52 protein-coding genes (1 of these 52 running past the window's edge) are annotated in these 56336 nt (G+C 66.2%); 32 read left to right on the top strand and 20 right to left on the bottom strand.

Annotated elements, in window-relative coordinates; all coding sequences use genetic code 11:
- The 9 genes from EV665_RS25760 to EV665_RS25720 all read right to left on the bottom strand — a co-directional run.
- Positions 1-1442, bottom strand: partial view of a GMC family oxidoreductase gene (locus EV665_RS25760; RefSeq protein WP_133036255.1) — the 5' portion only. The gene continues 142 nt to the left of window position 1, outside the view; only the first 1442 of its 1584 coding nucleotides appear in the window; it begins with the start codon at positions 1440-1442; the stop codon falls past the left edge of the window.
- 7 nt (positions 1443-1449) lie between these two features.
- Positions 1450-2880: an NAD-dependent succinate-semialdehyde dehydrogenase gene (locus EV665_RS25755; RefSeq protein WP_133036254.1), complete on the bottom strand. Its 1431-nt coding sequence runs from the start codon at positions 2878-2880 to the stop codon at positions 1450-1452.
- Positions 2870-3859, bottom strand: coding sequence for an NAD(P)H-dependent flavin oxidoreductase (locus tag EV665_RS25750; RefSeq protein WP_133036253.1), 990 nt, complete (start codon positions 3857-3859; stop codon positions 2870-2872). The genes EV665_RS25755 and EV665_RS25750 overlap by 11 nt, the downstream gene beginning before the upstream one ends.
- A 22-nt stretch (positions 3860-3881) precedes the next feature.
- Complete coding sequence (locus EV665_RS25745) at positions 3882-5504, bottom strand: class I adenylate-forming enzyme family protein (RefSeq protein ID WP_133036252.1); 1623 nt, start codon at positions 5502-5504, stop codon at positions 3882-3884.
- On the bottom strand, positions 5494-6273 hold the full coding sequence (locus EV665_RS25740; RefSeq protein WP_133036251.1) for an enoyl-CoA hydratase/isomerase family protein: 780 nt from the start codon (positions 6271-6273) through the stop codon (positions 5494-5496). Before EV665_RS25740 ends, EV665_RS25745 begins: the two co-directional genes overlap by 11 nt.
- A complete protein-coding gene (locus EV665_RS25735) occupies positions 6273-7460 on the bottom strand; it encodes a CaiB/BaiF CoA transferase family protein (RefSeq protein ID WP_210234677.1) in 1188 nt (395 codons plus the stop codon). Before EV665_RS25735 ends, EV665_RS25740 begins: the two co-directional genes overlap by 1 nt.
- Positions 7460-8206: an enoyl-CoA hydratase/isomerase family protein gene (locus EV665_RS25730; RefSeq protein ID WP_133036250.1), complete on the bottom strand. Its 747-nt coding sequence runs from the start codon at positions 8204-8206 to the stop codon at positions 7460-7462. The genes EV665_RS25735 and EV665_RS25730 overlap by 1 nt, the downstream gene beginning before the upstream one ends.
- Positions 8207-8214: 8 nt before the next feature.
- Positions 8215-9141 (bottom strand): hydroxymethylglutaryl-CoA lyase, encoded by a 927-nt coding sequence (locus EV665_RS25725; RefSeq protein WP_133036249.1) that lies wholly within the window; start codon positions 9139-9141, stop codon positions 8215-8217.
- A 79-nt stretch (positions 9142-9220) separates the two neighbouring features.
- The gene (locus EV665_RS25720) at positions 9221-9787 is read right to left on the bottom strand and encodes a MarR family winged helix-turn-helix transcriptional regulator (protein WP_133036248.1); all 567 of its coding nucleotides are present in this window, start codon (positions 9785-9787) and stop codon (positions 9221-9223) included.
- A gap of 177 nt (positions 9788-9964) precedes the next feature.
- On the opposite strand from EV665_RS25720, the gene EV665_RS25715 reads away from it, so the two are divergent.
- Genes EV665_RS25715 through EV665_RS25690 form a run of 6 tightly spaced genes read left to right on the top strand, consistent with a single transcriptional unit; the run spans position 9965 to position 16263 of the window.
- Positions 9965-11008, top strand: a complete 1044-nt coding sequence (locus EV665_RS25715) for an ABC transporter substrate-binding protein (protein ID WP_162853162.1) — start codon at positions 9965-9967, stop codon at positions 11006-11008.
- Positions 11009-11030: 22 nt separating this feature from the next.
- The gene (locus EV665_RS25710; RefSeq protein WP_133036246.1) at positions 11031-12098 is read left to right on the top strand and encodes an ABC transporter ATP-binding protein; all 1068 of its coding nucleotides are present in this window, start codon (positions 11031-11033) and stop codon (positions 12096-12098) included.
- Positions 12095-12997, top strand: a complete 903-nt coding sequence (locus EV665_RS25705; protein WP_245507831.1) for an ABC transporter permease — start codon at positions 12095-12097, stop codon at positions 12995-12997. The genes EV665_RS25710 and EV665_RS25705 overlap by 4 nt, the downstream gene beginning before the upstream one ends.
- Positions 12994-13806 carry an ABC transporter permease gene (locus tag EV665_RS25700; protein ID WP_245507830.1) on the top strand — a complete coding sequence of 271 codons (813 nt, stop codon included), beginning with the start codon at positions 12994-12996 and terminating at the stop codon, positions 13804-13806. Before EV665_RS25705 ends, EV665_RS25700 begins: the two co-directional genes overlap by 4 nt.
- Before the next feature lie 42 nt (positions 13807-13848).
- On the top strand, positions 13849-15231 hold the full coding sequence (locus EV665_RS25695) for an aminotransferase (RefSeq protein ID WP_133036245.1): 1383 nt from the start codon (positions 13849-13851) through the stop codon (positions 15229-15231).
- 12 nt (positions 15232-15243) lie between these two features.
- Positions 15244-16263 (top strand): histone deacetylase family protein, encoded by a 1020-nt coding sequence (locus tag EV665_RS25690; protein WP_133036244.1) that lies wholly within the window; start codon positions 15244-15246, stop codon positions 16261-16263.
- 114 nt (positions 16264-16377) lie between these two features.
- On the opposite strand, the gene EV665_RS25685 is transcribed toward EV665_RS25690, so the two are convergent.
- Complete coding sequence (locus tag EV665_RS25685; protein WP_133036243.1) at positions 16378-17271, bottom strand: LysR family transcriptional regulator; 894 nt, start codon at positions 17269-17271, stop codon at positions 16378-16380.
- 105 nt (positions 17272-17376) lie between these two features.
- On the opposite strand from EV665_RS25685, the gene EV665_RS25680 reads away from it, so the two are divergent.
- Positions 17377-18288 (top strand): alpha/beta hydrolase, encoded by a 912-nt coding sequence (locus EV665_RS25680; RefSeq protein WP_133036242.1) that lies wholly within the window; start codon positions 17377-17379, stop codon positions 18286-18288.
- On the top strand, positions 18285-18929 hold the full coding sequence (locus tag EV665_RS25675; RefSeq protein ID WP_133036241.1) for a LysR substrate-binding domain-containing protein: 645 nt from the start codon (positions 18285-18287) through the stop codon (positions 18927-18929). The genes EV665_RS25680 and EV665_RS25675 overlap by 4 nt, the downstream gene beginning before the upstream one ends.
- Positions 18930-18963: 34 nt before the next feature.
- On the opposite strand, the gene EV665_RS25670 is transcribed toward EV665_RS25675, so the two are convergent.
- A complete protein-coding gene (locus EV665_RS25670) occupies positions 18964-19623 on the bottom strand; it encodes a TetR/AcrR family transcriptional regulator (RefSeq protein WP_064329044.1) in 660 nt (219 codons plus the stop codon).
- Between the two features lie 257 nt (positions 19624-19880).
- Between EV665_RS25670 and EV665_RS25665 the strand changes: the two genes are divergently transcribed.
- The 7 genes from EV665_RS25665 (at position 19881) to EV665_RS25635 (ending at position 28660) form a co-directional block, all read left to right on the top strand.
- A complete protein-coding gene (locus EV665_RS25665) occupies positions 19881-20996 on the top strand; it encodes a sugar ABC transporter substrate-binding protein (protein ID WP_133036240.1) in 1116 nt (371 codons plus the stop codon).
- 74 nt (positions 20997-21070) lie between these two features.
- Entirely contained in the window at positions 21071-22036 is a 966-nt protein-coding gene (locus tag EV665_RS25660) for an ABC transporter permease (RefSeq protein ID WP_133036239.1), read from the top strand.
- Positions 22037-22044: 8 nt separating this feature from the next.
- The gene (locus EV665_RS25655; protein WP_133036238.1) at positions 22045-23550 is read left to right on the top strand and encodes a sugar ABC transporter ATP-binding protein; all 1506 of its coding nucleotides are present in this window, start codon (positions 22045-22047) and stop codon (positions 23548-23550) included.
- 8 nt (positions 23551-23558) lie between these two features.
- Positions 23559-24500 carry an ABC transporter permease gene (locus EV665_RS25650; protein WP_133036237.1) on the top strand — a complete coding sequence of 314 codons (942 nt, stop codon included), beginning with the start codon at positions 23559-23561 and terminating at the stop codon, positions 24498-24500.
- 8 nt (positions 24501-24508) lie between these two features.
- Complete coding sequence (locus tag EV665_RS25645; protein WP_162853161.1) at positions 24509-25543, top strand: zinc-dependent alcohol dehydrogenase; 1035 nt, start codon at positions 24509-24511, stop codon at positions 25541-25543.
- A 25-nt stretch (positions 25544-25568) separates the two neighbouring features.
- Positions 25569-27065: an aldehyde dehydrogenase family protein gene (locus EV665_RS25640; RefSeq protein ID WP_133036236.1), complete on the top strand. Its 1497-nt coding sequence runs from the start codon at positions 25569-25571 to the stop codon at positions 27063-27065.
- Positions 27065-28660 (top strand): GMC family oxidoreductase, encoded by a 1596-nt coding sequence (locus tag EV665_RS25635; protein WP_133036235.1) that lies wholly within the window; start codon positions 27065-27067, stop codon positions 28658-28660. The genes EV665_RS25640 and EV665_RS25635 overlap by 1 nt, the downstream gene beginning before the upstream one ends.
- Positions 28661-28704: 44 nt before the next feature.
- Here the strand turns inward: EV665_RS25635 and EV665_RS25630 are convergent, their stop codons facing one another.
- A complete protein-coding gene (locus EV665_RS25630) occupies positions 28705-29523 on the bottom strand; it encodes an aldo/keto reductase (protein WP_133036234.1) in 819 nt (272 codons plus the stop codon).
- 114 nt (positions 29524-29637) lie between these two features.
- On the opposite strand from EV665_RS25630, the gene EV665_RS25625 reads away from it, so the two are divergent.
- The 3 genes from EV665_RS25625 (at position 29638) to EV665_RS25615 (ending at position 33378) form a co-directional block, all read left to right on the top strand.
- The gene (locus tag EV665_RS25625; RefSeq protein WP_133036233.1) at positions 29638-31209 is read left to right on the top strand and encodes an acyl CoA:acetate/3-ketoacid CoA transferase; all 1572 of its coding nucleotides are present in this window, start codon (positions 29638-29640) and stop codon (positions 31207-31209) included.
- Entirely contained in the window at positions 31206-31979 is a 774-nt protein-coding gene (locus EV665_RS25620) for an enoyl-CoA hydratase/isomerase family protein (protein ID WP_133036232.1), read from the top strand. Before EV665_RS25625 ends, EV665_RS25620 begins: the two co-directional genes overlap by 4 nt.
- Positions 31980-32118: 139 nt before the next feature.
- Entirely contained in the window at positions 32119-33378 is a 1260-nt protein-coding gene (locus EV665_RS25615; protein ID WP_133036231.1) for a glycerate kinase type-2 family protein, read from the top strand.
- Between the two features lie 38 nt (positions 33379-33416).
- Here the strand turns inward: EV665_RS25615 and EV665_RS25610 are convergent, their stop codons facing one another.
- A complete protein-coding gene (locus EV665_RS25610; protein ID WP_133036230.1) occupies positions 33417-34433 on the bottom strand; it encodes an aldo/keto reductase in 1017 nt (338 codons plus the stop codon).
- 153 nt (positions 34434-34586) lie between these two features.
- On the opposite strand from EV665_RS25610, the gene EV665_RS25605 reads away from it, so the two are divergent.
- The 14 genes from EV665_RS25605 to EV665_RS25540 all read left to right on the top strand — a co-directional run bounded on the left by EV665_RS25605 (position 34587) and on the right by EV665_RS25540 (position 48735).
- The gene (locus EV665_RS25605) at positions 34587-35729 is read left to right on the top strand and encodes an acyl-CoA dehydrogenase family protein (protein ID WP_133036229.1); all 1143 of its coding nucleotides are present in this window, start codon (positions 34587-34589) and stop codon (positions 35727-35729) included.
- A complete protein-coding gene (locus EV665_RS25600) occupies positions 35726-36505 on the top strand; it encodes a 3-ketoacyl-ACP reductase (protein WP_133036228.1) in 780 nt (259 codons plus the stop codon). The genes EV665_RS25605 and EV665_RS25600 overlap by 4 nt, the downstream gene beginning before the upstream one ends.
- 11 nt (positions 36506-36516) lie before the next feature.
- Positions 36517-37665: a dihydrodipicolinate synthase family protein gene (locus tag EV665_RS25595; RefSeq protein WP_133036227.1), complete on the top strand. Its 1149-nt coding sequence runs from the start codon at positions 36517-36519 to the stop codon at positions 37663-37665.
- 2 nt (positions 37666-37667) lie between these two features.
- Positions 37668-38525, top strand: coding sequence for a sugar phosphate isomerase/epimerase family protein (locus EV665_RS25590; protein WP_133036226.1), 858 nt, complete (start codon positions 37668-37670; stop codon positions 38523-38525).
- 17 nt (positions 38526-38542) lie between these two features.
- A complete protein-coding gene (locus EV665_RS25585; RefSeq protein ID WP_064331595.1) occupies positions 38543-39292 on the top strand; it encodes an electron transfer flavoprotein subunit beta/FixA family protein in 750 nt (249 codons plus the stop codon).
- Between the two features lie 23 nt (positions 39293-39315).
- A complete protein-coding gene (locus EV665_RS25580) occupies positions 39316-40245 on the top strand; it encodes an electron transfer flavoprotein subunit alpha/FixB family protein (RefSeq protein WP_133036225.1) in 930 nt (309 codons plus the stop codon).
- Positions 40246-40250: 5 nt separating this feature from the next.
- Positions 40251-41915 carry an electron transfer flavoprotein-ubiquinone oxidoreductase gene (locus tag EV665_RS25575; protein WP_133036293.1) on the top strand — a complete coding sequence of 555 codons (1665 nt, stop codon included), beginning with the start codon at positions 40251-40253 and terminating at the stop codon, positions 41913-41915.
- A 508-nt stretch (positions 41916-42423) separates the two neighbouring features.
- Positions 42424-43533 carry a phytanoyl-CoA dioxygenase family protein gene (locus EV665_RS25570; RefSeq protein ID WP_133036224.1) on the top strand — a complete coding sequence of 370 codons (1110 nt, stop codon included), beginning with the start codon at positions 42424-42426 and terminating at the stop codon, positions 43531-43533.
- A gap of 70 nt (positions 43534-43603) precedes the next feature.
- A complete protein-coding gene (locus EV665_RS25565; RefSeq protein WP_064329062.1) occupies positions 43604-44548 on the top strand; it encodes a sugar ABC transporter substrate-binding protein in 945 nt (314 codons plus the stop codon).
- Positions 44549-44634: 86 nt separating this feature from the next.
- Positions 44635-45756, top strand: coding sequence for an ABC transporter permease (locus EV665_RS25560; RefSeq protein ID WP_210234675.1), 1122 nt, complete (start codon positions 44635-44637; stop codon positions 45754-45756).
- Positions 45756-46532, top strand: coding sequence for an ATP-binding cassette domain-containing protein (locus EV665_RS25555; RefSeq protein WP_133036223.1), 777 nt, complete (start codon positions 45756-45758; stop codon positions 46530-46532). Before EV665_RS25560 ends, EV665_RS25555 begins: the two co-directional genes overlap by 1 nt.
- 113 nt (positions 46533-46645) lie before the next feature.
- Positions 46646-46879 carry a hypothetical protein gene (locus EV665_RS33320; RefSeq protein ID WP_425376500.1) on the top strand — a complete coding sequence of 78 codons (234 nt, stop codon included), beginning with the start codon at positions 46646-46648 and terminating at the stop codon, positions 46877-46879.
- Complete coding sequence (locus EV665_RS25545) at positions 46880-47884, top strand: NAD(P)-dependent oxidoreductase (RefSeq protein WP_133036222.1); 1005 nt, start codon at positions 46880-46882, stop codon at positions 47882-47884.
- 359 nt (positions 47885-48243) lie between these two features.
- Entirely contained in the window at positions 48244-48735 is a 492-nt protein-coding gene (locus EV665_RS25540) for a GAF domain-containing protein (RefSeq protein WP_133036221.1), read from the top strand.
- A gap of 55 nt (positions 48736-48790) precedes the next feature.
- Here EV665_RS25540 and minE read toward each other — a convergent pair whose 3' ends face one another.
- The 7 genes from minE to EV665_RS25505 form a co-directional block, all read right to left on the bottom strand.
- A complete protein-coding gene (gene minE, locus EV665_RS25535; protein ID WP_064329066.1) occupies positions 48791-49054 on the bottom strand; it encodes a cell division topological specificity factor MinE in 264 nt (87 codons plus the stop codon).
- On the bottom strand, positions 49051-49866 hold the full coding sequence (gene minD / locus EV665_RS25530) for a septum site-determining protein MinD (protein WP_064329067.1): 816 nt from the start codon (positions 49864-49866) through the stop codon (positions 49051-49053). The genes minE and minD overlap by 4 nt, the downstream gene beginning before the upstream one ends.
- 31 nt (positions 49867-49897) lie before the next feature.
- A complete protein-coding gene (gene minC / locus EV665_RS25525) occupies positions 49898-50665 on the bottom strand; it encodes a septum site-determining protein MinC (RefSeq protein WP_133036220.1) in 768 nt (255 codons plus the stop codon).
- A 365-nt stretch (positions 50666-51030) separates the two neighbouring features.
- On the bottom strand, positions 51031-52833 hold the full coding sequence (locus tag EV665_RS25520) for an ABC transporter ATP-binding protein (RefSeq protein ID WP_133036219.1): 1803 nt from the start codon (positions 52831-52833) through the stop codon (positions 51031-51033).
- Between the two features lie 2 nt (positions 52834-52835).
- A complete protein-coding gene (locus EV665_RS25515; RefSeq protein WP_133036218.1) occupies positions 52836-53696 on the bottom strand; it encodes an ABC transporter permease in 861 nt (286 codons plus the stop codon).
- Positions 53693-54634: an ABC transporter permease gene (locus tag EV665_RS25510; protein ID WP_133036291.1), complete on the bottom strand. Its 942-nt coding sequence runs from the start codon at positions 54632-54634 to the stop codon at positions 53693-53695. Before EV665_RS25510 ends, EV665_RS25515 begins: the two co-directional genes overlap by 4 nt.
- A 19-nt stretch (positions 54635-54653) precedes the next feature.
- Entirely contained in the window at positions 54654-56171 is a 1518-nt protein-coding gene (locus EV665_RS25505; protein ID WP_133036217.1) for an ABC transporter substrate-binding protein, read from the bottom strand.
- Positions 56172-56336: the final 165 nt, after the last annotated feature.

The raw sequence follows: 56336 nt of genomic DNA, 5'->3' as shown, positions 1-56336 counted from the left end.
TCGACGACCGACAGCCGGTCCCGGCCCATCCTGCAGGTGCCGGCCGGGTGGTAGACGGTCTTGGCATTGGCCCGCGCATGCGCCTCGAAGTCCGCATCGGACGACTTGTCGTCCCCGGGGGCCAGTTCCCGGAAGCCGAGGGCCTTCATGGCGGGAGCGGCGAGAATCTCGCGCGAGAGCCTGATGCCGCGCACCAGGGTGTCGACGTCTTCCCGGGCGACCAGGTTGTTGCCGACGAAATGGATCGGATCCTCCACCCGGTTGCTGCGCAGCGAAACCTTGCCGCGCGAGACGGGGCGCAGGATGCAGGGATTGATCGAGACGCCGTGGCCCTCCATCTGGCCGCGGGTGGCATCGCCCACAAGAGTGGGCGTGACGTGGATCTGGATGTCGGGCCGCCCGCCGCCGCTCGTGTCGATGAAGCCGCCGCTTTCCACGACATTCGACGACAAGAGGCCGGACCGCCCGAACAGATAACGAAGCCCGTTTGCGATGGCCTTCAGGCCCTTGTCCTGGTCCTTCAGCGAGATCGGCCGATCGGTGATGCCGTAGACGGAGACGGCGATGTGGTCCTGGAAATTCTCGCCGACACCGGGAAGCTCGCGGACGACCGGGATGCCATGCTGCGCGAGCATCTCGCCCGGGCCGATGCCGGACAACATCAGGATTTTCGGCGTGGCGAGCGCCCCGGCGCAAAGGATGACCTCCTCTTTCGCCCTTGCTTCATAAATGCTGCCGTCCCGCCGACGATAGGCAAGGCCGGCCGCCGCGCCGTTCTCCAGGATGATCTTCGTCGCGATGCTCTCCGTGCTGATGTCCAGGAGAGGGGAGCGGCGCACCGTCTTCAGGTAGGTCACCGCCGTGGAGCCGCGCCGGGCATTGGTCGTCGTCGTCTGGTAGAAGCCGACGCCGTCCTGCCGGACGCCGTTGAAATCGTGTGAATAGGCAAGGCCGACCTGCTGCGCGGCCCGCACGAAGGCCGCGCTGATCGGGTGGCGGAAGCGGGGCTCGGAGACCTTCAGGGGACCGCCGGTGCCGTGATAGTCGTCGGCGAGAACCTCGTTGTCCTCCGAACGGCGGAAGACCGGCAGCACGTCCTCGTATCCCCAACCCTCGCAGCCGAGGTCGCGCCAGGTGTCATAGTCCTCGGCCTGGCCGCGGATGTAGATCATCGCGTTGACGGACGAGCCGCCGCCGAGCGTCCTGCCTTGCGGCACGAGCAGGACCCGGTTGTTGGCGCCTGGTTCCGGCTCGGTGGCGTACATAAAAGTCCGCCGGGTGCCGAGAACCTTCACGAAGGTGGCGGGGATGTGGATATAGGGCGTGTTGTCGGCAGGCCCCGCTTCGAGAAGCAGGACGCTCTTGCCTGCCGTCACGAGCCGGTTTGCGAGAACGCAGCCGGACGAGCCGCCGCCGGCGATGATGTAGTCGTAGCTTTTCATCAGGCGCTCACAGGCCGATATGGCTGACGAACTTCGTCGTCAGGTAGGCATCGAGCGTTTCGCTGCCGCCCTCGCTGCCGTAGCCGCTCTCCTTGAGGCCGCCGAACGGCGTTTCCGCGGCCGCGAGGCCGAAATGGTTGATCGAGACCATGCCGGCTTCAAGCTCGGTCGAAAACCGGTCGGCCGTGGCGAGCGAGCGGGTGAAGCCGAAGGCGGCGAGGCCGAAGGGCAGGCGGTTGGACCGCCGGATCGCCTCGTCGATATCGGAGACGGGCACGAGCGCCGCGAGCGGGCCGAACGGCTCGTCATTCATGATCGCTGCGTCTTCCGGCACGTCGCCGAGCACCGTCGGCTCGAAGAAATAGCCGCTGTTGCCGATGCGTTTGCCGCCGCATTCCAGCCGGGCGCCATGTGAGACGGCGTCGTCCACGAAGCGCGCCATCGCATCGAGCCGCCGGGCGTGCGTGAGCGGCCCCATCTGCACGCCGTCCGACAGGCCGTCGCCGACCTTGATGGCGCGCGCGCCGGCCACGAAGCCCGACCGGAACGCGTCGTAGACGTCTTCCTCGATGTAGAAGCGAGTGGGCGCGGCGCAGACCTGGCCGGCATTGCGGTATTTCAGCATCAGGCCGAGCTTGACGGCGGCCTCGACATCGGCGTCCTTCGCGACGATGTAGGGCGCATGGCCGCCGAGCTCCATCGTCGCGCGCTTGACCCCGGCGGCGGCCATCGCCCCGAGCTTCTTGCCGACCGGAACGGAGCCGGTGAACGAGATCTTGCGGACGACCGGCGAGGCGATGAGGTGCTCGGAAACCTCGGCGGCCGGGCCGAAGACGATGCCGAGCACGCCCGGCGGCAGGCCGGCATCCTGGAACGCGCGGGCAAGCGCGATACAGGCGGACGGCGCCTCCTCCGGCGGCTTGGCGATGATCGAGCACCCGCTGGCGAGCGCGGCGGAGACCTTGCGCACGAGCTGGTTGATCGGGAAGTTCCAGGGGGTGAACGCGGCGACCGGGCCTACGGGCTCGCGCAGGACGACCTGGCGGGCGCCGGGCACGCGCGCGGGGATGATGCGGCCATAGGCGCGCCGGCCCTCCTCGGCATGCCATTCGATGTGCTCGGCGGCGGCATTCGCCTCGCCGCGCGCCTCGGCGATCGGCTTTCCCTGCTCCCGGGACATGAGCTGCGCCATGGTTTCGGCGCGCTCTCGCACAAGGGCGGCCGCCTTGTGCAGGATCTTCGCGCGTTCGAGGGCGGTGGTCCTGCGCCAGGTTTCGAAACCCTGCTGCGCCGCTTCCAGCGCCGCGTCGAGATCGGCGTGTTCGCACAAGGCCAGTTGCGCGATCACCTCGCCGGTTGCCGGATTGTGAACGCCGGCCGACCGGTTGCCGGCGGGCGCGCGCCATTCGCCGTTGATGAGAAGCGGTTTATCCAGCATGGCTCAGTCCTTCATGAGAGCGTGTCATGGGGCGGGGCAGGGCGGAAAGCGCCGCCGCATAGTCCCGCGCGATGGCGGCGACGATATCCGCCGCCGGTAGGATGTCGTCGACGAGGCCTGCGCTCTGGCCGGCCTCGACCTTGCCGTTCTCGACATCGCCGTCGAAGGCCGCGGCCTTGAGCGAAGCGGCGGCGAAAAGCGCCTTGCGCTCCTCCAATTGCCGTCCTTCCGCTTCCGCCGCCCCCATCCGTTCGCCAAAGTCGTTGCGCAGGATGCGGATCATGCCGAGGCCGTGGCCGACCACCATCGTGTCGGTGACGGAGGCGGACAGCAGGCGCCGGCTGTAGGCGGCGTGCAGACGCGCCTCGCAGGACAACATGAAGCGCGTGCCAAACTGCGCCGCGCCGGCCCCCAGCGCCAGGGCGGCGGCAAGGCCGTATCCATCGGCAAAGCCGCCGCTGAGGATGAGCGGCATGCCGGGCACGGCCCTTGCGATCGCACGGCCGAGAACGAGCGTGGAGACGAGGTCCGGCGGAGGATGGCCGCCGGCTTCCCCGCCGACGGCGATCAGGCCGTCGACACCGGCCGCCGCCGCCTTGGCCGCATGCTCCGCACCGGCGACCACGTGCAGGCAGACGGTGCCGATGGCCTTGAAGCGCTCGAGGTAGCGCTTCGGTCCGCCCTGGGAGGCGATGAGCACGGGCACCCGCTTTTCGACGAGGAGGTCCATGATCTCGTCGGCGCCCTTGCGATAGAGCGGCAGGTTGACGGCGAACGGCCTGTCCGTGCCCGCCCGCACCGCATCGATCGCCGCGGCGAGGTCGTGCGCATACATGGGACCTGCGGCGATCACGCCGAGACCGCCGGCAGCCGACACGGCAAGCGGCAGGGCCGCGTTGGACGATGCCCACGACATGCCGGCCTGGATGATCGGAAGGTCGATGCCGAGAAGCCGCGTCACATCGGTTTCGATCCGCATGGGGGGTTCTATCCACATGGGGTCACGCTCCGATCAGCTTGCGGGCGTGTTCGGCAAGCTGCTTCTTCTGGATCTTGGCGCTTGCCGTCATGCCGATCGCTTCGAAGCTCTCGACGATCCAGACATGGCGCGGCACCTTGAAGCCGGCCATGTTGGCCTTCGCCCAGTCCATGATTTCCGCCGGTTCGGCCCTGGCGCCCTCCTTCAGGATGACGAAGGCGCCGGTCACCTCGACGAGGCGCTCGTCCGGCACGCCGACCACCGCCGCCTGGCGGATCGCCGCATGGCGATGCAGGACATTCTCCACATCGGCCGGCGAGACGTTCTCGCCGCCGACGCGCACGATTTCCTTGGCGCGGCCGAGGAAGCTCAGCCTGCCGTTCTCGTCCAGTGCGCCGAGGTCGCCGGTGGACAGCCAGCCGTCGGCCGAGAGCGCGGCCCGCGTTTCGGCGGGCTTGTCGAAATATTCCCGCATGACGCTCCAGCCGCGCACGAGGATTTCCCCCGGTTCGCCGCAGGCGGCATCCTCGCCGTCTTCCTTCAGGATGCGGATGTCGATGCCCGGTTGCGGCCGCATGGCGGCGGATATTCGGACGGCCTCCGGCTCCCACCAGGAGGATTGCGCGACGTTGGGCGCGGCTTCCGAAAGCCCGTAGCCGACAACGCATTCGCCCGCGCCGAGCTCGTCGATGACGCGGGCGACGATGGTCGGCGAGGCGGCGAGCCAGGCGCCGCGCAGGACGAGGCGTCGCTCCGGGCGCTCGGGATGGCTGAGCAGCATCAGCGCCATCGTGTCGTTGCCGGAGAAATGCGTGCAGCGCTCGGCCTCCATCAGGCGCAGCGCCTCGCCCGGCTCGAACCGGTCCATGGAGACGAGCGTCGCCATGTGCTGGAGGCAGGAGAGGATGGAGAGCGTCGTGCCTGCGACGTGGAAGAACGGCCGGGCGCTATGGAACCGGTCGCCGACGCGAAGGCCCATGCGATGACCGGAGACGAAGGCGTTGCCCAGCATGCTGCGCTGGGTCAGGAGAACGCCTTTCGGAAAGGATGTGGTGCCGGACGTATACTGGATGAGCAGCGGGTCGTTGGCCTCGCCCTGTGCCTGCGCGGGCTCGGTGCCGCTTGCGAGCAAGGCCTCCCAGGCGAGGGCCGCGGGCGGCACGTTGTCCCCGATGACGATCAGTTGCCTGAGATCGGGAAGGGCGGGGGCGGGCAGCCGGTCGGTGAGCGCGGGGTCGATCTGCCGCAGCAGGCCGATGAAATCGATCTTGAGGAACCGGTCGCACAGGATGAGGCGCGAGACTTTCGACTGGGAAAGCGCATAGGCCATCTCGGCGGCGACGAAGCGGGTGTTGATCGGCACGGTCACCGCGCCGAGCGAGCCGATCGCCAGAAAGATCGCCACCCAGCGCGTGGAATTGCCGAGGCAAAGGCCGATGTGCTCGCCCTTCTTCACGCCCTGTGCCGCAAGTCCGTCGCGGATGCGTGCGACCTCGGCGGCGAGCGCGGCATAGGTCAGCCGCCCGTCTGTCGCCACGACGGCCTCGACGTCGCCGGCAAGCGTTGCGGCCCGTGCCAGTGCGGCGGAGATCGTCGTTGCGCAGAGCGCGTCTATGTCGAAGGGGGCGGCATGGTCAGAGATCATGATTTTCCTTGCCTCCGACGCTGTTTGCGAAGCGGTTCAGGCCATCGCGCCAGCCGCCGTCCGCCAGGCACCGCTCGATCGCGGCCATTTCGACGCGAATGCCGTTGTTGAGGTCGGTTTCGCTGCCGAGATCCACCGCCTGCTTGGTCAGCGCCATGGCGAGGGGCGGCGCGGCGGCGATCGCCTCGGCGATGCTGGCGATGGTTTCGGCCAGGGCCTCCGCCGGCACGATACGGGCGACGAGACCGAGCTGGTAGGCCTCCTCGACCGGCATGGTGCGGCCGGTGAACAGGAGCTCCTTGGCCCGCATCTTGCCGATCGTGCGTTGCAGGCGCTGCGTTGCGCCGACCGTGCCCCATTGCGGCTCGGGGAAGCGGAAGGTCGTCCTGTCCGATGCGATGACGAAGTCGCAGCTCATCAGGATCTCGCCGCCGGAGCCGACCACGGGGCCTTGCGTTGCCGCGACCACCGGCTTGCGGCAGCGGGCAATGGCGTCGTAGGCGGCGAAGGAGGCGCGCCGCCGGGCGATCACCCAGGCCTCGTCCCGGCCGTTGCGCTCCTTCAGGTCCGCTCCGGCGCAGAAGACGGGACCGTTCGCCGAAAGCACGACGGCGCGGATGTCGGCATCGGCATCGAGCGCCTCGAAAATCTCCTTCAGGACAAGGCACATCGGCAGGTTGAGGGCGTTGCGCGCTTCCGTGCGGTCCAGGACCACATGGGCGACGCCTTCCTCACGCCGCAGGAGAACCGGGGGTTTCGCTTTGCTCATCAGATCACTCCCTCATTCCTCAGCCGGTCTATGGTCTCGGCCGGCATGCCGAGTTCCCCGGCAAGCAGCGCCGCCGTGTTAGCACCGAGCGGCGGCGGGCAACCGATGGCGGGATCCTCGTAACCCGCAAAGCGCAGCGGCGTGCGCAAGGCGCGGACGGTGCCCTCCTCCGGGTGGTCGAACGTGCCGACCACGCCGCGGGCCTCGCTGTGGGGATCGCTCAGGATCTCGCGGACCGTGTTCACCTCGCCGGCCGGCACGCCGCGGTCTCGCAGCGCCTCGGCGAGCGTTGCGCGTTCGCGCAGCGCGATCGCCTGCCGCATGCCCGCCATCACCCGTTCGCGGGCGTCGACGCGGGCGATATTCTTCTTCAAGGCTGCGTCGGCGGCAAGTTCGTCGAGGCCGAGGACCTCGCAGATATCGTCCCAGTGCTGGTCGCTGCCGCTGATATGCAGCCATGTTCCGTCGGCGCACTGGAACGCCGCGGAGGGAACACGGCCCGGATGTTCCGTTCCCGAGCGGCCGATATCCTCGTCCAGCGCGAAGAGGCGGGCGGCGGCAAGTGCCAGGAGGCTCGTCTGGACATCCATCATCGACAGGTCGACATGGCATCCCCGGCCGCTGCGCCCGCGCCCGACCAGCCCCGTCAGGATCGCGATCGCGATCCACAGGCCCGAGGTCATGTCCGAGACCGGAATGCCGGCCTTGGCGGGCGGCGCGTCGGGATGGCCGGTGAGATGCATGATGCCGGAGAGCGCCTGGAAGATCGTGTCATAGCCATTGCGCAGGCGATAGGGCCCGGTCTGCCCGAAGCCGGTATTGGAGACATAGACGAGGCCGGGATTGCGGCGGGAGAGCGCGTCGTAGCCGAGATTGAAGCGGTCCATCTCGCCGGGCAGGAAGTTCTCCACAACGACGTCGTGCGTCTCCGCCAGCCTGGCGGCGATCTCCTGTCCTTCCGGCGATTTCAGGTTCAGCGTCATGGAGCGCTTGGCGCGGTTGAACGCGAAGAAATAGGCGCTTTCGCCGCGGGGCAGCCGGGGCTCGAACAGGCGGGATTCATCGCCCGTGCCCGGCCGCTCGACCTTCGTCACCTCCGCGCCGAGCTCGGCGAGGATCTGCGTCGCCATGGGACCGGCGAGCACGCGGGAAAAATCGAGGATGCGAATGCCTTCCAGCGGCTTCATCAGCACTCCTCCCGGAAGCTGCGCATCTGCGCGTTGACGGTGCGCCCGGCCGCCATCGCCTCGTCATAGGGGAGGTCGGCGACGCGATAGTACAGCGACTTGACGGCGGCCATCGCCTTCGGATGCGCGGCCGCCCATTGCCCGGCGATATCAAGGGCCGCCTCGACGACGGCCTCCGGCGCGACGATCCGGTTGACGAGGCCGAGGGCGCGTGCCTCCTCGGCCCCGATGAGGCGGCCGAGGCTGACCATCTCGAAGGCCGCCTTGCGGCCGAGCGAGCGTTGCAGGCCGGTCATCACCAATGCCGGCACGATGGAATGCTTCAGTTCGGGATAGCCGAATTTCAGGTCGGTGCCGGCCACCATCATGTCGCAACCGATCGCCAGTCCGGCGCCGCCGCCGACGGCCGCGCCGCGCACGGCCGAAACGACCGGTTTGGAAAGGCGCTGCATCATCGCCTGGGTCCGGCAGGTGAGGTCGGCGCGCTTTTCCACGAGCTCCTGGTTGGCCGGCGTCAGGGTGGAGAACTCCGCCAGATCCGCTCCCGCGCAAAAGGCCCGTCCCGTCCCCGTCAGCACGACCGCCCGCACGGCCTTGTCGGCGTCCGCGGCCAGCAGCGCGTCATGCAGCGCCTGCGTCAGGGCCGTGTCGAGGGCATTCAGCTTGCCGGGCCGGTTGAGCGAGAGGATGCGGACCGGGCCACGGTCTTCGCTGATGAGGATGGGTGAAGCGTCAGTCTGTGTCATGAGAAATCCTACGCTGCCAGATGGCCGAAACCGGTCCGCGCCACCTTGCTCTGCAACTCGCGCCCAAGCGCCCGCTCGCATTGCAGCGAGGCGGCCTGGAGCCTGTCGATGTCGATGCCGGTCGCAATGCCCTCGGCCTCGAAGAGGTTGACGAGATCTTCCGTCGCCACATTGCCGGTATAGCCGCCGCCATAGCGGATCTGGGCGGGATGGCCGCCGACGCCGCCGATGGCGCTGTCGAACCAGCGGCAGCCGGCCTCATAGGCGGCCATGCAATTGGCGATGCCGGTGCCGCGCGTGTCGTGGAAATGGGCGATGGGCGTGACGTCGGGCACCTCGGCCATGGCGCGGGCAAAGAGGCGGCGCACGCTGCCGGGCGTGCCGTGGCCGGTCGTGTCGCAGATGGAGACGTGGCGCACGCCGAGGTCGGAGAAGGCCTTCAGGTCGCCGATGACGGATGCCGGGTCGACCCGGCCTTCGAAGGGGCAGCCGAGCGCCATGGAGATCACGCCGATCAGGCGGAACCGGCCATCCGCCAGCGCGACCATCTCGGCGATGTTGCGCCATTGCTGCTCGCGCGTCGTGCGCAGGTTCTTCTCGGTGTGCGCCTGTGTCGCCGACACCAGCAGGCTTATCTCCTCCGGTCCATGGCCGGCTTCGCGATCCTCGATTGCCCGCTTGACGGCATGAAGGTTGGGGCAGGTCGCCTTGTAGGCCGTGCCCGGTCGGCGGCGGATGCCGGCCAGCACGTAGCTGGCATCGGCGAAAACCGGCACATGGCGGGGGCTGCTGTAGCTCGTCGCTTCCACGCGCGGGAAGCCGGCTTCGGAAATGGCGTCGATCAGGGCGATCTTGGTTTGCGTGGAAAGGTCCGTCGTTTCGTGCTGCAAGCCGTCCCTTGCAAAGCACTCGCAGATTGTCAGCGCCTCCGACATCTCGATCCTCCCGGTTTCCTTGGAGGTAGTGATGCGAAATTTAGTTCATATTGTCAACTATAATTCTGGCGATGCATGTTCACTCCTCGTCCAGTTCGCGCAGATCCTCCTGGGACGCCCTGGTTTTCAGGTCGTGGAAATAGTGCGCGCTGTTGCGTCCCACCCGCTGCAGGAGTTCGATCAGGATCTGCCGTTCGGCGTGGCTGAGTGTCGAGAGCATGTTTTCGTTGCGCTCGAAGGCGTCGGCCAGGATCGCCTGCGACAGGTCCAGCCCTTCCGGGCTGAGCTTGAGCAGGATGCTGCGTCCGTCCTCGGGATTGGCGGTCTTCAGGATGTAGCCGCGCTCGATCATCGACGAAACCGTCCGGCTCATCTGGCTTTTCAGCAGTCCGCTGTGTTTTGCCAGTTCCTGGAGCGGCACTTCGCCGAGATATTTGAGGACGGCGAGCGCGCGCCATTCGCGTGCGGTGATGCCGTATTTCGGCCGGATCGAAAGGGCTGCGATGCGGGTGGAAAGCCCGGCCAGTCGCTGCAGTTCGAAGGAGAACAGGTCCCGTATGTCCGGTTCGCTCTTCTGGGGTGCCAGGTGTCCGCGAAAGAAACTGCCGTCGGAGCGGTCCGTCATGTTTTCGACTTTCTTATTCAAATGGTTGCTCCTTACGGTTCCCGCCCAGCGATTTTATGCGCAGAAATTTAGTTGACAAGGTGAACAATATAGTTCATTTCATCAACCAGATTGGCACGCAGGGAACGGAATGTCGATCATGCATTCGGGCCGTGGAGGATGGCTCCGGCCGGGCATCACCAGAGGAGGAACTTGGTAATGGCATCGTGTAATCGCGCATTCTTGACCATCGCCGCGACAGCGGGCGTGCTCTCCTTCGCCGGCGTCGCTGTGGCGCAGGACGTCCTCACCGTCGCCGGCTTCGGCGGCAACCTTCAGACAGACCTGCGCAAGACGATCTGGCAGCCCGCGGCCGATGCCGCAGGCGTCGAATTGCGCGAGGAAACCCATGACGGGCTCGCTGCCGTGCGGGTGCAGGTCCAGTCCGGCTCCCCGACCTGGGATGTCGTGCATCTCGGCGCGGACGAATGCGCGGTCGGCGGCAAGGAAGGGCTTTTCGAGCCGCTCGACTACGGTACGATCAGCACGAAGGGTTTTGACGCGCGCGGATACGGCGAGCACTGGATCGCGACGAACACCTATTCCGTCGTTCTGGCCTGGCGCACCGATGTCTACAAGGACAAGGCGCCGGCAAGCTGGCAGGATTTCTGGAACGTGGAGGCCTTTCCCGGCCGTCGCGCGCTCAGCACCTATCCGCAGGAAATGATGGAGATCGCGCTCATCGCCGACGGCGTCGACAAGGACAGCCTCTATCCGCTCGACACCGAGCGGGCGCTCGCGGCCCTCGAGAAGATCAAGGCCAATGTCGGCGTCTGGTGGTCGTCCGGGGCGCAATCCGCCCAGCTCCTCAAGGATGGCGAGGTCGACATGATGGCGATCTGGGGCAGCCGCGTGGCGTCGGTGATCACGGACGGGGCGCCCGTCAAGTTCACCTACCAGGATGCGATCCTCGGCTACGGCTGCCTGGCGATCCTCAAGGGCGCGCCGCACGCGGCGAGCGCCCAGAAGTTCATCGCCGGCGTCGTGTCGCCCGAAGTTCAGGCGCGCATTCCGGAAATGATGCCCTATTATGGCCCGACCAACAGCCTGGCCTTCGAGGTGAAGGCGTTTTCGCCGGAGGTGCTGGCGCAATCCAACATGTCGCCGGAAAACGTCAAGAAGCAGACCTTCCTCGACGCCAACTGGTGGCGCGACAACAACGAGCTGGTTCGTGAGGACTACAGCTTGCTGATGTCGAACTGATCGAACGAGCCGGGAGGACAGGATGCGCTCGGGCAGAGTCAACCTTCGCGAGGTCCACAAGGCCTATGGCAGCTTCAGGGCGCTCGACGGCGTTTCCCTGGATATCAAGGCGGGGGAGTTCCTGACGCTTCTCGGTCCTTCCGGCTCGGGAAAGACCACGCTTCTCAACGTCATCGCCGGCTTCGAGCGGCCCGATCTCGGCAGCTTGCTGGTCGATGACGTCGAGTTCATCACGCGTCCGCCGCACAAGCGCGACCTCGGCATGGTGTTCCAGAACTATGCGTTGTTCCCTCACATGGACGTCTTCTCGAACGTCGCCTATCCGCTGAAGCTGCGGAAGGTGGACAAGCCCTCCATCCGCAGGCGGGTGATGGACGCGCTGGAGATCGTGCACATGCAGCACCTTGCCGACCGGCGCATCACCGCGCTGTCGGGCGGCCAGCGCCAGCGTGTGGCGCTGGCGCGTGCCTTCGTCTTCGAACCGCGCCTGCTGCTGATGGACGAGCCGCTCTCCGCACTCGACAAGAACCTGCGCGAGCACATGCAGATCGAGCTCAAGCGGCTGCACAAGCAGCTCGGCATGACGACGATCTATGTCACGCACGACCAGCAGGAGGCCCTGACCATGTCGGACCGCATCGCGGTTCTCGACAAGGGAAGGATCGTCCAGCTCGACGTGCCCGCGACGGTTTATGACCGCCCGAACTGCAAGTTCGTCGCCGGCTTCATGGGCGAGACCCGCTTCCTGCCCGTCGAGCGCCGCGATCAGTCCTATGTCCTCGATGGACGGCCGCTCCGGCTCGCCGATACGAGAGCCGTCTCGTCGACGGGGGAGACCTGGCTCATGGTCCGCCCGGAGCGGCTGCGCTGGCAGGGCGATGCCAGCAGCGACAACCGCATCGAGGGCAGGGTGCTCGATGTCGTCTATCGGGGGGACTGCAACCAGGTTTCCGTCTCGCTGCCCGGCGGGCATGAGGTCGCCATCCGCCATTCCGGGGCGGAACGGCAACCCTTGCCGCAGCCTGGCGATACCCTTGCCCTGTGGCTGCCGGCGGAAGCGAGCCTCGTCATCGGGAGCGCCGCGCCATGACGCTCGCCATGGATGAAGCCCCGGGCATGCCGCTCAACCGCGCCATGCTCAAGAGCGCCAGGCGCCGGGAACGGCGCATTCTCAGCGGGCTTGCCCTGCCGGCGCTGGTCCTCGTCGCCTGCATTCTTCTCATCCCCTTCGCCTGGCTTGCCTGGCTGTCGCTGTTCGACGCCGCCGGCAATCTCTCGGCCCAGAACTATGCCCGGCTGCTGCGGCCCGCCTATGTCGGCAGCTTCCTCACCACTTTCAAGGTCGCCGGCCTGGTGACGGCGCTGTGCGTGGTCTTCGGCTATCCGGTCGCCTATCTCCTGTCGCAGCTTTCCGCGCGTGCCGCACAGATCCTCCTGGTGTTCGTCATCCTGCCGTTCTGGACGTCGGTGCTGGTGCGCACCTATGCCTGGCTGGTCCTGCTGCAGCGCAACGGCGTCATCAACGACTGGCTGCTTTCGATGGGCGTGATCGGCGAACCGCTTGCGCTGGTGCACAATCTGACGGGCACGATCATCGGCATGGTGCATGTCATGCTGCCCTTCCTGATCCTGCCGCTCTATGCGTCCATGAAGGCGATCGACCCGGTGCTTTTGCGCGCGGCGGCCAATTGCGGCGCCTCGCCGAGCCAGGCGTTCCGACAGGTCTTCCTGCCGTTGTCGATGCCCGGCCTTGCCTCGGGCATCGCGCTGACCTTCGTGCTTTGCCTCGGTTTCTACCTGACGCCGGCCCTTCTCGGCGGCGGCCGTGTCGCCATGTGGTCCACGCAGATCGCCGATGCCGTCTCGAAATTCTCCAACTGGGGCGCGGCAAGCGCCCTCAGCGTGGCGCTGCTGGTGGTGACGGCCGTCGTTCTGTGGGGCGTGCGCAGGCTGACCGACGCCCTGAGCTTTTCCGCGGGGAAACCATGATGCTGAACACGCCCGCCACCTCCACCCAGGTCACGCACGGCCAGCGCCTCTGGCTCTATGCGACGGTTGCGCTCGTCATGGCCTTCCTGGTCATTCCCTGCATCCTCGTCATCCCCATGTCGTTCTCGGACTCGCAGTATCTCGAGTTTCCGCCGCGCAGCCTCAGCCTGCGCTGGTACGAAGCCTTCTTCACCTCGACGGAATGGATCCAGTCCGCGGTGGTCTCGCTCAAGGTCGCGGGCCTCACGACGGTGCTGGCCACCGTGCTCGGCATGCTGGCCTCCTACGGGCTCTACAAGGCGACCAGTGTCTTCACGCCGATTACCCGGGGCCTCTTGATGCTGCCGATGATGATCCCGCTGATCTTCGTCGCCATTGGCGTGTTCTTCGTCTACGCCCGCTTCGGGCTCAACAACACCATTACCGGCCTCGTCCTGGCGCATACCACGCTCGCCATCCCCTTCGTCATGATCGCCGTCGGCAACGGGCTGAAGAGTTTCGACCCCAACCTCGAACGCGCCGCCCGCAGCCTCGGGGCCTCGCCCGTGACGGCCTTTCTCACCGTCACGCTGCCGCAGATCCGCATCTCGGTCTTCTCCGGCATGCTGTTCGCCTTCGTCACGTCCTTCGACGAGGTCGTCGTCTCGCTGTTCGTGTCGAGCGGCGCGAATTCCACGCTGACCAAGCGCATGTTCGCCAACATCCGCGACCAGGTCGATCCGACCGTCGCCGCCATCTCGTCCATGCTGGTGGCCCTGTCGATCGTCGTCCTGATCGCCGCCCAGTTCGTGAAGCGCAAGGACGCGTGACGGCCGTCCGATACGCCCCGCATCTCATTTCAGGAGGAAACCATGTACAACTCGCTGCGCATGCGCGACATCGCGTCCCAGATCCACCCGCAGACCAATCTTGCCGCCCACGAGACCGTCGGACCGACGATCATGGCCCGCGGCGAGGGCGCCTATGTCTATGACGACGACGGCAAGCAATATATCGAGGGCATGTCCGGCCTCTGGTGCGCGGCGCTCGGCATGAGCGAGAAGCGGCTGGTCGATGCGGCGACGCGCCAGCTCAATACCTTGCCCTACTACCAGAACTTCGCCCACCGCGCGACGGAGCCGGCGATCGAGCTTTCGGAGCGCCTCCTGAAGATTGCGCCGGTGCCGATGTCCAAGGTGCTCTTCCAGAGCTCCGGCTCGGAGGCGAACGACACCGCCGTCAAGCTCGCCTGGTACTATTTCCATGCCCAGGGCAAGCCGGAAAAGAAGAAGATCATTGCGCGCAACCGCGGCTATCACGGAACCTCGATCGGTTCGGCCAGCATCACCGGCCTGCCGCACCTGCACCGGGAGTTCAACCTGCCGCTGCCGGGCTTCCTGCATGTCACATGCCCGCATTTCTATCGCGAGGGCCGGCCGGGGGAGACGGAGGAGGACTTTTCCACGCGTCTTGCGGAGGAGTTGGATGCGCTGATCGTGGCGGAGGGGCCGGACACGGTTGCGGCCTTCTTCGCCGAGCCGGCCATGGGGACGGGCGGCGTCGTCATTCCGCCGAAAACCTATTTCGAGAAGATCCAGAAGGTTCTGAAGAAGCACGACGTCCTGCTCGTGGCCGATGAGGTCATCACCGGCTTCGGGCGCACCGGCGCCTGGTGGGGAAGCCAGACCTTCGGGCTGGAGCCGGACATGATCACCTGCGCCAAGGCGCTGACCGCCGCCTATATGCCGCTCTCGGCGGTGCTGCTTTCCGAGCGGCTTTATGCCGGCATGAAGGCGCAAAGCGAGAAGATCGGCGTCTTCGGCCATGGTTACACCTACGGCGCGCATCCCGTTGCGTGCGCCGTCGGTGTCGAGGCGCTGAGGATCTACGAGGAGGACGGCATCATCGACGGTGTCGCGGCGCTCGGGGAGCGCATGGCCGAGGGCATGTTGCCGCTTGCCGAGCATCCGCTCGTCGGCGAGGTGCGCGGCGTCGGCCTGATGTGGGGCGTCGAGATCGTCCGCGACAAACGGACGCGCGAAGCCTTCCCCGCCGACATGCAGTTCGGCATCGGCATCCAGAACCGCGCCTTCGAGAACGGGCTGGTCTGCCGTTCGCTCGGCACGGCGATCGCCTTCGCGCCGCCGCTCATCAGCACGCCGGAGCAGATCGACGCGGTCGTCTCGCGGTTCCGCGACGCTCTCGACAGGTCTCTCGATGCCTACCTTGCCGGCGGCGGCCGGCTCGGCGAATGAGGGGAGGCCATCGTGCTGGCGATCCATGACGAACGGCAGGCGCTGCACCGGCCGCTGACGCGCATTGCGGGCGGCGTGCTGAAGCCCAATCTCGAGGTTCCCGAGCGCATAGTGCTGCTGCGCGAGGGGTTGGCGCTGGCGGGCATCGATGTCGTCGCGCCCGCCGGCGACGATGCGGGCCTGATCCGTGCGTTGCATGATCCCGGCTATCTCGATTTCCTGGAGAACGGCTTTGCCGCCTGGCGCGCGATCCCGGGCAATGGCCCGGAGCTGCGCTCCAGCATCCATCCGAACGTCTACATGAACCGGCGTCCCGACGATCTTCTCGGGCGTGCCGGCTTCTATCAGGCCGATGCGGGCTGCGTTCTGGTGGAAGGAACCTGGCAGGCCGCCCGGGCGAGCGCGCTGACGGCGCTCGATGCCGCGGCGCGCGTGCTCGGCGGCTGCGACATGGTCTACGCCCTGTGCCGGCCGCCCGGCCACCATGCCTATCGCGACAAGGCCGGCGGCTTCTGCTACCTCAACAATTCCGCCCTTGCCGCCGAACGGGCGGTCCTGGCAGGGCGGCGCGTCGCGATCCTCGACATCGATGTGCACCACGGCAACGGAACGCAGACGATGTTCTACGATCGCGGTGACGTGCTGACGCTGTCGGTGCATGGCGATCCTGCATATCTCTATCCCTACTATGCCGGTTATGCCGATGAGGCCGGGATCGGCGCGGGGGCGGGAAGGAACCGCAATTTTCCCCTTCCGCTCGGCAGCGACGGCGCGGCGTACCGGGCAGCGGTGCGGGCAGCATGTGACGAAGTCCGACGGTTCGGCGCCGACTTCCTGGTCCTTGCCCTCGGCCTCGATGCGTCCGTGAACGATCCCTTCGCCTGCATGACGGTGAACGACGAGGACTTCGCCCGCATCGCAGAGGACATCGCGGACCTGCGGATCCCGACCGTCATCGTTCAGGAGGGGGGCTATGTCTCGCCCTTCCTCACCGGAACGCTGGCCGCCTTCCTTTCTGGCATCCTGCAATAGGTTCGGCGCGTTTCTGCGTTCGTGTCCTCTATCCCGGTGAGGCGGGGGAGGGCGTCGCCGGCATGGTGTGAGGCGCATGTCGGCGGATTGGAGCCCATGGCAGGCTAGCCCGGATCACGCTCGATAACGCAACGCCGCGATCAGGGCCGCGAGCGCGGGCGATTGCTGGCGGCGATTGGGGTAATAGAGGTGATAGCCCTCGAAAGTCTTGCGCCAGTCGGCCAGGACCTCGACCAGCCGGCCGGCCTCGATCGCGTCGGAAACGTAGTCCACCGGAAGATAGGCCAGCCCGAAGCCGGCCAGGGCCGCCTCCCGTATCTGGCGCACGCTGGTGAAGACCAGCCGGCCCTCCGCGGTGGCGCGCAGATCCTTGCCGCCCTTGCTGAAGGTCCAGGCCATCAACTCGCCATGGGTGGGCAGGCGCAGGTTGATGCAGGGATGGCCCGACAGGTCCTGCGGCGTGCGGGGTCTCTTCCGGCCGGCAAGGCAGGACGGGGCCGCGACGACCGTCATGGGCACATCCGGCCCGATGCGCATGGCGATCATGTCCTTTGAGACAAGCTTCCCCCGCCGCACCCCGGCATCGAACCGCTCGCGCACGATATCGGTGCGGCCGTAGTCGGTGACGAGCTCGATGCCGATCTCGGGATAATCGGCCAGGAACGGCGACAGCCGCGGCCAGAGAACCGTCTCGATCGCATATTCGTCCGCCGAGATGCGGATCGTGCCCGTCGGCCGGTCGAGCAATGCTCCGATCTGCGCGAAGCCGCGCTCGATCTCCTCCAGCGCGGGCGTCACATGCGTCAGCAGCCGTTCACCAGCCTCGGTCGGGGAGACGTTCCGGGTCGTGCGATTGAGCAGGCGGATGCCGACCCGTTCCTCCAGATTGCGCAGCGTCTGGCTGAGCGCGGATTGCGACACGCCCAGCCGTGCCGCCGCGCGGGTGAAGCTGCCCTCGCGGGCCACGGTGACAAAGGCCTGCAAGTCCCTGAGGTTCTCGTTCGGCATTCATAAGCCTGTCTAATGATGGCATCCCGTTTGCCACCCATAATCGAAAAAACGGTGCGGCGCTATATTCCCTTCATCGCAAACGACAGAAGCGGAGTGATGCTGATGAACCCTGTCAAATTCCCCAACGGCAATCTTGAAATGGCCGCAAACCTCTGTCTGCCGGAAGCCTTCGACGAGGCCGGGACCTATGCGGGCATCGTCGTCGTGCATCCCGGCGGCGGCGTGAAGGAGCAGACCGCAGGCGGCTATGCGCGGAGGCTGGCGGCCGAGGGCTTCGTGGCGCTCGCCTTCGACGCTTCCTTCCAGGGCGAGAGCGGCGGCGCGCCGCGCTTCCAGGAAGATCCCTATGCCCGCGTGAACGACGTCCGCGCGGCGGTCGACTACCTGACCACCCTCGACTTCGTCGACAACGAGCGCATCGGCGCGCTCGGCATCTGCGCGGGCGGCGGCTATGCCATCCACGCGACCATGACCGACCGTCGCATCAAGGCGGTGGGCGGCGTCAGCGCGGTCAATATCGGCGACATGTTCCGTAAGGGCTGGACTGGCGATAGCGACGTGGCGCAGGCCATCGGCCTCCTGGAGATGGGCGCGGCCCAGCGCACGGCGGAGGCCAATGGCGGCGAAGCGGCTTTCGTTCCCTTCTCGCCCCCGAGCCTCGAAGGTGTCGAGGAGCGCGACATGCAGGAAGCCTACGACTACTACCGCACCCAGCGCGCCCAGCACTGCAACACCGAAAGCAAGTTCACGGCGGTAAGCCTGCCGCAACTGGTCACCTACGACGCCTTCCATCTGGCCGACCAGCTTCTGACCCGGCCGCTGCAACTGGTGGTCGGGCGCGAGGCGGGATCCTTCTGGTACAGCGAGACCATCCTCGCCAAGGCAGCGAGCAGCGTGAAGGAGCTGCACGTCGTCGAAGGCGCCACCCACATGTCGCTCTACGACACGCCGAACCAGATGGAGGAGGCCATGTCGAAGCTCGGCCCCTTCTACAGGGCCAACCTGGCGGCCTGACCGGCGGATGGTGGCGCGGACGTTTCGCGCCACCTCCAGATTCTTGCCGTGCAGAAACGCCCCGGCTGGCGGAGCTGCCGCGCGTTCTGGCCGATTTCGAAGCGGAGAATCCGACGGTTCGCGTCGATCTTCTGATGGAGGGAACGCAGCGCAAGGCGAATCCGGACCTGATGATCCGCTTCGGGGAGGAGCCGCATCTTGTGCGGCATCCGCGGTGGTTGATGGGCATGTCCCACGTCATCATGTGCCGCAAGGAGGATTCCGCGCGCATTGCCAGTCTGGAGGATCTGCTGTCGTTTCGCCTCTATGACGTGGCGTCCCACGCCATTGGCTGGACCGCGCTTCTCAATCACAATTTCGGTCCGCAGCCGGGCCGGCAATTGAAACTCGAAACCGTCGATACGACGCCTCTGTCCCTCATGATGGTCAGCCAGGGCCTGGGACTTGCGATCGGCCACCTTCCGGTATGCGGTCCGATTGCCGCCGCCCTTGGCCTCGTCGTTTGCCCGTTCGTGCCGGGAACGCCTGGTCCGGGCAATTATTATCTCGAACAGCCCCGGGATCAGCCGCAACGTCCTTCCGTCAGCCGGTTGGAGCAAGCCCTTCAGGATGCGGCGCAAGCCTCAATGCGAACTGGTTAGTGCATGAGCGGTTGGAACGAGGGTTCCCTTCATGTCAAACGGCGACCAGGCGCATGATTGTCTCGATGTTGAACTGGATGCGCTCCTCCAAGGCCTCCTTGGCCATCAGGTCCCGCTCATAGATGATTGAGCCGGTAAAGCGGTTTGTCAGATAGTAATAGCCGACGGCGGCAATGGTGATGTTGAGCTGCACGGGGTCGACGCCGTCGCGGAAGACGCCCGCCTTCACGCCCCGCTCGAGGATGCTGGAGACCAGGCTGACGAGCTTGCGGCTGGAGGCCTTGACGATCTCGGATTTTTTCAGGTGCTTTGCGCGGTGAAGGTTCTCGCTGTTCACGAGTGTCAGGAATTCCGGGTTTTTCAGGTAATATTCCCATGTGAACCGCACAAGTTTTTCGAGTGCGGCGGTGGGCTCGAGATCCTCCAGGTGCAGCTTCTGCTCGGCGCTGCGTATGTCGAGATAGACTTCCTCCAGGATCGTCCGGAACAGGCCCTCCTTGCTCTCGAAATAGTGGTAGATCATGCGCTTGTTGGCTTTCGCCTTCTCGGCGATGTCATCGACGCGCGCGCCGCCCAAGCCGTTCTTGGCGAATTCCTTTTTGGCAGCATCAAGAATGCGCGCCTTGGTGGCTTCCGCATCGCGGATGCGCGGCTTGCGGCCGGGTTTGTCTTGCTGCTCGCTTGTCGTTCTCAAGGCCGTTCTCCGCCGCGGTCGAGGTTTCCACACTTCCAGTCATATACGCACGAATCGCGCGGCGTCAAAAACGCCTGAACCGCGCGATGCGCTCGCAGCCAGTGTACCCCACTTGACGGCAATGGCAATAATGCAGTAACTAGTTAGTGCGTTAGTGGAGTGGCGCGTGTTGTTGGCAGCGGACATCCGGGCATTGTGGCCTGCCAGATCTGCCGTAACGCGAAAGTGGATTTTTCAAACGGGAACCGGAGGAGCCAATGTCGACCTTCATCAAGGATTTCATCGAGCGGGAGACGATCAGTCGCCGCAACTTTCTCTTCGCCACGGCCGCCGGTCTCGGCGTTGCCGCGGTGCCGGGCGTGTTCGGCCGCGGGACGGCCGCGGCAGCGCTGACGGACCCGGCGATCGCCTGGAGCTATCGCGACCGGGCGTCCGCCTACTGGAACTCGGTCATCGCCGGCGGCGAGGCCTTCGTGGAATCGCTCGGCAGGCCGAAGAGCGCGCTGGTCAGCCTCATCAACGAGGGCTCGACGGAAAAGTCGCTGTCCGACATCAAGGCCTTCCTCGCCAAGAACAACGGCAATTGCGCCATCGCCTGCGATGCCAATGACAGCCCGAACGCCCGCCCGGTCGTCGAGGCGGTCCAGGCGGCCGGCGCCTATATTTCCACGATCTGGAACAAGACCGATGACCTGCATCCGTGGGATTTCGGCGACAACTACGTCTCGCACATGACCTGGTCAGACGAGAAGCCGGCGGAAGAGACCGCCCGCATCCTCTTCGAGGCGATGGGCGGCGAGGGCGGCGTGGTCCATCTCGGCGGCATCGCGGCCAACAACCCGGCCGTCGAGCGCCTCGCCGGCCTCCAGAATGCGCTGAAGGATTTCCCGAACATCGAGCTTCTCGACGCGCAGCCCGCCGACTGGGACACCCAGAAGGGCGCCGCCCTGATGGCCTCGTTCCTTACGCGCTACGGCGACAGGATCAAGGGCGTGCACTGCGCCAACGACAACATCGCCTATGGCGTCATCGAGGCGCTGCGCGCCGAGGGCATCGAGGACATGCCGATCGTCGCCTATGACGGCAATCCGGAGGCCGTGCAGATGGTCATGGACGGCCAGCTGCTCGCCACCGTCTTCACCAATCCGCATTGGGGCGGCGGCATCAGCGCGGCGCTCGCCTACCATGCCGCCATCGGCACCTTCAAGCCTTCCGAGGAGCCGAAGGAGCACCGCGAATTCTACGGCCCGACCATCCTCGTCACGGCCAGGGACGCGGCGGAATTCAAGGCGAAGTACCTCGATTCCGTGCCGGCCTACGACTGGAAAGATTTCTGGGGGCCGTCGAACGGCCAGATCCAGTACAAGGCCTAATAGGGCCAAGGCGGCAGCCGCACGCGCTGCCGCCGCTTCTCCTGAGAAATTTTCCTGGAAGAGGGGTGTCTGACGTGACACGTCGCCTATCGCGCGAAACCTTGATCAAATGGGCGCCGCTGCTGGTGCTGATCGCGCTGGTGATCTTTTTCACCGCGCTCAATCCGACCTTCTTCTCGCTGCGGAACTTTGCCCGCATCGCGATTGCGGCGGCCCCGGCGCTGATGGTCGCCATCGGCGTCACCTTCATCATCGTCATGGGATCGATCGACCTTTCCATGGAGGGAACGGTCTCGCTCACGGCGGTCTCCTTCGCCTTCATCTTCGCCCAGCTCGGCGGCTCGCTCGCCGGGTTCGGCTGGATCGCGATTCCGCTGGTGCTGGTGCTCGGCGGCCTGATCGGGCTTTTGAACGGGCTGGTCCATGTGAAGTTGAAGATCCCGTCCTTCATGGCGAGCCTTGCCATGGGCTTCGTCGGCACGGGCGCGGCGATCCTCCTCACCGGCGGCGATATCGTGAAGGTCGGCGACGCCGCCTTCCGCGGCCTCTTGACGGTGCGCTGGCTCGGCTTTCCGCTGATGGTCTATGTCGCGGCCTTCTTCCTCTTCGTCGGCTGGTTCATCCAGACCCACACGACGCTCGGGCGCAACTTCTATGCCGTCGGCGGCGGCGAGGATCTGGCGCATGCCTCGGGCCTCAACGTCACCCGCGTCCGCGTCACCGGCTTTGCGCTGGCCGGCGTGTTCTATGCCATCGCCGCAATCCTCGTCGTCGCCCGCATCGGGCAGGCGGAATCGGTGACGGGGGCGAACTTCATGTTCGTCTCCATCACCTCCGTCGTGGTCGGGGGCGTGGCGCTGTGGGGCGGCATCGGCGGCGTGTGGAACGCGCTCGTTGGCGTCCTCATCGTCAATGTCATCGACAACGGCATGGTCGTCATCGGCCTGCCGGATTTCCTCCAGGACGGCGTGCTCGGCCTGCTCGTCATTCTTGCCGTCGTGCTTTCGACCGACCGCAAGATGGTTTCCTTCGTGAAGTGAGGCGCGCCATGTATGAGCTGAAAGCCGTCGACAAGAAATTCCCCGGCGTCCATGCGCTGAAGGCGATCGATTTCCACATCAGGCGCGGCGAGATCGTCGGGCTGGTGGGCGAGAACGGCGCCGGAAAATCCACCCTGATGAAGGTCATCTACGGCGCCTACCAGCCGGATGGCGGCCAGGTCCTCATCAAGGGCGCGCCCGTCCGCTTTGCCAATCCGCGCCAGGCGATGGAAAAGGGCATCGGGATGGTGTTCCAGGAACAGTCCCTGATCCCGAACCTCTCCGTCATGGAGAACATCTTCCTCGGCTACGAGCGCCAGTTCGTCCGCTTCGGCGTCGTCGACTGGAAGGCGATGGCGAGCGCCGCCAGGGCGCAGCTTGCCAAGGTGAAGCTCGATATCGACCCGGCGATGGTGACGTCAAAGCTCTCCTTCGCCCAGCGCCAGCTCGTCGAGCTTGCCAAGGTGCTGACGCTGGAGGAGCGGGTGAAGGGCGACCTCGTCATCCTGCTCGACGAGCCGACCTCGGTCCTCTCGAAGGAAGAGGTGGCGCTGCTCTTCAAGCTGGTGCGCGAACTGACGACCCGCGCCTCCTTCATCTTCGTCTCGCACCGCATGGACGAGGTGATGGACCTTTCCGACCGCATCTATGTGATGAAGGACGGCGAGGTGGTCGACGTGGTGGAGCGCGGCGGCGCGACGGCCGAGGCCATCCAGCACAAGATGGTCGGCCGCAATGTCGACAAGCAATATTACCGCGAGCACCTGCAAAAGCCGTTCGATGCGTCGAAAAGGCTGGTCGAGATGGAGGGCGTCGGCCTTCCCGGCCGCATCCAGGATATCTCGCTGAAGCTGCATGCCGGCGAAGTCCTGTGTCTCGTCGGCACGGAAGGCTCGGGCCGCGAGGCGATCCTGCGCACCATCTACGGCATGCTGACGCCGGTGACCGGCCGCCTAACGATTAAGGGCGCGGCGGCGAACGGCTATTCTCCGCGCCAGTCGGTCGCCCATGGCGTCGGCTATGTGCCGCGCGAGCGCAAGGTCGAGGGCATCGTCGCCGGCATGAACGTCTATGAGAACATGACGCTCTCGCAGATGAAGAACCATTCGCGCGGCGGGGTGCTGCGCGTTGCCGAAGAACGGGCGCTGGCGCGCGACTGGATCAGGAAACTGTCGATCAAGGCGCATTCCGAGTTCGCCGATTGCGGCAATCTCTCCGGCGGCAACCAGCAAAAGGTGGTTCTCGCCAAATGGCGCTCCGGCGGCTCCGACATCATGCTGCTCGACCACCCGACGCGCGGCCTCGACATCGGCGCCAAGGAAGACGTCTACGACATGATCCGCGCCATGAGCGCGGCGGGTGTCGGCATCGTGCTGGTCGCCGATACGCTGGAAGAGGCGATCGGCCTGTCGCACACCATCATCGTCGTCAAGGACGGGCGCATCCAGAAGCAGTTTTCCTGCGAGCCGGGTGCCAAGCCCACGCCCTTCGACCTCCTGCACTACATGATCTGAGGGACAAGATGGATATTCAGCGCCTCAAACCGCACCTGCCCTGGATCACGCTGGTCGTGCTCGTCGCCATCGTCGGCGTCAACGATCCCGGCTTCCTGCGCCCGTCGAACCTGCTCGGCATTGCCGGCGATATCGTGCCGCTGTTCATCATGGCGCTGGGGCTCACCTTCGCCATCTATATCGGCGGCATCGACCTTTCGGCCCAGTCCATGGCCAACATGGTGACAGTCGTCGCCTCGGTCTATCTCGCCTCGATGGGGGCGTGGGTCGCCGTGCTCTGCGTGATGGCCGGCTTCCTGCTCGGCATGCTCTCCGGCTATGTGACGACACGGCTCTTCGTGCCGTCCTTCATCTCGACGCTCGCCGTCGGCGGCGTCGCCTTCTCCATTGCGCAATGGCTGTCCGGCCAGCGCGCGCTCAACATGGACGCCGCCCAGCGCAACGAGACCTTCGGCTGGATGATCGGCCGCACCTGGGGCGTGCCGCATGAACTGCTGATCGCCGCCGTGCTCGTTGTCCTCTGCCTGTTCATCGAGCGCCGCACGACGCTGGGGCGCGCCCTGAAGGCGGTCGGCGCGGGCGAGCTTGCCGCCGCCGCCTCGGGCCTCAATGTCGCGCGCTACAAAATCCTCGCCTTCGCGATATCCGGCGCGCTTGCCGCCATCGCCGGCCTGCTCTTTGCGGTCAAGCTTTCCGGCGGCGCGCCGACCATTGCCAACGGCTTCCTGCTGCCGGCCATCGTCGCCGTGCTGGTCGGCGGCACGCCGTTGACGGGCGGTGTCGGCGGCGTGGCCAATACGGTGGTCGGCACGCTCATCGTCGCCGTCATCCGCGCCTCGATGCTCTATTTCGAGATCGACGCGACACGCCAGCAGATCGTCTTCGGTGTCGTGCTGATCGTCGCCATCGCGCTGACCATCGACCGCGCCAAGCTGCGCACCGTGAAGTGAGGCCGGCCATGAACACCATGCAAGCCGCCGTCCTCACCGCGCCGAAACGCTTCGAGATCCGTGCGGTCCCGGTGCCGTCCATCGGCCCGGACGATGTGCTGGTGCGGGTGACGCGCACGGGCATCTGCGGCACGGATATCCACATCTTCAACGGTCACTACGCCGCGGACCGGCTGCCGCTGGTCCCCGGTCATGAATTCTGCGGCACGATTGCCGAATGCGGCGCCAATGTCCGCCACCTTGCGGCCGGCACGCGGGTCGTCGTCGATATCAATATCGGCTGCGGTACCTGCTTCTGGTGCCGCCGCAACGAGGTGCTGAACTGCGCCGAGGTCACCCAGGTCGGTATCACCAGGGATGGCGCCTTCGCCGAATTCGTCGCCGTGCCCGCCCGGCTCGCCATCCCCGTCGCGGCCGATATCGCCGACGAGGTTCTCGTGCTCACCGAACCGGTCGCCTGCGTCGTTCGTGCGGCGCGCAAGGCGAAGGCGGCGTTCGGCCAATCGGTGGTCATCTTCGGCGCCGGGCCGATCGGCAACCTGCATGTGCAGATGATGCGGCTTGTCGGTGCCGCGCCCATCATCGTCGCCGATCTCTCGGCCGAGCGCTGCCGGATGGCGCTTGCGGCGGGGGCGGATGCGGCGGTGTCCGACCCGGCCGAACTCGGGGAAACCGTGCTGCGGATGACCGGCGGGCGCGGCGCGGACCTGGTGATCGAAAGCGTCGGCAACAGGAAGCTCTATGAGCAGGCATTTGGCCTGGCGCGCCGCGGCGGGCACGTCGCCTTCTTCGGCATCACGCCGCCCGGCGAGACCGTGCCGATCGATATTCTCCGCACGGTTCTGGAGGAGGCGAGCCTCAAGGGCTCCGTCGCGGGCATGGGGGAGGATATGCACGATGCGTTGACCCTCCTGTCGCATGGCCGGTTCCATACGGAGGATTTCACGAAGGCGAGCTATCCGCTGGAAAAAATCCAGGAGGCTTTCGAAACCCTCGGCGACCGGCCGCAGCACCTGAAGACGCAAATCGCCGTTTCGGCGTAAACACCATCGAAGTGGAGGAGATCTCATGGACCAGAAAAACCCGTATCTTTCTGCCCCGACCGCAGCGCGCACCTTCGGCTTTTTCGTCGACGGGCAGTGGAGGGACGGCGCGGAGCACTTCGAGCGCGCCTCGCCGGGCCACGGCACGCCCGTCACGCGCACGGTCCGCTGCACGGTCGAGGACCTGAACGCCGTGGTCGCCGCGGCAAGGCAGGCCTTCGAGGATCGCCGCTGGTCGGGCCTTTCGGGCGCGGCGCGCGGGAGCGTCCTGTTGCGCGTCGCCGAAATCCTGCGCCGCCGCCGGGACGAGATCGCCTATTGGGAGGCGCTGGAGAACGGCAAGCCGATCTCCCAGGCGCGCGGCGAGATCGACCATTGCATCGCCTGCTTCGAGGTCGGCGCCGGTGCGGCGCGCATGTTGCATGGCGACAGCTTCAATTCGCTCGGCGACGACCTCTTCGGCATGGTGCTGCGCGAGCCGATCGGCGTCGTCGGCCTGATCACGCCCTGGAATTTCCCCTTCCTGATCCTGTGCGAGCGGGTGCCCTTCATCCTCGCTTCCGGCTGCACGATGGTCGTCAAGCCATCGGAAGTCACCTCCGCCACGACGCTGCTGCTCGCCGAAGTGCTTGATGAAGCGGGCCTGCCGGCCGGGGTCTACAATGTCGTCACCGGTTCCGGCCGCGTGATCGGCCAGGCGTTGTCGGAGCATCCGGACGTCGACATGCTGTCCTTCACCGGTTCGACGGCCGTCGGCCGTTCTTGCGTCCACGCCGCCGCCGACAGCAATTTCAAGAAGCTTGGCTTGGAGCTTGGCGGCAAGAACCCGATCATCGTCTTCGCCGATTCCGATCTGGAAGACGCCGCCGATGGTGCGGCCTTCGGCATCAGCTTCAACACCGGGCAGTGCTGCGTCTCGTCCTCGCGGCTGATCGTCGAGCGCTCCGTCGCGGCCGATTTCGAGAAACTGCTTGCCGAAAAGATGACAAGAATCCGCGTCGGCGATCCGCTGGACGAGGCGACGCAGGTCGGTGCCATCACCACAGAGGCGCAGAACGCCACGATCCTCGACTATATCGCCAAGGGGAAAGCCGCAGGCGCGCAGCTTCTGGCCGGTGGCGGGCCGATCGATCTCGGCCGCGGCCAATATATCGCGCCGACGCTGTTCTCCGGCGTGTCCCGCGACATGGCGATCGCCCGCGACGAGATTTTTGGGCCCGTCCTGTGCTCCATGCATTTCGATACGGTGGAAGAAGCCATCCAGCTTGCCAATGACACCGTCTACGGACTTGCGGCGAGCGTCTGGACGAAGAATATCGACAAGGCGCTGACGGTGAGCCGCCGGGTTCGCGCCGGGCGCTTCTGGGTCAACACGATCATGGCGGGCGGTCCCGAAATGCCGCTCGGCGGCTTCAAGCAATCCGGCTGGGGCCGCGAGGCCGGCGTCTATGGCGTGGAGGAGTATACGCAGGTGAAGTCCGTTCATGTCGAGATCGGCAAGCGCACGCATTGGATCGCATGATGTCCGCCGGCTATGACTATGTGATCGTCGGCGGCGGCAGCGCTGGCTGCGTTTTGGCGGCGCGGCTTTCGGAAAACCCGTCCGCGCGCGTCTGCCTCATCGAGGCGGGCGGGCGCGATACCAATCCGCTCATCCACATGCCCGTCGGCTTCGCCAAGATGACGACGGGTCCGCTGACCTGGGGCCTGAAGACCGCGCCCCAGAAACATGCCAACAACCGCGAGATCCTTTACGCGCAGGCAAAGGTGCTCGGCGGCGGTTCTTCCATCAATGCGGAAGTTTTCACGCGCGGCGTTCCCGGCGATTATGACCGCTGGGTCGAGGAAGGCGCCGAGGGCTGGGGTTTCCGGGACATCCAGAAATATTTCCTGCGCTCGGAGGGCAACGCTATTCTGTCCGGCGCCTGGCATGGCACGGATGGCCCGCTCGGCGTCTCGAACATTCCCGAACCGCAGCGCATGACGCGGGCCTTCGTGCAGAGCTGCCAGGAATTCGGCATTCCCTACAACCCGGACTTCAACGGCCCGGTACAGGAGGGCGCCGGCGTCTACCAGACGACGACGCGCGACAACCGCCGCTGCTCGGCCGCCGTCGGCTATCTGCGCCCGGCCCTCAAGCGCAAGAACCTCACGGTCGTCACCGGCGCGCTCGTCCTGCGCATCGTCTTCGAGGGGCGCCGCGCCGTGGGCGTCGACTACGCGGTCGACGGCAAGCGCATGACGGCGCGGGCGGAGAGCGAGGTGCTGGTCACGTCGGGCGCCATCGGCACGCCGAAGCTGATGATGCTCTCGGGCGTCGGCCCGGCCGATGCGCTGAAAAACCACGGCATCGACGTGGTGCAGGACATGGCCGGCGTCGGCCAGAACCTCCAGGACCATTTCGGCGTCGATATCGTCGCGGAACTGAAGAACCACGACAGCCTCGACAAGTACAACAGGCTGCATTGGTCGATCTGGGCGGGCATTCAATATACGCTGTTCAAGTCCGGCCCCATCACCTCCAACGTGGTGGAGGGCGGCGCCTTCTGGTACGGCGACAAGGCGAACCCCACGCCGGACCTGCAATTCCACTTTCTCGCAGGGGCGGGGGCGGAAGCGGGCGTTCCCGGCGTGCCGAAGGGCTCCTCCGGCATCACGCTCAATTCCTATACGCTGCGGCCGAAATCCCGTGGAACGGTGAGCCTGCGCTCGGCCGATCCGCGCGCCCTGCCGGTCATCGACCCGAATTTCCTGGCCGATCCGGAGGATGTGAAAATCTCGGTCGAGGGCGTGAAAATCAGCCAGGAGATCTTTGCTCAGCCATCGCTGCAAAAATACATCAAGACGCTGCATTTCCCTGGCAGGAATGTGCGCACGCAGGACGACTATGTCGCCTACACCCGCCAGTACGGCCGCACCTCCTACCACCCCACCTGCACCTGCAAGATGGGACGGGACGAGATGGCGGTGGTCGATCCGCAGTTGCGCGTGCACGGCCTCGACGGCATCCGCATCTGCGACAGTTCCGCCATGCCGAGCCTTGTCGGCTCCAACACCAATGCGGCGACGATCATGATCGGCGAAAAGGCCGCGGACATGATCCGCGGCAATGCCTGATCCATCGCAGGCAGGAAGGGCGGCCTTGCGGCCGCCCTTTTGCGTCAATCCCATTCGGGAACCCAGGGCAAAAGCCCGGTCTTGACGATGCGGTGACCGGTCGCCGTCAGGGCATCGATGCGGTCCATGTCGATGGACGACAGCGTGAAATCCATGATCTCGAAATTCGCCCGGATATTTTCCGGCTTCGTCGACATGGTGTTGAGCGGCACGCCCTTCTGGAGAATCCAGCGCAGCACGACCTGCGCGGCGGACTTGCCGTAAGCCGTGCCTATCTCGGCGAAGAGGCCGTGCTTGAACACTTCGCCGCGGGCCACCGAGGCGTAGGATGACAGCGGAATGCCCGTCTCCGTGGCTGCCGCGAGCAGTTTCCGCTGATCGAGCAGCGGGTGGAATTCCACCTGGTTGGTGACGAGCGGCCCATCGACGGTGGCGCGGGCCACATGCATCATGCGTGCCGTGTAGTTCGAGACGCCGATGGCGCCCGCAAGGCCCGCCTCCCTGGCGGATTGCAGCAGGCGGAGGGAGGGGGCGACGTCGCCATCCGCCGGCGGCCAGTGGAGCAGAAGCACGTCGACGCGATCGATCTGCAAGGCCTTCAGGCTGGCCACGACCGAGGGGAGAAAGGCCGCTTCGGTGTAGTTGTCCGGATGCACCTTCGTCGTGATGCAGAGCTTTTCACGCGCGACGCCGCAGGCGGCCAGCGCTGCGCCGGTTTCAGCCTCGTTGCCGTACATCTGCGCCGTATCGAAAGCCCGGTAGCCGGCGGCAATGGCGGCGTCGATGGCGTTCCTGAGATCGTCACCCTTCAATGGAAAGGTGCCGAAACCCCGCTGAAAGCTCTTCTGGAAATAGATGTTCATGCCTCCTCCTTGGCTGCCGGCGCGATGGAAAATCGCGGGCGGCGGATTGATCTTTCCGCAATTAATGTATAACTAGTTAGTTACTTAATGCAATGGAGAACGGAGGTTTCGGCGATGAAGAAGGTGAAGACCGCGGAGGAGGCGGCCCGGCTCGTCAGGGATGGGGCGGTGGTCGCCGTCAATTCTTCCTCGGGCCTGTGCTGCCCCGATGCCGTGCTGAAGGCGCTCGGCGAGCGTTTCGATCGCGAGGGTTATCCGCGCGGGCTCACCTCTGTCCACCCCATCGCGGCCGGCGATTTCTTCGGCACCAAAGGCGTCGATCACATCGCCAAGCCCGGCATGCTGGTGAAGATCATCGGCGGCTCCTATCCCTCCGGGCCGAGCAATGCCGAACCGCCGCTCGTCTGGCAGATGATTTTGAAGGAAGAGCTTGCCGCCTGGAACGTGCCGTCAGGCATCGTCTTCGACATGCTGCGCGAGGGGGCCGCCAAGCGCCCGGGCGTGCTGACCCAGGTCGGCATGGAGACCTTCGTCGATCCCGTTGAGGACGGCTGCGCCATGAATGCCAGCGCGCGCGCCGCGCCGCTCGTCAAGCGCGTTTCCTTCGAGGGGGAGGAGTGGCTGCATTTCCCGGCCATCCGCCCCGACGTGGCGATCATCCGGGCGACGACCGCCGACGAGAAGGGCAACCTTACCTTCGAGCAGGAGGGCGCGACGCTCGGCGCGATGGAGATGGCGCTCGCCGCGCGCAATTCCGGCGGCCTCGTCATCGCGCAGGTCAAGCGCGTGGCGGCGAGCGGCACGCTGCGGCCGCATGATGTGCGGGTGCCCGGCATCCTCGTCGATGTCATCGTGGAGGCGCCCGACCAGTTGCAGACGACCGCGACGCCCTATGATCCGGCGATATCGGGCGAGCTTTTCCGGCCGCTCGAAACGTTCCGCCTGCCGGGGCTGGATGTTGGCAAGGTCATCGCCCGTCGCGTGGCGCAGGAACTCAAGGCGGACTGGGCGGTCAATATCGGCTTCGGCATTTCGGCCAATGTGCCGCGCATCCTCATCGAGGAAGGGCTTCATGGCAAGGTGACCTGGGTGATCGAGCAGGGCGCCGTCGGCGGCGTGCCGCTGCTCGATTTCAAGTTCGGCTGTGCTTCCAATGCGGAAGCCTTCGTCGCCTCGCCGCACCAGTTCTGTTATTTCCAGGCGGGCGCCTTCGATTGCTCGCTGCTGTCCTTCCTCGAAATCGACGCCGAAGGCTCGGTCAATGTCAGCCGTCTTGCCGCAACGCCGCACCGCACCGCCGGCGCCGGCGGCTTTGTCGACATCACCGCCCGGGCGAAAAAGATCGTCTTCTCCGGCAATTTCAATGCGGGGGCGAAGATGCATGTCGAGGATGGGCGCCTGGTGATCGACAAGGAGGGCCGCATCGCCAAGTTCGTGCAAAAGGTCGACCAGGTCAGTTTCTCCGGCAAGCGCGCCCAGGCGCAGGGACAGGACATCACCTATGTCACCGAGCGCTGCGTGATCCGGCTCGATGCGGACGGGCTTGTCGTCACCGAAATCGCCCCCGGCCTCGACCTCCAGCGCGATATTCTCGACCAGGCGGCAACGCCGCTGCGGGTCTCGAAGGGGCTCAAGGTCATGGACGATGCGCTGTTCCGGGCCGAGACCATGGGGCTCAGCCTGTGAGCGATCCGCGCATCGAACTCGTCATCGCGGACCGCATCGCGCGGCTGACCCTTCGCCGCCCGGAAAAGCTGAACGCGATCGACGCGGACATGGTCGATGCGCTGTTGCAGGCCTGTCGCACCATCGAACGTTCGGATGCCCGCGTCGCCATCCTGACGGGCGAGGGGCAAAAATCCTTTTGCGCGGGCGGGGATATCGAGGCCTGGAGCAGCCTCGACGCCGAGACGTTCTCCCGCCGCTGGCTGCGCGATGGGCACGATGCCTTCGATGCGCTGGCGCGCCTCACCGTGCCGCTGATCGCGGTGCTGAACGGGCATGCGCTCGGCGGCGGGCTGGAGCTTGCCGCCTGCGCGGACCTGCGCATCGCCGAGGCGCATGTGAAGATCGGCCAGCCGGAGCCCGGCCTCGGCATCATTCCCGGCTGGTCGGGCACGCAGCGGGCCGCGCGGCGGTTCGGTGCGGGTCTTGTCCGCCGCATGGCGCTGTTCGGCGAGATGTTTTCCGCCGGGGACGCGCTGGCGCTCGGGCTGGTGGACCGGGTCGTGGCGACGGGAGAGGGCGCGGCGGCCGCGCAGATTGCCGCGGCGCGCGTGTTGCAGCGGTCTACCCGTGCGACGGAACTCACCAAGATGCTGGTCAACGCCGCCGAGGGCGAGGAGAGCGAGCGGGTGGTCGAGGCTCTGGCCGGCGCCGTCGCTGCCTCCTCAGCCGATCTGGCGGAGGGCCTTGCAGCCTATCGGCAGAAGCGCCCGGCCCGATTCGGACAATAGAGCATTTCCAGCAGAAGTGCGAAGCGATTTTGCGTCCGGAAATGCGGAAAAACAAGGAGATAGAGCGTTTTCGCGATTTGGAGAAAAGCGGAAATGCTCTGGAACATCGGCAATACATTCGACCCGTGGGACACAGGTCATGAAACCAGGCGACAAAGAATTCCTTGCCGAACTCTTCGGTGCGGCGGTCGAGGCCGCCGATCCGGAGGCGGCGCTCCGTGCCCGTCTTCCAGCCCGGCCGCGCGGGCGCACCGTCGTCATCGGCGCGGGCAAGGGCGTGGCGCAGCTCGCGGCGGCCTTCGAAAGGTTGTGGGACGGGCCGCTCGAAGGCGTGGTGGTGACGCGCTACGGTTACGCCGCCCCCTGCCAGCGCATCCGCGTACTCGAAGCCGCCCATCCCGTGCCGGATGCGGCAGGGCTGCAGGCCTCGCGCGCGCTTTTCGAGGCGGTGGAAGGCCTCGGTGAAGACGACCTTGTGGTCGCCCTGATCTGCGGCGGCGGATCGGCGTTGCTTCCCTGTCCGCCCGGGCCTCTCACGCTGGCGGACGAGGCGGCGATGAACAGCGCGCTTCTTGCCAGCGGCGCGCCGATCTCCGTCATGAATGCGATCCGCAAGCAGGTCTCCGGCATCAAGGGCGGCCGGCTTGCCGCGGCCTGCCATCCGGCGAAGGTCGTGACGCTGGTCGTCTCCGACGTGCCGGGCGACGATCCGGCGCAGGTCGCCAGTGGGCCGACCATACCGGACGCCGCCGATCGCGTGGAGGCGCGGGCGCTGGTCAAGACCTGGGGCATCAGGCTGCCGGAGGCGGTGGAAACCTGGCTTGCCGGAGAGGAGGGGCAGCCGCCGTCCCCAGACGATCCGGTCTTTGCCGCCCATGCGGTTCACGTCGTCGCTTCGGCGCGTCTCTCCCTGGAGGCCGCCGCCGCGCGGGCGGAAGCGCGCGGCGTGCCGGCGGTCATCCTGTCCGATAGCATCGAGGGCGAGGCGCGGGACGTCGCGCGCGTGCATGCGGCCATCGCCCGCGAAGTCGCCGGCCGTGGCCGCCCGTTCGCGCGCCCGGTCGTCATCCTGTCGGGCGGCGAAACGACGGTGACGATCCGGGGGCAGGGCAAGGGCGGCCGCAATACGGAATTCCTGTTGTCGCTCGCGCTTGCCGGCGAGGGCGTCCCGTTCGCCGCGCTCGCCGCCGATACGGACGGCATCGACGGTTCCGAGGACAATGCGGGCGCCTTTACCGACGGCGCCAGCATGCAGCGTTTGCGTGGAATGGGTGCCGACCCGGCCGCCCTGCTTGCCGGCAACGATGCCTGGACAGCCTTCCACCGTCTGGGAGACCTGTTCGTGCCCGGCCCGACCGGGACCAATGTCAACGATTTCCGGGCAATTCTGATTCGGTAGTCCCCGCGCCGCTTTTTGCAGCGCGGGCAGACCGGGCTTCAGGCCGGAACGGGCGCGTCCTCGCGCAGCAAGCCCTTCTTCTTGAGGTCCGCCCAGAAATCGGCCGGGATCGGATGGGAGAACCAGACAAGGTTCTGGTCGAGCTGTTCGATCGTGCGCGTGCCCGCCATGAAGGACGGGACGGCGGGATGGGCGACGACGAATTGCAGGGCCGCGGCGGCAAGCGGCACGCCATGGTCGGCACAGACGGCCTCGATCTTCGCGACCTTTTCCATCACATCGCGCGGGGCCGGCGCGTAATTGTACTTCGCACCCTCCACCGCGCCGGTGGCGAGGATGCCCGAATTGAAGCCGCCGCCCACGACGACCGCCGCGCCGCGTGTCGCGCAGAGCGGAAGGAAACTGTCGAGCGCCTCCTGTTCGAGGAGCGTATAGCGACCGGCGAGCAGGAATCCGTCGAAATCGTGGCGCAGCAAGGCCTCGTGGCAGACCTGCCATTCATTCACCCCGACGCCGATCGCCGTCACGACCTTTTCCGACCGCAGCCGCTCCAGTGCCCGCCAGGCGCCGTCCATCGCCTGTTCGAACACCTCCGGCTGCTCGCTTCCGCGCGTGAAGACGTCGATATCGTGGATGAAGCACATGTCCATGCGCTCCAGCCCCAGCCTTTGCAGGCTGTCCTCGAAGGCGCGCATCGTGCCGTCATAGCTGTAGTCGAAATGCAGGGTGAAGGGGGCGGCATTCGTCCAGGGCGCGAAATCGATGCTCTCGCGCCTGGCCGGGCGCAGCAGGCGGCCGACCTTGGAAGCGAGGATGAAGTCGTCCCGCTTCTTCCAGCGCAGGGCATGGCCGGTGCGAAGCTCGGCGAGCCCATGCCCATACATGGGTGCGCTGTCGAAGAAGCGCACACCGGCCTCCCAGGCGCGCGCGAACATCGCTTCCGACGTCGCCTCGTCGATCTCGCGGAAGATATTGCCGAGCGGGGCGGTCCCGAAACCGAAGGCCGTCACCTCCAGATCCGTCCGGCCGAATTTCCGCTTTTCTCCAGGATGCATGGTTCTCCTCCATAAGTAACCAGATAGTGAATAATATGCATGCGTTGAACCCCTGTGCAAGCGGCTTCCTCGTCGTGCGGAGGTTTTTCCATCTTGACGGAAGATCAGCTTCAAATGTATGTAACTAGATAGTTACTAGATTGGAGGATGCGGATGTATCTCACCGAAACGCAGGAGCAGGTGCGCGAGATGGCGCGCACGTTCGCCGACGAAGTGATCCGGCCGATGGCCGAGGAGCTGGACCGCGAGGAGCGCTTCCCGGCCGCGCTTTACGACGAAATGGCCAAGCTCGGTCTCTTCGGCATCGGCGTGCCGGAAGCGCTCGGCGGGCCGGGTTTCGATACGCTGACCTATGCGCTCGTCATGGAGGAACTGAGCCGGGGTTACGCCTCCGTCGCCGACCAGTGCGGCCTCGTCGAGCTCATCTCGACCCTGCTGGTGCGCCACGGCACGGAAAATCAAAAGGCCATGCTGCCGGAAATCCTCGGCATGCGCGCGAAGGTCGCCTATTGCATCACCGAGCCGGAGGCGGGCACCGATGTTTCGGGCATCCGCACCACGGCCGAGCGGGACGGCGATGGCTGGCGGCTCAACGGCGGCAAGATCTGGATCCACAATGCGCCGGTCGCCGATTACGGCTTCGTGCTGGCGCGCACCGACAAGGACGCCGGCAATCGCGGCATGTCCATCTTCATCGTCGACCTGCATGCCGATGGTGTCGAGAAGGGGCCGAAGGAACACAAGATGGGCCAGCGCGCCAGCCAGGTCGGCGCGCTGAACTTCACCGATGTGCGCCTGTCCGCCGATGCCCTGCTCGGCGCCGAAGGACGCGGCTTCCACATGATGATGTGCGTGCTCGACAAGGGCCGCGTCGGCATCGCCTCGCTGGCCGTCGGCATCGCCCAGGCCGGCCTCGAAGCTGCGCTCGATTATGCCGGCACGCGAAAACAGTTCGGCAAGGCGATATCCGATTTCCAGGGCGTGCAATGGCTGCTCGCCGACATGGCGAAGGACATCGAGGCCGCGCGCCTGCTCGTCCACTCCGCCGCCTCGAAGATCGATAGCGGGGCGGATGCGACGAAAGCCTGCTCCATCGCCAAATGTTTTGCCGGCGACATGGCCGTGCAGCGCACGGCCGATGCCGTGCAGGTCTTTGGCGGCTCCGGCTATATCCGCGGCTTCGAGGTGGAGCGGCTCTACCGCGATGCGAAGATCACGCAGATCTACGAGGGCACGAACCAGATCCAGCGCATGATCATCGCGCGCGAGCTTCTGAAGAAGGGGGCGCGGGCATGAGCGCCGCATCCGCCCGGCCGGTCGCGCTTGTGACCGGCTCTTCGCGCGGCATCGGGCTTGCCGTCGCCGAGGCCTTGGCGCGCGAGGGTTTCGCGGTCGCCGTCAACGGGCCGGCGGACGATGCCGAACTTGCCGCGGCCGTCGAGCGCATCGCCGCGCACGGCGTGCCGGTCGCGGCCGCTCCGTTCGATGTCGCAGCGGTTGCGGGTCACGCTGCGGCGCTCGATGCGGTCGAGCAGGCGCTCGGGCCGCTCACCACATTGGTCAACAATGCGGGCGTCGGCGTTCTGAAGCGCGGCGACATGCTGGACGTTTCGGAAGAGAGCTGGGATCGCTGCTTTGCCGTCAACGCCAAGGCGATGTTCTTCCTGAGCCAGGCCTTCGCGCGTCGTCTTCTTGCGCGCAGCCGGGCGCCGCTCTTTCATTCGATCGTCAACGTCACCTCGTCGAATGCCGTCGCGGTGGCGGAGCAGCGCGCGGAATATTGCGCCTCGAAGGCCGCTGCCGCCATGGTCTCCAAGACGCTCGCCGTCCGCCTCGGGCGCGAGAACATCGCCGTCTACGACGTGCAGCCGGGCCTGATCGCCACCGAGATGACCGCGCCTGTCATCGCGGCCTATCGCGAACGGGCCGCCCAGGGGCTCACGCTCTTCCCGCGCGTCGGTGAGCCCGATGAGGTCGGCACGCTGGTGGCGTCGCTTGCGACGGGCCGGCTTCCCTACACAACCGGACTGTCGATCCCGGCCGATGCCGGCATGCTCGTCCCGCGCTTCTGAGGTTTCCTTCCATGAAAATCGCTCTTCCCGATACCACCGGCCGTTTCACCGATTACGCCCTTTCCGGAACACCGATCGCGGCTGCGGCTCTGGGAAAGAATCCGGCGCGTGTTGTCTATTCGGCCGCGCACGTCGTCGCCGATCCCTTCACGGCGAATGATCCTTCGGGCCGCGCCACGGTCGATTGGGCGAAGACGATGGAGTTTCGCCGCTATCTCGCCGGCCTCGGCCTCGGCATCGCCGAGGCGATGGACACGGCCCAGCGCGGCATGGGCCTCGACTGGCCGGGCGCGCTGGAGCTGATCCGCCGCACGCGCGAGGAACTTCCGGATGCGCTGGTCGCCAATGGCTGCGGCACGGATCATCTCGATCCCGCCGACGCCCGCAGCGTCGACGACGTCCGCCGGGCCTATCTCGAACAGGCCGAAGCGATCCAGACGGTCGGTGGCCGCCTCATCCTCATGGCTTCGCGCGCGCTGGTGCGTGTCGCCAAGGGGCCGGAAGATTACGTCAGGATCTATTCGGACGTGCTTTCCGCCTGCGATGAGCCGGTGATCCTGCACTGGCTCGGCGACATGTTCGACCCGCAGCTCGCCGGCTATTGGGGGAGCGCCGGTTTCGATCCCGCCATGCAGACGGCGCTTGCCGTCATCGAAGCGAACGCGGCCAAGGTCGATGGCATCAAGATCTCCCTCCTCGACGAGGAGAAGGAAATCGTCATGCGCCGCCGCCTGCCGGCCGGCGTGAAAATGTACACGGGCGACGACTTCAACTATCCCGAACTCATCGAAGGCGACAGCGAAGGCTTCTCTCATGCGCTGCTCGGTATCTTCGACCCGCTGGCGCCGGCGGCGGCCTATGCGGTGGAGCGGCTGGGCGAGGGCGATCACGCCGGCTTCCGCGCCGCGCTCGACCCGACCGTGCCGCTCGCCCGCCTGATCTTCCGCGCGCCCACGCAATACTACAAGACGGGCGTCGTCTTCCTCGCCTGGCTGAACGGTTTCCAGGATCATTTCGTGATGCTGAACGGCGCCCAGGCCATGCGGCCGCTGCCCTATTTCGTCGAGGTCTTCCGCCTGGCCGACCAGTGCGGCCTGCTGCGCGATCCGGAGCTTGCGGTCGAGCGCATGAAGAAGCTGCTCGCCCTTTACGGTGCATGACGATGCGCGACTTCTCGACGGATCATTCGGCGCTCGCGCTCAACACCGCGAGCCTGGGCCACAACCTGGACGGCCACGGCGCGGGCTGGTCGCCGGAGCGCGTGATCGACGCCTGTGCAGCGCGCGGCTTCGGCTCGATTGTCTTCTGGCGCCGCGAAATCGGTTCGCGGGCGGTGGAAATCGGCGAGCGGGTGCGGGCGGCCGGGCTGTCCGTCGCGGGGCTCTGCCGGACGCCGTTTCTCGTCGGCGCCGAGGCGACGGACCGGCAGGCGGTCATCGACGGTGCGAAGGCCTCCATCGACATGGCGGCGGGCCTTGGCGCTGCCGTGCTGACGATCGTGGTCGGCGGCGTGCATCCCGGCACGAAAGGCACGGCCGAGAGCCTGAAGATCGTCACCGACCGCGTCGGCGAGATCGCGCCCTACGCGGCCCAACGCAACGTCCGGCTGGCGCTCGAGCCGCTGAACCCGGTCTATGCCGGCAACCGCTCGTGCCTGGTGACGCTGCGGGACGCCCTCGATATCTGCGATGCGGTCGGTGCGCCGAGCCTGGGCGTCGCGGTCGACGTCTATCATGTCTGGTGGGACAGGGGGATCGATGTCCAGATGCAACGCGCCGGGCCGGAGCGGATTTTCGGCTACCACCTCTGCGACTGGCTCGCCGATACGACCGACGTGCTGCTGGATCGCGGCATGATGGGCGATGGCGTTGCCGATCTCAAGGCGATCCGTGCCGGCGTCGAGGGTGCGGGCTATGCCGGCCCCTGCGAGGTCGAGATCTTCTCGGCGAACAACTGGTGGAAGCGGGATCCCGGCGCGGTTCTCGATGTGATGGTCGAGCGTTTCCGCACACTCTGCTGACAATTGAGGAGAATGCCATGAAGATCCTGGTCCCTGTAAAGCGGGTCGTAGACTACAACGTTAAGATCCGCGTGAAGGCGGACGGCTCGGGCGTCGAGCTTGCCAACGTGAAGATGTCGATGAACCCGTTCGACGAAATCTCCGTGGAAGAGGCGCTGCGCCTGAAGGAAGCCGGCAAGGCCGAGGAGGTCGTCGTCGTCTCCATCGGCCCGGCCAAGGCCGAGGAAACGCTGCGCACCGCGCTCGCCATGGGCGCCGACCGCGCCGTGCTGGTCGAGACGGACGATGCCGTCGAGCCGCTCGCCGTCGCCAAGATCCTCAAGGGCGTCGCCGAGGCCGAGCAGCCCGGCCTCGTCATCGTCGGCAAGCAGGCGATCGACGACGACAGCAACCAGACCGGCCAGATGCTCTCGGCCCTTCTCGGCTGGGCGCAGGCGACCTTCGCCTCCAAGGTCGAGATCGGTAACGGTTCGGCCCAGGTCACCCGCGAAGTCGACGGCGGTCTCCAGACGATCGACGTGAAGCTTCCGGCCGTCGTCACGACGGACCTTCGCCTCAACGAGCCGCGCTACGCCTCGCTGCCGAACATCATGAAGGCGAAGAAGAAGCCGCTCGACAAGAAGACGCCTTCCGACTTCGGCGTCGATACCGCCCCGCGCCTGAAAGTGCTGAAGACCGAGGAGCCGTCCGGCCGCAAGGCTGGCGTCAAGGTCAAGTCGGTCGCCGAGCTGGTCGAGAAGCTCAAGACCGAAGCCGGCGTGCTCTGAGAACGGAAAGGGAGAACTAAACCATGGCCATTCTTCTTCTGGCAGATCACGACAACGCACACCTTTCCGACCAGACGGCAAAAGCGCTGACGGCAGCCTCCAAGATCGGTTCCGATGTGCATGTGCTCGTCGCCGGCAGCAATGCCAAGGCTGCGGCCGAACAGGCGGCAAAGCTGTCGGGCGTATCCAAGGTGCTCGTCGCCGACGACGCCAGCCTTGCCAACAACCTGGCCGAGCCGCTGGCCGCCCTCATCGTCTCGCTTTCGGGCAACTACGATGCGATTGTCTCGGCCGCTACCTCTGTCGGCAAGAACGTGCTGCCGCGCGTCGCCGCCCTTCTCGACGTGGCGCAGGTCTCGGAAATCGTCGAGGTCGTCAGCCCCGACACGTTCAAGCGTCCGATCTATGCCGGCAATGCCATCCAGACGGTGCAGTCCACCGACGCCAGGAAGGTGATCACCGTGCGCACGGCCTCCTTCGCCGCAGCCGGCGAAGGCGGCAGCGCCTCGGTCGAGACCGTTCCGGCCGCTGCCGATCCGGGCCTGTCGACCCACGTCCAGGACGCGCTGTCGTCCTCCGATCGTCCGGAGCTGACGTCTGCGAAGATCATCATCTCGGGCGGCCGTGCGCTCGGCTCGTCGGAGAAGTTCCAGGAAGTCATCCTTCCCGTCGCCGACAAGCTCGGTGCCGCCGTCGGTGCGTCCCGCGCTGCCGTCGATGCGGGCTACGCCCCCAACGACTGGCAGGTCGGGCAGACGGGCAAGGTCGTCGCCCCGCAACTCTACATCGCCTGCGGCATCTCGGGCGCGATCCAGCACCTTGCCGGCATGAAGGACTCGAAGGTGATCGTCGCGATCAACAAGGACGAGGAGGCGCCGATCTTCCAGGTCGCCGACTACGGCCTCGTCGCAGACCTCTTCGACGCCCTCCCGGAACTCGAAAAGGCGCTTTGACCAGCATGGCGTCGATGGAGGAACTCCCCGAACGCGAGAGCATGGAATTCGACGTGGTGATCGTCGGCGCGGGTCCGGCGGGCCTGTCGGCAGCGATCCGGCTGAAGCAGGTGAACCCGGACCTGACCGTCGTCGTGCTGGAGAAGGGCGCGGAAGTCGGCGCCCATATCCTGTCGGGCGCGGTGGTCGATCCCATCGGTATCGATCGCCTCCTGCCCGACTGGCGCGAGGACGCCGACCATCCCTTCAAGACCGAGGTGACGGACGATCATTTCCTCTTGCTCGGCCCGGCCGGCTCGGTGCGCCTGCCGAACTTCGCCATGCCGCCGCTGATGAACAACCACGGCAACTACATCGTCTCGCTCGGCAATGTCTGTCGGTGGCTCGCGACCAAGGCGGAAGAACTCGGCGTCGAGATCTATCCCGGCTTTGCCGCAACCGAAGTGCTCTACAACGACGAGGGCGCCGTCATCGGCGTCGCCACCGGCGACATGGGCATCGAGCGGAGCGGCGAGCCCGGCCCGAACTACACCCGCGGCATGGCGCTGCTCGGCAAGTACACGCTGATCTCCGAAGGCGTGCGCGGCTCGCTGGCCAAGCAGCTCATCGCGAAGTTCAGGCTGGACGAGGGCCGCGAACCCCAAAAATACGGCATCGGCCTCAAGGAACTCTGGCAGGTGAGGCCCGAGAACCACAGGCCCGGCCTCGTCCAGCACTCCTTCGGCTGGCCGCTCGGCATGAAGACCGGTGGCGGCTCGTTCCTCTATCACCTGGAAGACAACCTCGTCGCCGTCGGCTTCGTCGTGCACCTCAACTACAAGAACCCGTACCTCTTCCCCTTCGAGGAATTCCAGCGCTTCAAGACGCATCCGGCCATCCGCGGCACCTTCGAGGGCGGCAAGCGGCTGTCCTATGGCGCGCGCGCCATCACCGAGGGCGGCTACCAGTCGGTGCCGAAGCTGTCGTTCCCGGGCGGCGCGCTGATCGGCTGCTCGGCCGGCTTCGTCAACGTGCCGCGCATCAAGGGCAGCCACAATGCGGTGCTCTCGGGCATCCTTGCGGCGGAGAAGCTGGCGGATGCGATTGCGGCGGGCCGCGCCAATGACGAGCCGATCGAGATCGAGCAGGGCTGGCGCGACAGCGCCATCGGCTCGGACCTGAAGAAGGTCAGGAACGTCAAGCCGCTGTGGTCGAAGTTCGGCACGGCGGTGGGCGTGGCGCTCGGTGGCCTCGACATGTGGACGAACACGCTGTTGGGCTTCTCCTTCTTCGGCACGCTGAAGCACGGCAAGACGGACGCGCAGAGCCTGGAGCCGGCGGCCAAGCACAGCCGCATCGACTATCCCAAGCCGGATGGCGTCCTCACCTTCGACCGTCTCTCCTCGGTGTTCCTGTCGAACACCAACCACGAGGAGGACCAGCCGATCCACCTCCAGCTGAAGAACCCGGAGCTGCAGAAGACCTCGGAGCTCGACGTCTATGCCGGTCCGTCCACCCGCTACTGTCCCGCCGGGGTCTACGAGTGGGTGGAGAAGGACGGCAGGCAAGTCTTCGTCATCAACGCGCAGAACTGCGTGCACTGCAAGACCTGCGACATCAAGGACCCCAACCAGAACATCAACTGGGTGCCTCCGCAGGGCGGCGAAGGGCCGGTCTATCCGAATATGTGATGTCTGGGAGAGGTCGGGCCGCACGGACCCTCGCCTGAAAGAGCACGGCGAGGGACGGTCTGTCCTGATATGTGATCTTCGGCCGGCCGCAGAGATGCGCGCCGGAGGCACCGGCGAAGGTCCGATCTATCCGGCCGGGAGCAGGGCAGCTGCATGTGGAGTGCGACAATGCCGCTCCTCCCTTCTCCCCCGCGGGGAGGAGGTGGTCCCCACCGATCTCGCCAGCTGGAAACGCAAACCGTGTCCCCCCTTGCGAAAACCTCGATCTTCCCCGGCTGTTCGGCCGCAATGGCGGTGGCCTTTCGATTGCCGGCGGCTGCGGATGTCTTTGCAACGAACCGGGCCAGCCGTATTGACACCGGTGAAATTTCACAATTAATATTGCATCCAATTTATGGCTGCAATTTTTGATCTGCGCTTGCGGTTCGCCGTGCCCGGGGAGGGGCGGGGTGAGAGCGACGGCGGCTGCCGCCGGGCCGGCTTTCAGGCATCGGACAGGAGGATTTCGATGAACGATATTGCAACGGCGATCGACCTTGCGCAATTCCGGCGCCAGGTGGAGACCGAGACGACCATGGCGATGTGCCCGACGGCGATCGCCATCGAGAAGAACATCCCCATCTATGACGGCGCATCGGTCGATGACGGCATCGGCCCGGAATGGGCCTCGGTCATCGGGGAGGGGCCGGGGGTCTTCGTCGTCAAGCGCGCCTTCACCGATCCCGGCGCCATCGACGCGGCAAGCGAGGTCTTCCGCGCGATCATCGCCGACGAGCGGGCGGCGGGCACGGCGGCGGGCGACCATTTCGCCAAGGCAGGCGCCAACGACCGCATCTGGAACTCGCTGCAGAAGCTCTGCCTGCGCGATCCCGCCGTCTATGCCCGCTACATGGCCAATCCGGTGATCGACATCGCCTGCCGCGCCTGGCTCGGCCCGGGCTACCAGATCGCCACCCAGGTCAACCAGGTCCGCCCCGGCGGCAAGGCGCAGGCGCCGCACCGCGACTATCACCTCGGCTTCATGAAGCCCGAGCAGATGGCGCAATATCCGAGCCATATCCACGCAACCGGCCCGACGCTCATCCTGCAGGGCGGCGTCGCGCATTGCGACATGCCGGTGGAAAGCGGCACGACGAAGCTCCTGCCCCATTCGCAGCGCTACCTGCCGGGCTATGTCGCCGCCACGCGGCCGGAGTTCCGGGATTATTTCGAGGAGAACCATGTCCAGCTTCCCTTGGAAAAGGGCGACGCGATCTTCTTCTCCCCCGCGCTGTTCCACGCGGCCGGCGAGAACCGCACGGCGGATGTCGTGCGCATGGTCAACCTCATCCAGACGGCCTCGGCCTTCGCCCGCCACATGGAAAGCCTCGACCGCACCGCGATGGTCCGCGCGGTCTATCCGCATCTGGCGGCGCTGTCGCCGGCCGGGCGGCGGGCGGTGATCGCCGCGACGGCGGACGGTTATCCGTTCCCGACCAATCTCGACACCGATCCGCCGCTTGGCGGCCTTGCGCCGGAAAGCCAGCAGGATCTCGTCGCCCGGGCCGTCGAGGAGGGCTGGGACCAGGCGCGCCTCGACGCGGCCCTTGTCGCGCAGGGCGCCAAGCGCGCGGCCTGACGCAGGAAGTTACCCGCAAAGGCTTCGGGCGGGGAGCGAACAGGAAGCCAACTTCGGGAGGAAGTTAAGCATGAAGAAAATCCTGCAATCCCTGGCCCTCGGTGCGCTGCTGGCGACGACGGCGCTTTCCGGTGCTGCCCATGCGGATGGCGAGAAATTCGTCTGGATCAGCCACGGCCCGGACAGCGACAGCTGGTTCAACGTCATCAAGAACGCGATCAAGGTGACGAACGAGCAGATGGGCGTGACGACCGAGTACCGCAACCCGCCGACCGGCGACCTTGCCGACATGGCGCGCATCGTCCAGCAGAGCTCGGCCGCCGGCGTCGACGGCATCATCGTCACCATCGCCGATTTCAACGTGCTGGAAGGGCCGATCAAGGATGCCGTCGCCAAGGGCATTCCGGTCGTCACCGTCAACTCCGGCACGGTGGAGGAGAGCGAGAAGCTCGGCGCGCTGATGCATGTCGGCCAACCGGAATATGAAGCGGGCCTCGGCGCCGGCAAGCGCGCGAAGGAGGCCGGCATCAAGAGCTTCCTGTGCGTCAACCACTACATCACCAACCCCGCCTCGGTACAGCGTTGCCAGGGTTTCGCGGAAGGCATCGGCGTCGAGCTTGGCAACCAGATGGTCGATTCCGGCATCGACCCGTCGGAAGTGCAGAACAAGGTGAAGGCCTATCTCACCGCCAATCCCGATACCGGCGCCATCCTGACGCTCGGCCCCAACTCGGCCGAACCCTCGATCCGCGCGGTCAAGGACATGGGCCTCGACGGCGACATCTATTTCGGCACCTTCGACCTCTCGGCGGAAATCTCCGCCGCCATCAAGGACGGCACGATCAACTTCGCGATCGACCAGCAGCCGTTCCTGCAGGGCTCGATCCCGATCCAGGTGCTGACGAGCTATGTGCGCTACGGCGTCGCCCCGGCCAATTCCATCTTCACCGGCCCGGGCTTCGTGACGAAGGACAATATCGCGCTGGTCGAGTCCCTGGCGGGCCAGTACCGTTGACCTGACGGTTTTCGCGGGCGCGGGCGGGCAGCCGTCCGCGCCCCGGTCTTTCGAGGCCCGATCTTTCGAGGGAGGAGAATGCATTCATGACGGACGTCATTCCAGACGCGCTGAAGGACGAGCGCATCAAGCCCGTCTCGCCGCTCCGGCGCGCGCTGATCCGCCCCGAGCTCGGCGGCATCTGCGGCACCATCCTGGTCTTCCTGCTCTTTGCGGTGGTCGCCGGCGACAGCGGCATGTTCGCCGCCGAGGGCGTGATGAACTGGACGGTGGTGTCGGCCCAGTTCATGGTCATCGCGGTCGGCGCCTGCCTTTTGATGATCGCCGGCGAGTTCGACCTCTCCACCGGCTCGATGATCGGCTTTTCCGGCGTGATGATCGCCATTCTCTCGGTCCATATCGGCGTGCCGCTCTGGCTCGCCATCGTCATGACCTTCGTCTTCTGCATCCTGCTCGGCGGGGTGAACGGCTGGCTCGTCATCCGCACCGGCCTGCCGTCCTTCATCGTCACGCTCGCCTTCCTCTACATCCTGCGCGGGCTGACGATCTGGAGTTCGATCTACTTCACCCGCCAGACGATCATCGGCGGCGTCGCGGAAAAGGCGGCCACCGACTGGCTGGCGCCGCTCTTCGGCGGCAAGATCCTCGGCGGCCTCTTCACCTGGATGGGCGAGATGGGCTGGATCGCCACCTTCACCCGCGGCAACCGCGCCGGCCAGCCGGTCATCGACGGCATTCCCATGCTCGTCGTCTGGGCGATCGTGCTCGTCGTCTTCGGCCATTGGCTGCTCACCCGCACCAAGTTCGGCAACTGGATCTTCGCGGCCGGCGGCGATGCGCTCGCCGCGCGTTATGTCGGCGTGCCGGTCAACCGGGTGAAGATCCTGATGTTCATGTTCTCCGCCTTCTGCGCCTGTGTCTTCGCCACCTGCCAGGTGATGGAGTTCGGCTCGGCGGCGGCCGACCGGGGCCTGCTCAAGGAGTTCGAGGCGATCATCTGCGTCGTCATCGGCGGGGCGCTGCTCACCGGCGGCTACGGCTCGGTGATCGGCGCGGCGCTCGGGGCGGTCATCTTCGGCGTGGTGCAGCAGGGCCTGTTCTTCGCCAATGCGGAAAGCTCGCTCTTCCGGGTGTTCCTCGGCGTCATCCTTCTGACCGCCGTGATCATGAACACCTACATCCGCCGCATCATCACGGGAGAACGCTGATGTCCGCCATCGTGGAGATGAGAAACATCACCAAGCACTTCGGCCATGTCATCGCGCTGGCCGGCGTCTCCTTCGACATCCGGCAGGGCGAGTGCCACTGCCTGCTCGGCGACAACGGCGCGGGCAAGTCGACCTTCATCAAGATCATGTCCGGCGTCTACAAGCCGAGCGGCGGCGAGGTGCTCGTCGAGGGCGTGCCGACGCTCTTCCAGAGCCCGCGCGACGCCATGACGGCGGGCATCGCCACGGTCTACCAGGACCTCGCGATGATCCCGCTGATGAGCGTCAGCCGCAATTTCTGGATGGGCCGCGAGCCGGAGCGCGGCGTCTGGCCGTTCAAGACCTTCGACACCGGCAAGGCCGACGAGATCACCGTCACCGAGATGCGCAAGATGGGCATCAACCTGCGCGGGCCGGACCAGGCGGTGGGCACGCTCTCCGGCGGCGAACGCCAGACCGTCGCCATCGCGCGCGCGGTCTATTTCGGCGCCAAGGTGCTGATCCTCGACGAGCCGACCTCGGCGCTCGGTGTGCGCCAGACGGCGAACGTGCTCAGCACCATCGACCGGGTGCGCAAGCAGGGCATCGGCGTCGTCTTCATCACCCACAATGTGCGCCATGCGCTCGCCGTCGGTGACCGGTTCACGGTGCTCAACCGCGGCCAGACGCTGGGCACGGCCGAGCGCGGCACGGTGGATGCGGCGGCCCTGCAGGACATGATGGCGGGCGGGCAGGAGCTGGCGCTGCTGGAGGCCTCGCTCGGCGGCACGATCTGACAGGACCAGGCGCCGGGGCGTCGCCCGCGCGCCGAACGTTCACAATGCAATAAATGTTGTGGAAATGGATTTTATGGAAAATCCCGTGCGCCGTCATCCGGGGAACAGAGAGAATGAAGAAGACGCTTCGCCTTGGCCTCATCGGGTCGGGTTTCATGGGCAAGACGCATGTCTTCGGCTTTGCGGCCGCCCGCGCGGCGCTCGGCTTCCGGCGCGCCACGGACGACTGGCGCAGCCTGGTGGCGGATCCGGAAATCGACATCGCCGCTGAGGCGAGCGTGCGGACATTCCGTGAGCTGACGCAGGAGGTGGTTCCGGCAAACAAGATCGATACGGGAGGATACTGAATGCCGCGGGTTCTGGTTGCCGGCAAGATCCACGCTGACGGGCTGGCCATCCTGCGCCAGGCGCCCGGCGTCGTGGTCGATTACGTCGAGGAGGTTTCGGCGGAGAGCTACCGTCCGTTCCTTCCCACCGCCGATGCGCTGCTGATCCGCACGCAGCCTCTCACCGCGGGGCATGTCGAGGAAGCGCCGAATCTGAGGATCGTGTCGCGCCATGGTGTCGGCTACGATTCCGTCGATGTCGGTGCATTGAATAGCCGTCACATCCCGCTTGCCGTGGTCGGCGACGTCAATTCCCGGGCCGTGGCGGAGCACGCCGCCATGCTCATGCTTGCCGCTGCCAGGCGCACGGTGCTTTTCGACAGGAAGATGCGTGCGGGCGACTGGAACTACAGGAACAGCCTGGACGCCACCGAGCTCGACGGCGGCACGCTGCTTCTCGTCGGTTTCGGCCGCATCGGCAAGCGGTTGGCGCAGATCGCCGGCGCGCTCGGCATGACGGTGCTCGCCTATGACAAGTTCCAGGATGCTGCCGGGATCGCGGCGGCGGGCGTCATCCCGGTCGACGACCTGATGGATGGACTGCGCCGGGCCGACGTCGTTTCGCTCCATGTGCCCAAGGTCGGCGACAAGGCCCTCATCGGCGCGGCGGAACTGGCCGTGATGAAGCCGTCGGCCATCCTCGTCAACACGGCGCGCGGCGGGCTTATCGATGAGGCGGCGCTTGTTGCGGCGCTCGACGACGGGCGCATTGCTGCTGCCGGCCTGGATGTGTTCGAGGATGAGCCGCCGCGCGCAAACTCTCCTCTGCTCGCCAACGAGCGGGTTGTGATGTCCCCGCACAATGCCGGCCTTACGGAGGCCTGCGCGCGTCGGATGGCAGTCGCCGCAGCGCAGAACATCCTCGATTTCTTCAAGGGCACGCTCGATCCGGCGCTCGTCGTGAACCGCGCGGAGATCGCCGCACGTCGACCCGCGACGATCGGGGCGCTGGAGGACCCTGCCTGAAGGGCTGCTCGCCTATCCGACGGTGGTGGACGGCGCGCTGCCGTCGTGAGTTGCAATAAACACTGCAACAAGAAATAGCATAAAATAAAAATTTCCAGGCAGTGGCCGCCGCGAAAAGGCCGGCTGAGGGACGTTTACCTGGACCCCAGGCGATGCCTGGTGGGATGTCGGCGTGCCGCAGGTGAGCGCCCGCGCGGAGGTCAACGCCGCCGCCGCCGACCAGCGGGCCGGGCGCAAGAAGCAGCGCGTCGGCGTCTAGCCTGCCTTGAAGGCGCCGCCGGTCTCCTTCGCCATCCTTGTCAGGTCAAGCGTCCGGGTCTATCGACGGTTCCGAGAAACCATGATGTACGAGGACGACCATGCATGAGATCGGGAAAATCGAGGCCGCGGACAAGCCGGCCTTCTATCGCGAGCTGCTCGCCCAGGCCGAGGGGCTGCTGCATGGCGAGCGCGATGCCGTCGCCAATGCCGCGAACCTCTCGGCGCTGATCTACGATGCGGTCGACGATCTCAACTGGGCGGGCTTCTATTTCCTCAAAGGCCCGCAGGAGCTGGTGCTCGGCCCGTTCCAGGGCAAGGTCGCCTGCGTGCGCATTCCGGTCGGCAAGGGCGTCTGCGGCGCCGCCGTGGCCGAGGGGAAAAGCCAGCTCGTGCCGGATGTGCACGCCTTTCCGGGGCACATCGCCTGCGACGCGGCCTCGCGCTCCGAGCTCGTCACGCCGCTCGTGCGCGACGGCGTGGTGTTCGGCGTTCTCGATCTCGACAGCCCGTCGCCCGGCCGGTTCACGGCGGAAGACCAGGCCGGCTTCGAGGCGCTCGCCGCGCTCTACGTCTCGGCAAGCGACGCCTGAAACGGCGAACGCCCGGCTTTTGCCGGGCGTCCATCTCGCCTTGCCGGTGGCGGCCTTACGCCGCCTTCTTGCCGGCGTCGAAGGGGATTTCGATGTCGACGGCGAGCGTCGAGACCTGCGCGCCGCGTTCCATCTTGATGGAGACCTTCTCGTCGTCCACCTGCATGTGCTTGGAGATCGCCTTCAGGATCTCGTCGCGCAGCTTGTTGACGAGATCGCTGTCGCCGGTGGCGGCCCGCTCATGGGCGAGCAGCACCTGCAGCCGCTCGCGCGCGGCCGGCGCCGACTGGGCGCGGGAGAAGAAACGGAACAGGTTCATGCCGCCTTCCTTCCGAAGATCTTGCCGAGGAACGAGCGCTTGTCGCCGGGAATGGTGACCGGCAGGCTTTCGCCCTTGAGGCGGCGCGTCGCTTCGAAATAGGCGAGCGCCGGGGCTGAACGGCCGTCGGCGAGCGTCACCGGGGCGCCGACATTGGAGGCGCGCAGCACGTCCATGCTTTCGGGGATGATGCCGAGCAGCGGGATCGAGAGGATTTCCAGCACATCGTCGACTTTCAGCATGTCGCCGCGCTCGGCGCGGGCGGCATCGTAGCGGGTCAGCAGCAGGTGCTTTTCGATGCGCTCGCCGTTCTCCGCCTTCAGCGTCTTGGAATCGAGGAGACCGATGATGCGGTCCGAATCGCGCACGGACGAAACTTCCGGATTGGTGACGACGATCGCCACGTCGGCGTGGCGCATGGCCAGCGTCGCGCCGCGCTCGATGCCGGCCGGGCTGTCGCATATCACCCAGTCGAAGGCGTTCTTCAGGGCGGCGATGACCTGCTCGACGCCTTCGGGCGTGAGATTGTCCTTGTCGCGGGTCTGGGATGCCGGCAGCAGGTAGAGCGTCTCGACGCGCTTGTCGCGGATCAGCGCCTGCGTCAGCTTGGCCTCGCCCTGGATGACGTTGACGAGGTCATAGACGACGCGCCGTTCCGCGCCCATGACGAGATCGAGATTGCGCAGGCCGACGTCGAAATCCACGACCACGACCTTCTCGCCGTTTTGCGCCAGCGCGGCGCCGAGCGCGGCCGACGACGTCGTCTTGCCGACGCCGCCCTTGCCCGATGTGACCACGATTACCTTGCCCATTGACCTCTCCGTTTTATGAACCGCCTTCGGTTCAGCCAAGTGTTGCCGCCTTGATGGCTTCGCCTTCCAGCCAGATCTGCACGGGCTTGCCACGCAACTCCGGCTCCATGTCCTCGGCCGTCTTGTAATAGCCGTCGATGGCGATCAGCTCCGCTTCCAGCTTGCGGCAGAAGATGCGGGCCGAAGCGTTGCCCGTCGTGCCGGCCATCGCCCGGCCGCGCAGCGGGCCGTAGACATGGATCGAGCCGCCGGCGACGATTTCCGCGCCCGATGCGACCGAGCCGACGATGGTGACGTCGCCTTCGGGAAAGAAGATGGACTGGCCCGAGCGGACCGGCCGCGCAACGACCATCGATGGCACCGCCTGCACGGGCGGCGGGCTCGCGGGCGCCGCGGCCGTCTCGACGGGCTCTGCCTTCTCGGCCTTCGCAGCCTTGCCGGCCTTCTTCGCCGGCTCTTCCGCCGCCGGTTCCTCGATATCGGCCGCGGGGCGGCCGTCGGTCATGGCCGGCGGCATGTCCGCGCCGAGCAGCGAGGAGCGCGCGCCCTCGATGCCCATGACGCGCACATTGCGGGCGCTGAGCTGGCCGACGAGTTCGCGAAGTTCCGCCTTCTCGATGTCGAGCCCGTCGACATCGAGAACCACCGGCCGCCGCAGGAAGAAACCGGCGGAGCGCGCCGCCAGATCGTCGAGCCGCACCAGCCAGTCCTCGAAGGGCAGCTCCGGGGTCAGCGCAAGCGCGAGGAAGGATCGCCCCTTGAGGCGGATCGGCCGTGGTTGGGTTAACACGTCAGTCATCTTCGTTAATTTTCGGTTGCTTCGGTGTACCGAGGAAATGGTTAACAAAGGGTTAATTTGCAGGTCTGGCTGGCGCGAGGCATGCGCCCTGGGGCGCCCGCGCAACGGTTCGCGCGGAGCGGGAAAAATCGGGGTTTTCGCGTGTGCTTTGCCCCTCATCCGGCCTGCCGGCCACCTTCTCCCCGCAGGCGGGGAGAAGGGGATATGCCGCGCCGCTTTTCCTAATCACTCCGGTTCGTGGGCCGCGTCCCCTCTCCCCGCTTGCGGGGAGAGGGTTAGGGTGAGGGGCAGCCTGCAGGACGCAAAAAAGCCCGCCGGTGCCTATCGCAACCGGCGGGCAGGCTGGGAGGATCCTTTGCAACGCGTCAGGCCGCCGCCTCCTGGACGAAATGCCCCGGCGACACCTCACGGTAGGCGCGCTTCGGCGGCACGTAGCCGTGCGGGCGCAGCGGGCTCTTGATCTCCTCGTTGAGCGGCGGATTCAACTGGCCGCGCCGGGCGGGATCGGGGATCGGCACGGCGGAGATGAGGCGGCGCGTATAGGCGTGCTGCGGATTGTCGAAGATCGCCGCGCGCGGGCCGATCTCGACGATCTCGCCGAGGAACATCACGGCGACGCGATGGCTGACGCGCTCCACCACCGCCATGTCGTGCGAGATGAAGAGATAGGCGAGGCGGTGCTTTTCCTGGAGGTCGAGCAAGAGGTTGGAAACCTGCGCCTTCACCGTCACGTCGAGCGCCGAGACCGCCTCGTCGGCGACGATGAAGGTCGGCTCCAGCGCGAGCGCCCGGGCAATCGAGATGCGCTGGCGCTGGCCGCCGGAAAATTCGTGCGGATGCCGGTCAGCCATCGCCGCCGAGAGGCCCACCTGTTCCAGAAGTTCGGCCACCCGCTCCTTCGCCTCGCGCCGCCCCATCAGGCCATGCGCCAGCATGGGTTCGGCAATGGCCGAGCCGATGGTGATGCGCGGGTTGAGCGAGGCGAACGGATCCTGGAAAATCATCTGCGAGGTGCGGCGCATGGCGCGCAGCGCGCCGGTGCCCGCCTTCGTCACATCCTGCCCGCCGATGACAACCGAACCGGCGCTGGGATCGACAAGGCGCATGATGGCCCGGCCGGTGGTGGACTTGCCGCAGCCCGATTCGCCGACCAGCGACAGCGTCTCGCCCGGCCGAAGATCGAAGGAGACATCCTCGACGGCGTGGATCTGGCCATGCGGCAGGGCGAAGCGGACGGAGAGTTTTTCCACCGTCAGGATCGGCGCCACGTCCGCCGGGACCGGTTCCGTCACCCGGCCCTCGGTGGCCATGCCGGATGCCGGATCGACTTCCGGGAAGCGGCGGGGGGCCGCGGCATCGCCCATCGTGCCGAGGCGCGGGATGGAGGCGAGCAGCGCCCTGGTATAGACCGCCTTCGGCGCGGCAAAAATCTCCGGCGTCGGGCCGGTCTCGATCATGTCGCCGCGGAACATCACGAGGGTGCGGTCGGCCACTTCGGCCACCACGCCCATGTCATGGGTGATGAAGAGCACGCCCATGTTCTCCTCGCGCTGCAATTCACGCAGGAGATGGAGGATTTCGGCCTGCACGGTGACGTCGAGCGCCGTCGTCGGCTCGTCGGCGATCAGGAGTTTCGGGCGGCAGGCGAGGGCCATGGCGATCATCACGCGCTGGCGCATGCCACCGGAGAACTTGTGCGGATATTCGTTGAGACGGCTTTTCGCGGCGGGGATGCGCACGCGCTCCATCAGTCGCAGAACCTCGGCTTCGGCCGCCTTCCAGGAGAGGTCGCGGTGCAGCACCAGCGCCTCGGCGATCTGGTTGCCGATGGTGAAGACCGGGTTGAGCGAGGTCATCGGCTCCTGGAAGATCATGCCGATGACGCCGCCGCGCACCGCGCGCATCTCGGCTTCGCTCGCGTGCAACAGGTCGCGCCCTTCGAGCAGGATGCGGCCCTCGCAGCGTGCCCGGCCGGCAGGCAGCAAGCGCATGGTGGAGAGCGCGGTGACGCTCTTGCCTGAGCCCGATTCGCCGACGATGGCGACGGTCTCGCCGGCATTCACCTCGACGTTGATGTCGCGGATGACGGCGCGCCACCCCTCGGCGGTCTTGAAGGAGGTCGTCAGGTTCTCGACCGAGAGCACCGGCCGCTTTGCAGTGTCCGTCATGGTCAGCTTTCCTTCGCAAGACGCGGATCGACGAGATCGCGCAGCCCGTCGCCGAGAAGTTGCAGGGCGAGGACCGAGAAGACGATGGCAAGGCCGGGAAACACCATCAGCCAGGGCGCGTTGTTCATGTATTCGCGGCCGGAGGCGAGCATGGTGCCCCAGGTCGGCATGTCGGTGGAGACGCCGACACCGAGGAAGGAGAGGCTGGCTTCCGCCAGCATCGCCGAGGCGAAGACGAAGGTCGCCTGCACGAGGATGGGCGAGGCGAGGTTGAGCAGGACGTGGCGCGTCAGGATCTGCCAGGTCGGCAGGCCCATGGCGACGGCGGCCTCGATATAGGGCAATTCGCGCAGCACCAGCGTCGAGCCGCGCACGATGCGGGCAAGGCGCGGCGCATAGGTGATGCCGAGCGCCAGGATGACCGTGGTGAGCGACGGCCCGAGGGCGGCGACGAGCGCGATGGCGAGCAGAATGTCCGGGAAGGACATCATGGCGTCGAGCAGCCGGGAGATCGGTGCGTCGAGCTTGCGGAAGAAGCCGGCGGCGACCCCGAGGATGACGCCGAGCACCGTGGAGATGCAGACGACGCCGAGGCTGACGAGCAGCGAGATGCGCCCCGCATAGATGGCGCGGGAGAAGATGTCGCGGCCGAATTCGTCCGTGCCGAAGACATGGGCGAGGGACGGCGCCTTCAGCTTGTTGACGATCGACAGCTTGTTCGGCGCATAGGGCGCGACCCACGGGGCGAGGACCGCCGCCACGAGCACGACGGCAAGGATGATCGCGCCGATGAGGATGGCCTTGTTTCGGAAGAGCCGCCGCAGGCTGGAAACGAGCGGCATGGAGAGGGAAGCGGTCATCATAGGCGCACCCGCGGATCGACGAGGATGTAGAGCATGTCGACGATGAAGTTGATCAGCACGTAGATCGCCGCGACGACGAGCAGCGTGCCCTGGATGACGGGATAGTCGCGGCGCAGCACGGCCGAGACCACGAGATTGCCGACCCCCGGCAGGCCGAACACGGTTTCCGTCACCACCGCGCCGGCGACCAGCATGGCGATGGAAAGGCCGATGACGGTGATGATCGGGATCAGGGCGTTCTTCAGTGCATGTTTCAGGATCACGCGCCGCTCGCTCGCCCCCTTGGCGCGGGCGGTGCGCACATAGTCGTCGCCGAGCACGTCCAGCATGGCGGCGCGGGTGAAGCGGGTGATCAGCGCCGAATTGACGATGCCGAGCGCCACCGCCGGCAGCACGAGATGATGCAGCCGCTCGAGGAAGGTCGTATCCGGCGCGCCATAGCCGGAGGCCGGGAACCAGCCCTGGCCGACGGCGAAGACCTGGATCAGCATGAGGCCGAGCCAGAAGCTCGGCACGCTCGCCGCCACCATGGTCAGCGTCACCACGACCTGGTCGAACAGCGTACCGCGCTTGACGGCGGAGAAGATGCCGACCGGTAGCGCGATCGCGACCGCGATCAGGATCGAGAACAGCGTGAGGAAGAAGGTCGGCTCCGCCCGTGCGGCGAGCGCCGATGTCACCGGTTGGTCGAGGAAGATCGACTGGCCGAGATCGCCTTGCAATATACCCAGCACGAACTGACCGTATTGGGCGATCAGCGGCGCATCGAGCCCCATTTTCGTGCGCAGTTCGGCGATGTCCTCAGGGGTCGCATCCGACCCCAGCATCACGGCGGCGGGATCGCCCGGCGTCACGCGGACGATGACGAAAACCACCGTCACGACGAGGGCGAGCACGATGGCCATGCCCCCCAGCCGTTTCAACAGTGCCCGGACGATCCTTGCCATGATATCCCCCTTACTTCTTCGGCGTGACGTTCCAGAAATGCGGCCAGTAGGTCGGCGTGTAGTCGGCAATTCCGGCGCCGACGCCCGTGACCGCGTTGAAATTGCCGACCTTGAAGAGCGGCGCGTCGTCGTAGATCACGGTCTGGATGCCTTCCCAGGCCTTCTGCTTGTCGGCGTCGGACACGGCGTCCATGTAGGTGGCGACGGCCGCCGCCTTCTGGTCGGAGACATACCAGCCCGGATAGCTGTCGGTGATCGTGTTGATCGTCGTCGGGTCGCCCGGGAAGTTGGAATGGGTGATGAAGATGTCCCATTCCTTCGGGTCGGCGCGGCGGGTCGTCAGGGTCGCCCAGTCCACCACCTGCAGGTCGACCTTGAAGCCGGCGGCTTCGAGATAGGCCTTGGCGACCTCGCCGATCTTGTAGTGGAACTCGTACTGGCGGCTGGTCATCAGGCGCAGCGGCGTGCCGTCATAGCCGGCATCCGCAAGCAGCTTGCCGGCCTCTTCCGGGTCGCCCTCGCCGTAGCGCGCGACGCCCGCCTCGGTGTACCAGAGCGAGCCCTTCGGGAAGATCGAGGCATCGACGCTGAAGAAGCGCTCGTCGGAGAAGGCGGCGAGCATCATGTCGTTGGGGTTGAGCGCGGCCTGCACGGCCTGGCGCAGCTCCTTCTTGATAAGCAGGCCTTCCTTCATGTTCATGTTGAGCGAGGCCCAGCCGGTGTTCTCGTAGATCACCGCCTTCGCCTTGCCGCTCGCCTCGATGCGCTCATAGGCGCTGACGGGCAGCGAATCGGCAAAATCGAACTGGCCGGAGATCAGGCCCTCGACGCGAGTGTTCGCATCGGGAACCGGCACGAAGCGGATCTCCTTGGCGATCGCCACGCGCTTGCCGGCATAGTTGCTGGGCTCGCCCTCGGGCGATGTGTAGCCGTCGAAGCGCACGAGCTGGGTATATTGGTCGGGCTTGCGCTCCTTCAGCGCATAGGGGCCGGTGCCGACGAATTCGGTCAGCGTATCGGCGATCTTCTCCGAGGGCATGATGACGGAAGCCTGCGAGAAGGTGGCGAGCAGCGGCGCATAACGCGACTTCAGCTTGACGACGACGGTGTTCGGCCCGTCCTCGGACAGGCTCTCGACCACTTCGGCGACCTGTTTGCCCTTGGAGTTGACGGCCATCCAGCGCGTCAGCGAGGCGGTGACGTCCTTGGCGTCGAGGTCGCTGCCGTCGTGGAACTTGACGCCCTCGCGCAGCGGGATGCGATAGGTCAGGCCGTCCTCGGAGATCTCCGGCTGGGCGAGCGCCAGCAGCGGCACGGAGCGCCATTCGTTGTCATAGGTGTAGAGCGTCTCGAAAATGTGCTGGTCGATGGTCAGCACGATGTCGGTCGCCGTCTGCATGACGTCGAGCGTCGGCGGCTCGCCGATGGTCGCGACGGTCAGGACGCCGTCCGTCGTCTGGGCGATGGCGAGGCTGCTGGTGCTGGCAAGCGCCGCGGCCAACGTGATCATGACAAATGTATTTTTCATCTTATATCCCTCTGGTTCCACAAGGTTCATATCCGCGCCGGCTCCCGTCCGGCGGGTGGTTCAGCTTTCAAGCCCGAGCGGATCGTCGACGCGCGGCCAGAGTTCGAGGCTGGCCTTGCGATAGGCGGTTGTTGCCGGATCGGTCGGGTAGGAGGTCGGTGCGGC

Origin of the sequence: Shinella granuli (assembly GCF_004341885.1) — a bacterium.
Lineage (GTDB): Bacteria > Pseudomonadota > Alphaproteobacteria > Rhizobiales > Rhizobiaceae > Shinella > Shinella granuli.
This window is presented reverse-complemented; position numbering and strand designations above follow the sequence as displayed.

Excerpts from the sequence above, each read along its gene's own strand:
- EV665_RS25685 (WP_133036243.1), bottom strand. The coding sequence starts at position 17,271 with ATGCCGAACGAGAACCTCAGGGACTTGCAGGCCTTTGTCACCGTGGCC.
- EV665_RS25710 (WP_133036246.1), top strand. The coding sequence starts at position 11,031 with ATGCGCTCGGGCAGAGTCAACCTTCGCGAGGTCCACAAGGCCTATGGC.
- EV665_RS25540 (WP_133036221.1), top strand. The coding sequence starts at position 48,244 with ATGCATGAGATCGGGAAAATCGAGGCCGCGGACAAGCCGGCCTTCTAT.
- EV665_RS25520 (WP_133036219.1), bottom strand. The coding sequence starts at position 52,833 with ATGACGGACACTGCAAAGCGGCCGGTGCTCTCGGTCGAGAACCTGACG.
- EV665_RS25725 (WP_133036249.1), bottom strand. The coding sequence starts at position 9,141 with ATGTCGGAGGCGCTGACAATCTGCGAGTGCTTTGCAAGGGACGGCTTG.
- EV665_RS25615 (WP_133036231.1), top strand. The coding sequence starts at position 32,119 with ATGAAACCAGGCGACAAAGAATTCCTTGCCGAACTCTTCGGTGCGGCG.
- EV665_RS25735 (WP_210234677.1), bottom strand. The coding sequence starts at position 7,460 with ATGAAGCCGCTGGAAGGCATTCGCATCCTCGATTTTTCCCGCGTGCTC.
- EV665_RS25650 (WP_133036237.1), top strand. The coding sequence starts at position 23,559 with ATGGATATTCAGCGCCTCAAACCGCACCTGCCCTGGATCACGCTGGTC.
- EV665_RS25610 (WP_133036230.1), bottom strand. The coding sequence starts at position 34,433 with ATGCATCCTGGAGAAAAGCGGAAATTCGGCCGGACGGATCTGGAGGTG.
- EV665_RS25700 (WP_245507830.1), top strand. The coding sequence starts at position 12,994 with ATGATGCTGAACACGCCCGCCACCTCCACCCAGGTCACGCACGGCCAG.
- EV665_RS25740 (WP_133036251.1), bottom strand. The coding sequence starts at position 6,273 with ATGAGCAAAGCGAAACCCCCGGTTCTCCTGCGGCGTGAGGAAGGCGTC.
- EV665_RS25755 (WP_133036254.1), bottom strand. The coding sequence starts at position 2,880 with ATGCTGGATAAACCGCTTCTCATCAACGGCGAATGGCGCGCGCCCGCC.
- EV665_RS25730 (WP_133036250.1), bottom strand. The coding sequence starts at position 8,206 with ATGACACAGACTGACGCTTCACCCATCCTCATCAGCGAAGACCGTGGC.
- minE (WP_064329066.1), bottom strand. The coding sequence starts at position 49,054 with ATGAACCTGTTCCGTTTCTTCTCCCGCGCCCAGTCGGCGCCGGCCGCG.
- minC (WP_133036220.1), bottom strand. The coding sequence starts at position 50,665 with ATGACTGACGTGTTAACCCAACCACGGCCGATCCGCCTCAAGGGGCGA.
- EV665_RS25570 (WP_133036224.1), top strand. The coding sequence starts at position 42,424 with ATGAACGATATTGCAACGGCGATCGACCTTGCGCAATTCCGGCGCCAG.
- EV665_RS25640 (WP_133036236.1), top strand. The coding sequence starts at position 25,569 with ATGGACCAGAAAAACCCGTATCTTTCTGCCCCGACCGCAGCGCGCACC.
- EV665_RS25585 (WP_064331595.1), top strand. The coding sequence starts at position 38,543 with ATGAAGATCCTGGTCCCTGTAAAGCGGGTCGTAGACTACAACGTTAAG.
- EV665_RS25645 (WP_162853161.1), top strand. The coding sequence starts at position 24,509 with ATGAACACCATGCAAGCCGCCGTCCTCACCGCGCCGAAACGCTTCGAG.
- EV665_RS25655 (WP_133036238.1), top strand. The coding sequence starts at position 22,045 with ATGTATGAGCTGAAAGCCGTCGACAAGAAATTCCCCGGCGTCCATGCG.
- EV665_RS25515 (WP_133036218.1), bottom strand. The coding sequence starts at position 53,696 with ATGATGACCGCTTCCCTCTCCATGCCGCTCGTTTCCAGCCTGCGGCGG.
- EV665_RS25625 (WP_133036233.1), top strand. The coding sequence starts at position 29,638 with ATGAAGAAGGTGAAGACCGCGGAGGAGGCGGCCCGGCTCGTCAGGGAT.
- minD (WP_064329067.1), bottom strand. The coding sequence starts at position 49,866 with ATGGGCAAGGTAATCGTGGTCACATCGGGCAAGGGCGGCGTCGGCAAG.
- EV665_RS25665 (WP_133036240.1), top strand. The coding sequence starts at position 19,881 with ATGTCGACCTTCATCAAGGATTTCATCGAGCGGGAGACGATCAGTCGC.
- EV665_RS25560 (WP_210234675.1), top strand. The coding sequence starts at position 44,635 with ATGACGGACGTCATTCCAGACGCGCTGAAGGACGAGCGCATCAAGCCC.
- EV665_RS25680 (WP_133036242.1), top strand. The coding sequence starts at position 17,377 with ATGAACCCTGTCAAATTCCCCAACGGCAATCTTGAAATGGCCGCAAAC.
- EV665_RS25545 (WP_133036222.1), top strand. The coding sequence starts at position 46,880 with ATGCCGCGGGTTCTGGTTGCCGGCAAGATCCACGCTGACGGGCTGGCC.
- EV665_RS33320 (WP_425376500.1), top strand. The coding sequence starts at position 46,646 with ATGAAGAAGACGCTTCGCCTTGGCCTCATCGGGTCGGGTTTCATGGGC.
- EV665_RS25575 (WP_133036293.1), top strand. The coding sequence starts at position 40,251 with ATGGCGTCGATGGAGGAACTCCCCGAACGCGAGAGCATGGAATTCGAC.
- EV665_RS25745 (WP_133036252.1), bottom strand. The coding sequence starts at position 5,504 with ATGATCTCTGACCATGCCGCCCCCTTCGACATAGACGCGCTCTGCGCA.
- EV665_RS25600 (WP_133036228.1), top strand. The coding sequence starts at position 35,726 with ATGAGCGCCGCATCCGCCCGGCCGGTCGCGCTTGTGACCGGCTCTTCG.
- EV665_RS25635 (WP_133036235.1), top strand. The coding sequence starts at position 27,065 with ATGTCCGCCGGCTATGACTATGTGATCGTCGGCGGCGGCAGCGCTGGC.
- EV665_RS25555 (WP_133036223.1), top strand. The coding sequence starts at position 45,756 with ATGTCCGCCATCGTGGAGATGAGAAACATCACCAAGCACTTCGGCCAT.
- EV665_RS25590 (WP_133036226.1), top strand. The coding sequence starts at position 37,668 with ATGCGCGACTTCTCGACGGATCATTCGGCGCTCGCGCTCAACACCGCG.
- EV665_RS25605 (WP_133036229.1), top strand. The coding sequence starts at position 34,587 with ATGTATCTCACCGAAACGCAGGAGCAGGTGCGCGAGATGGCGCGCACG.
- EV665_RS25695 (WP_133036245.1), top strand. The coding sequence starts at position 13,849 with ATGTACAACTCGCTGCGCATGCGCGACATCGCGTCCCAGATCCACCCG.
- EV665_RS25630 (WP_133036234.1), bottom strand. The coding sequence starts at position 29,523 with ATGAACATCTATTTCCAGAAGAGCTTTCAGCGGGGTTTCGGCACCTTT.
- EV665_RS25715 (WP_162853162.1), top strand. The coding sequence starts at position 9,965 with ATGGCATCGTGTAATCGCGCATTCTTGACCATCGCCGCGACAGCGGGC.
- EV665_RS25505 (WP_133036217.1), bottom strand. The coding sequence starts at position 56,171 with ATGAAAAATACATTTGTCATGATCACGTTGGCCGCGGCGCTTGCCAGC.
- EV665_RS25705 (WP_245507831.1), top strand. The coding sequence starts at position 12,095 with ATGACGCTCGCCATGGATGAAGCCCCGGGCATGCCGCTCAACCGCGCC.
- EV665_RS25595 (WP_133036227.1), top strand. The coding sequence starts at position 36,517 with ATGAAAATCGCTCTTCCCGATACCACCGGCCGTTTCACCGATTACGCC.
- EV665_RS25750 (WP_133036253.1), bottom strand. The coding sequence starts at position 3,859 with ATGCGGATCGAAACCGATGTGACGCGGCTTCTCGGCATCGACCTTCCG.
- EV665_RS25580 (WP_133036225.1), top strand. The coding sequence starts at position 39,316 with ATGGCCATTCTTCTTCTGGCAGATCACGACAACGCACACCTTTCCGAC.
- EV665_RS25565 (WP_064329062.1), top strand. The coding sequence starts at position 43,604 with ATGAAGAAAATCCTGCAATCCCTGGCCCTCGGTGCGCTGCTGGCGACG.